The 57671-nt window shown below is 57.9% G+C and carries 55 protein-coding genes and 1 pseudogene (2 of these 56 only partly in view); 32 read left to right on the top strand and 24 right to left on the bottom strand.

Going from position 1 to position 57671, the window contains the following annotated elements; genetic code table 11:
- On the top strand, positions 1–926 hold the 3' portion of the coding sequence (locus tag BLR72_RS20550; protein WP_091951563.1) for a GntP family permease. Its footprint begins 529 nt before the window's first position; only the last 926 of its 1455 coding nucleotides appear in the window; the start codon falls outside the window, past its left edge; its stop codon occupies positions 924–926.
- A 5-nt stretch (positions 927–931) separates the two neighbouring features.
- Here the strand turns inward: BLR72_RS20550 and BLR72_RS20555 are convergent, their stop codons facing one another.
- Positions 932–1366: an SRPBCC family protein gene (locus BLR72_RS20555; protein ID WP_091951565.1), complete on the bottom strand. Its 435-nt coding sequence runs from the start codon at positions 1364–1366 to the stop codon at positions 932–934.
- A gap of 126 nt (positions 1367–1492) precedes the next feature.
- On the opposite strand from BLR72_RS20555, the gene BLR72_RS20560 reads away from it, so the two are divergent.
- The 14 genes from BLR72_RS20560 to BLR72_RS20630 all read left to right on the top strand — a co-directional run bounded on the left by BLR72_RS20560 (position 1493) and on the right by BLR72_RS20630 (position 16187).
- Positions 1493–2557: an adenylate/guanylate cyclase domain-containing protein gene (locus tag BLR72_RS20560; protein ID WP_348271832.1), complete on the top strand. Its 1065-nt coding sequence runs from the start codon at positions 1493–1495 to the stop codon at positions 2555–2557.
- Positions 2558–3143: 586 nt separating this feature from the next.
- Positions 3144–5270 carry a TonB-dependent siderophore receptor gene (locus tag BLR72_RS20570; RefSeq protein ID WP_175492424.1) on the top strand — a complete coding sequence of 709 codons (2127 nt, stop codon included), beginning with the start codon at positions 3144–3146 and terminating at the stop codon, positions 5268–5270.
- A 164-nt stretch (positions 5271–5434) separates the two neighbouring features.
- The gene (locus BLR72_RS20575) at positions 5435–6169 is read left to right on the top strand and encodes an energy transducer TonB (RefSeq protein ID WP_139202561.1); all 735 of its coding nucleotides are present in this window, start codon (positions 5435–5437) and stop codon (positions 6167–6169) included.
- 18 nt (positions 6170–6187) lie between these two features.
- Entirely contained in the window at positions 6188–6925 is a 738-nt protein-coding gene (locus BLR72_RS22840; RefSeq protein WP_091951575.1) for a MotA/TolQ/ExbB proton channel family protein, read from the top strand.
- Between the two features lie 9 nt (positions 6926–6934).
- Positions 6935–7354 (top strand): ExbD/TolR family protein, encoded by a 420-nt coding sequence (locus BLR72_RS20585; RefSeq protein ID WP_091951577.1) that lies wholly within the window; start codon positions 6935–6937, stop codon positions 7352–7354.
- Positions 7351–9183: an ABC transporter ATP-binding protein/permease gene (locus BLR72_RS20590; protein WP_091951579.1), complete on the top strand. Its 1833-nt coding sequence runs from the start codon at positions 7351–7353 to the stop codon at positions 9181–9183. The genes BLR72_RS20585 and BLR72_RS20590 overlap by 4 nt, the downstream gene beginning before the upstream one ends.
- Positions 9176–9511 (top strand): thioredoxin, encoded by a 336-nt coding sequence (gene trxA / locus BLR72_RS20595; protein ID WP_091951581.1) that lies wholly within the window; start codon positions 9176–9178, stop codon positions 9509–9511. The genes BLR72_RS20590 and trxA overlap by 8 nt, the downstream gene beginning before the upstream one ends.
- Positions 9508–10437: a hypothetical protein gene (locus BLR72_RS20600; protein WP_091951583.1), complete on the top strand. Its 930-nt coding sequence runs from the start codon at positions 9508–9510 to the stop codon at positions 10435–10437. Before trxA ends, BLR72_RS20600 begins: the two co-directional genes overlap by 4 nt.
- Positions 10438–10705: 268 nt before the next feature.
- A complete protein-coding gene (locus BLR72_RS20605) occupies positions 10706–11035 on the top strand; it encodes a hypothetical protein (protein ID WP_091951585.1) in 330 nt (109 codons plus the stop codon).
- Positions 11036–11193: 158 nt separating this feature from the next.
- Positions 11194–11976: a DeoR/GlpR family DNA-binding transcription regulator gene (locus BLR72_RS20610; protein ID WP_091951588.1), complete on the top strand. Its 783-nt coding sequence runs from the start codon at positions 11194–11196 to the stop codon at positions 11974–11976.
- A complete protein-coding gene (locus BLR72_RS20615) occupies positions 11973–13055 on the top strand; it encodes an ABC transporter ATP-binding protein (RefSeq protein ID WP_091951590.1) in 1083 nt (360 codons plus the stop codon). The genes BLR72_RS20610 and BLR72_RS20615 overlap by 4 nt, the downstream gene beginning before the upstream one ends.
- Positions 13056–13116: 61 nt before the next feature.
- Positions 13117–14385 (top strand): ABC transporter substrate-binding protein, encoded by a 1269-nt coding sequence (locus tag BLR72_RS20620; protein WP_091951592.1) that lies wholly within the window; start codon positions 13117–13119, stop codon positions 14383–14385.
- A 72-nt stretch (positions 14386–14457) separates the two neighbouring features.
- Positions 14458–15351, top strand: coding sequence for a carbohydrate ABC transporter permease (locus BLR72_RS20625; protein ID WP_091951594.1), 894 nt, complete (start codon positions 14458–14460; stop codon positions 15349–15351).
- Entirely contained in the window at positions 15348–16187 is an 840-nt protein-coding gene (locus BLR72_RS20630; protein ID WP_091951596.1) for a carbohydrate ABC transporter permease, read from the top strand. Before BLR72_RS20625 ends, BLR72_RS20630 begins: the two co-directional genes overlap by 4 nt.
- A gap of 53 nt (positions 16188–16240) precedes the next feature.
- Here the strand turns inward: BLR72_RS20630 and BLR72_RS20635 are convergent, their stop codons facing one another.
- Positions 16241–16861 (bottom strand): Cap15 family cyclic dinucleotide receptor domain-containing protein, encoded by a 621-nt coding sequence (locus BLR72_RS20635; RefSeq protein ID WP_091951598.1) that lies wholly within the window; start codon positions 16859–16861, stop codon positions 16241–16243.
- A gap of 395 nt (positions 16862–17256) precedes the next feature.
- On the opposite strand from BLR72_RS20635, the gene BLR72_RS20640 reads away from it, so the two are divergent.
- Entirely contained in the window at positions 17257–17634 is a 378-nt protein-coding gene (locus BLR72_RS20640; protein ID WP_091951599.1) for a hypothetical protein, read from the top strand.
- A 292-nt stretch (positions 17635–17926) separates the two neighbouring features.
- On the opposite strand, the pseudogene BLR72_RS22765 reads toward BLR72_RS20640, so the two are convergent.
- The 4 genes and pseudogenes from BLR72_RS22765 to BLR72_RS20660 form a co-directional block, all read right to left on the bottom strand.
- Positions 17927–18127 (bottom strand): annotated as a pseudogene (locus BLR72_RS22765) (hypothetical protein); the annotation flags it as partial.
- Positions 18128–18224: 97 nt separating this feature from the next.
- Positions 18225–19319 (bottom strand): porin, encoded by a 1095-nt coding sequence (locus BLR72_RS20650; RefSeq protein ID WP_091951690.1) that lies wholly within the window; start codon positions 19317–19319, stop codon positions 18225–18227.
- A gap of 150 nt (positions 19320–19469) precedes the next feature.
- The gene (gene aspT, locus BLR72_RS20655) at positions 19470–21164 is read right to left on the bottom strand and encodes an aspartate-alanine antiporter (protein WP_091951602.1); all 1695 of its coding nucleotides are present in this window, start codon (positions 21162–21164) and stop codon (positions 19470–19472) included.
- A 95-nt stretch (positions 21165–21259) separates the two neighbouring features.
- Positions 21260–23989, bottom strand: coding sequence for a decarboxylase (locus BLR72_RS20660; protein ID WP_091951604.1), 2730 nt, complete (start codon positions 23987–23989; stop codon positions 21260–21262).
- Positions 23990–24763: 774 nt separating this feature from the next.
- Between BLR72_RS20660 and BLR72_RS20665 the strand changes: the two genes are divergently transcribed.
- Positions 24764–26332: an EAL domain-containing protein gene (locus BLR72_RS20665; RefSeq protein ID WP_091951606.1), complete on the top strand. Its 1569-nt coding sequence runs from the start codon at positions 24764–24766 to the stop codon at positions 26330–26332.
- A gap of 109 nt (positions 26333–26441) precedes the next feature.
- Here the strand turns inward: BLR72_RS20665 and zwf are convergent, their stop codons facing one another.
- Complete coding sequence (gene zwf, locus BLR72_RS20670) at positions 26442–27899, bottom strand: glucose-6-phosphate dehydrogenase (protein WP_091951608.1); 1458 nt, start codon at positions 27897–27899, stop codon at positions 26442–26444.
- A 312-nt stretch (positions 27900–28211) separates the two neighbouring features.
- Between zwf and BLR72_RS20675 the strand changes: the two genes are divergently transcribed.
- A complete protein-coding gene (locus BLR72_RS20675) occupies positions 28212–28682 on the top strand; it encodes a VOC family protein (protein WP_091951610.1) in 471 nt (156 codons plus the stop codon).
- 92 nt (positions 28683–28774) lie between these two features.
- Here the strand turns inward: BLR72_RS20675 and BLR72_RS20680 are convergent, their stop codons facing one another.
- From BLR72_RS20680 to BLR72_RS20690, 3 genes are all read right to left on the bottom strand, one after another.
- Positions 28775–30103, bottom strand: a complete 1329-nt coding sequence (locus tag BLR72_RS20680) for an epoxide hydrolase family protein (protein ID WP_091951612.1) — start codon at positions 30101–30103, stop codon at positions 28775–28777.
- Between the two features lie 266 nt (positions 30104–30369).
- Positions 30370–31416 carry a DUF3095 family protein gene (locus BLR72_RS20685; RefSeq protein WP_091951614.1) on the bottom strand — a complete coding sequence of 349 codons (1047 nt, stop codon included), beginning with the start codon at positions 31414–31416 and terminating at the stop codon, positions 30370–30372.
- Between the two features lie 77 nt (positions 31417–31493).
- Positions 31494–31889 (bottom strand): Ohr family peroxiredoxin, encoded by a 396-nt coding sequence (locus BLR72_RS20690; RefSeq protein ID WP_091951615.1) that lies wholly within the window; start codon positions 31887–31889, stop codon positions 31494–31496.
- A gap of 145 nt (positions 31890–32034) precedes the next feature.
- Here BLR72_RS20690 and BLR72_RS20695 point away from each other — a divergent pair, with 145 nt between their 5' ends.
- From BLR72_RS20695 to BLR72_RS20725, 7 genes are all read left to right on the top strand, one after another.
- Positions 32035–32568 (top strand): MarR family winged helix-turn-helix transcriptional regulator, encoded by a 534-nt coding sequence (locus tag BLR72_RS20695; RefSeq protein WP_091951617.1) that lies wholly within the window; start codon positions 32035–32037, stop codon positions 32566–32568.
- A gap of 135 nt (positions 32569–32703) precedes the next feature.
- Positions 32704–32937 carry an AbrB/MazE/SpoVT family DNA-binding domain-containing protein gene (locus tag BLR72_RS20700; RefSeq protein ID WP_027232795.1) on the top strand — a complete coding sequence of 78 codons (234 nt, stop codon included), beginning with the start codon at positions 32704–32706 and terminating at the stop codon, positions 32935–32937.
- Positions 32934–33338, top strand: a complete 405-nt coding sequence (locus BLR72_RS20705; protein WP_091951619.1) for a type II toxin-antitoxin system VapC family toxin — start codon at positions 32934–32936, stop codon at positions 33336–33338. Before BLR72_RS20700 ends, BLR72_RS20705 begins: the two co-directional genes overlap by 4 nt.
- 125 nt (positions 33339–33463) lie before the next feature.
- Positions 33464–34219 (top strand): SDR family oxidoreductase, encoded by a 756-nt coding sequence (locus tag BLR72_RS20710; RefSeq protein ID WP_091951621.1) that lies wholly within the window; start codon positions 33464–33466, stop codon positions 34217–34219.
- A 70-nt stretch (positions 34220–34289) separates the two neighbouring features.
- Positions 34290–34670, top strand: a complete 381-nt coding sequence (locus BLR72_RS20715) for a cupin domain-containing protein (protein WP_091951692.1) — start codon at positions 34290–34292, stop codon at positions 34668–34670.
- A gap of 46 nt (positions 34671–34716) precedes the next feature.
- Positions 34717–35985 (top strand): cytochrome b, encoded by a 1269-nt coding sequence (locus BLR72_RS20720; RefSeq protein WP_091951623.1) that lies wholly within the window; start codon positions 34717–34719, stop codon positions 35983–35985.
- Positions 35986–36207: 222 nt separating this feature from the next.
- Positions 36208–36495: a glycine zipper 2TM domain-containing protein gene (locus BLR72_RS20725; protein WP_027232790.1), complete on the top strand. Its 288-nt coding sequence runs from the start codon at positions 36208–36210 to the stop codon at positions 36493–36495.
- Between the two features lie 13 nt (positions 36496–36508).
- Here the strand turns inward: BLR72_RS20725 and BLR72_RS20730 are convergent, their stop codons facing one another.
- From BLR72_RS20730 to BLR72_RS20760, 7 genes are read right to left on the bottom strand one after another with little or no spacing between them, the layout of a single operon-like run.
- Positions 36509–39595 (bottom strand): complex I subunit 5 family protein, encoded by a 3087-nt coding sequence (locus BLR72_RS20730; protein WP_091951625.1) that lies wholly within the window; start codon positions 39593–39595, stop codon positions 36509–36511.
- Positions 39589–39957 (bottom strand): sodium:proton antiporter, encoded by a 369-nt coding sequence (locus BLR72_RS20735; RefSeq protein WP_091951626.1) that lies wholly within the window; start codon positions 39955–39957, stop codon positions 39589–39591. Before BLR72_RS20735 ends, BLR72_RS20730 begins: the two co-directional genes overlap by 7 nt.
- Before the next feature lie 21 nt (positions 39958–39978).
- Complete coding sequence (mbhE, locus tag BLR72_RS20740; protein ID WP_091951628.1) at positions 39979–40662, bottom strand: hydrogen gas-evolving membrane-bound hydrogenase subunit E; 684 nt, start codon at positions 40660–40662, stop codon at positions 39979–39981.
- On the bottom strand, positions 40659–41003 hold the full coding sequence (mnhG, locus tag BLR72_RS20745) for a monovalent cation/H(+) antiporter subunit G (protein ID WP_091951630.1): 345 nt from the start codon (positions 41001–41003) through the stop codon (positions 40659–40661). Before mnhG ends, mbhE begins: the two co-directional genes overlap by 4 nt.
- Positions 41000–41245: a Na(+)/H(+) antiporter subunit B gene (locus tag BLR72_RS20750; protein ID WP_027232785.1), complete on the bottom strand. Its 246-nt coding sequence runs from the start codon at positions 41243–41245 to the stop codon at positions 41000–41002. The genes mnhG and BLR72_RS20750 overlap by 4 nt, the downstream gene beginning before the upstream one ends.
- Before the next feature lie 4 nt (positions 41246–41249).
- Positions 41250–41510 (bottom strand): MrpF/PhaF family protein, encoded by a 261-nt coding sequence (locus BLR72_RS20755; RefSeq protein WP_091951632.1) that lies wholly within the window; start codon positions 41508–41510, stop codon positions 41250–41252.
- The gene (locus BLR72_RS20760; protein ID WP_091951634.1) at positions 41503–42036 is read right to left on the bottom strand and encodes a Na+/H+ antiporter subunit E; all 534 of its coding nucleotides are present in this window, start codon (positions 42034–42036) and stop codon (positions 41503–41505) included. The genes BLR72_RS20755 and BLR72_RS20760 overlap by 8 nt, the downstream gene beginning before the upstream one ends.
- A gap of 291 nt (positions 42037–42327) precedes the next feature.
- Between BLR72_RS20760 and BLR72_RS20765 the strand changes: the two genes are divergently transcribed.
- On the top strand, positions 42328–43758 hold the full coding sequence (locus BLR72_RS20765; RefSeq protein ID WP_027232782.1) for a basic amino acid/polyamine antiporter: 1431 nt from the start codon (positions 42328–42330) through the stop codon (positions 43756–43758).
- Between the two features lie 61 nt (positions 43759–43819).
- Here the strand turns inward: BLR72_RS20765 and arcA are convergent, their stop codons facing one another.
- Complete coding sequence (arcA, locus tag BLR72_RS20770; protein ID WP_091951636.1) at positions 43820–45082, bottom strand: arginine deiminase; 1263 nt, start codon at positions 45080–45082, stop codon at positions 43820–43822.
- A gap of 21 nt (positions 45083–45103) precedes the next feature.
- Positions 45104–46537 (bottom strand): basic amino acid/polyamine antiporter, encoded by a 1434-nt coding sequence (locus BLR72_RS20775; protein ID WP_091951638.1) that lies wholly within the window; start codon positions 46535–46537, stop codon positions 45104–45106.
- 523 nt (positions 46538–47060) lie between these two features.
- On the opposite strand from BLR72_RS20775, the gene BLR72_RS20780 reads away from it, so the two are divergent.
- The 6 genes from BLR72_RS20780 (at position 47061) to BLR72_RS20800 (ending at position 54653) form a co-directional block, all read left to right on the top strand.
- Positions 47061–48173 (top strand): efflux RND transporter periplasmic adaptor subunit, encoded by a 1113-nt coding sequence (locus tag BLR72_RS20780; protein ID WP_244506781.1) that lies wholly within the window; start codon positions 47061–47063, stop codon positions 48171–48173.
- Positions 48170–51247, top strand: coding sequence for an efflux RND transporter permease subunit (locus tag BLR72_RS20785; protein WP_091951642.1), 3078 nt, complete (start codon positions 48170–48172; stop codon positions 51245–51247). The genes BLR72_RS20780 and BLR72_RS20785 overlap by 4 nt, the downstream gene beginning before the upstream one ends.
- Before the next feature lie 295 nt (positions 51248–51542).
- A complete protein-coding gene (locus tag BLR72_RS20790; protein WP_244506782.1) occupies positions 51543–52736 on the top strand; it encodes a helix-turn-helix domain-containing protein in 1194 nt (397 codons plus the stop codon).
- A gap of 26 nt (positions 52737–52762) precedes the next feature.
- Entirely contained in the window at positions 52763–52888 is a 126-nt protein-coding gene (locus tag BLR72_RS22845; RefSeq protein WP_280139098.1) for a hypothetical protein, read from the top strand.
- 31 nt (positions 52889–52919) lie between these two features.
- Positions 52920–53426 carry a hypothetical protein gene (locus BLR72_RS20795; RefSeq protein WP_091924107.1) on the top strand — a complete coding sequence of 169 codons (507 nt, stop codon included), beginning with the start codon at positions 52920–52922 and terminating at the stop codon, positions 53424–53426.
- Positions 53427–53498: 72 nt separating this feature from the next.
- Positions 53499–54653 (top strand): alpha/beta hydrolase, encoded by a 1155-nt coding sequence (locus BLR72_RS20800; protein ID WP_244506783.1) that lies wholly within the window; start codon positions 53499–53501, stop codon positions 54651–54653.
- A gap of 36 nt (positions 54654–54689) precedes the next feature.
- Here the strand turns inward: BLR72_RS20800 and BLR72_RS20805 are convergent, their stop codons facing one another.
- The 5 genes from BLR72_RS20805 to BLR72_RS20825 form a co-directional block, all read right to left on the bottom strand.
- On the bottom strand, positions 54690–55118 hold the full coding sequence (locus tag BLR72_RS20805; protein WP_091951646.1) for a DoxX family membrane protein: 429 nt from the start codon (positions 55116–55118) through the stop codon (positions 54690–54692).
- 145 nt (positions 55119–55263) lie between these two features.
- The gene (locus tag BLR72_RS20810) at positions 55264–56037 is read right to left on the bottom strand and encodes an amino acid ABC transporter ATP-binding protein (RefSeq protein ID WP_091951648.1); all 774 of its coding nucleotides are present in this window, start codon (positions 56035–56037) and stop codon (positions 55264–55266) included.
- A gap of 1 nt (position 56038) precedes the next feature.
- Positions 56039–56701, bottom strand: coding sequence for an amino acid ABC transporter permease (locus BLR72_RS20815; RefSeq protein ID WP_027232773.1), 663 nt, complete (start codon positions 56699–56701; stop codon positions 56039–56041).
- The gene (locus BLR72_RS20820; RefSeq protein ID WP_091951650.1) at positions 56701–57348 is read right to left on the bottom strand and encodes an amino acid ABC transporter permease; all 648 of its coding nucleotides are present in this window, start codon (positions 57346–57348) and stop codon (positions 56701–56703) included. The genes BLR72_RS20815 and BLR72_RS20820 overlap by 1 nt, the downstream gene beginning before the upstream one ends.
- Positions 57349–57402: 54 nt before the next feature.
- On the bottom strand, positions 57403–57671 hold the end of the coding sequence (locus BLR72_RS20825) for a transporter substrate-binding domain-containing protein (RefSeq protein ID WP_091951652.1). 550 nt of this gene lie beyond the right edge of the window; only the last 269 of its 819 coding nucleotides appear in the window; its start codon lies off the right edge, out of view — the gene reads right to left on this strand; it ends in the stop codon at positions 57403–57405.

The following is a 57671-nucleotide window of genomic DNA, read 5'->3' on the forward strand; positions in this document are numbered from 1 at the left end:
CCGCACCGGGACTGGGGCTGATTGCTTCGGCCATAATGCTGGCATTCGGCATGTGGTGGCTCAGCCGGGCCGAAGCCAAAGCCAGGCTGAAAGGGGAGGGCTACAATTACGCCGGCTCCATCAACCCCAACGATGCTGCCGAGGATGAACTTGTTCGCGAGCGCGCAACCACGGCCCGGGAGTTCGATCCCGGCGAGATCAAGCGTGGCGGCCATGCGAGAAACCCGCCATCGTTCCGGCTGGCTGCCCTGCCGCTGGTGGTCGTGGTCCTGACCAATTTGATCATGTCCTTCGTGGTCCTCCCGAGGATGGACGTGTCATTCCTGCAGGACGCCCGATGGGGAAACACATCGCTTGCCGCAGTTGGCGGCGTATGGTCCGTGATCGTGGCGCTGGCAACGGCCATCCTTGTCCTGATCGCGACCAGCCACAGGCGCTTGCCGAGCTTGCGCGCGACGATGGATGCTGGCGCCAATGCTTCGGTGCTGCCGATCCTCAGCGTTGCCAGCCTCGTGGGGTTCGGCGCCGTCGTAGCCGGGCTGCCGGCATTCGAAGTCGTCAAGAGCTGGGTGCTCGGCATCGAAGGCGGTCCGCTGGTGTCACTGGCGCTCGCGACCAATATCCTCGCCGCTCTGACCGGGTCCGCGTCGGGCGGATTGACGATAGCGCTCGATGCGCTCGGACCCGCCTATATGACGATCGCCAAGGAGATCGGCCTGGATCCGGGTCTGATGCATCGCGTCGCGGTCATTGGCGCGGGCACGCTCGACAGTCTGCCGCATAATGGTGCCGTCGTGACGTTGCTCGCCGTATGCGGTTCGTCGCACAAGGAGAGCTATATCGATATCGTCATGGCGGCAATTGTCGGCGCGCTCATCGCCCTGGTTGTCGTTATCGGACTTGGAACGGTTTTTGGGTCGTTCTAGGCCGGTTATTCGACAGGCATGTCCGGCCCCGGGTCGCCCCCGGCCGCTGCGATGGCAAGCCGGTCCAGATAATGGTTCCAGCCCTTTTGGTGGCTCGCTCTTTCCTTTTCGTCCGGCAGGCCGCCATGGGTGAAACGCACCAAAGTGCCGCCTTCCTTTTCGATAAGGTCGATCTCGATGAGACCGGACTCAGGCGGCACCGTCTCGCTTCCCTCCCAGCCAAAGCTGTAGGCAAGGCGATGCACGGGGATAACTTCCGTAAAATGGCCACGGGCCGTATGCGCATCATCCATACTGACGAGATAGATGCCGCCTGGCTGCGGGTCCACCGTCGCCTTGGTGCCCATCCAGCGGAGGATCTTGTCCGGATCGGTAAAGAAGGCGAAAACTGTTGCCTGCGGCGCTGCTATCTCGATTTCCCGTTGAAGTGTCTCGGTCATCGTCGGCTTCCCTCAATGGTACTTTTCATTCAACCTTGAGTGGTAATTTAAGCCATCCGCGGCCCGAGACAAGGATCAAATCCCATGACAGGGGCGCAATGCCGTTCCATAGTGACAGGCATGGGAATGCCATCTTCACTTTCCTTCCTGATCGACAACGCAATTCAGTTCCAGGATGGCGCTGCCTTGCTGAAGGAACTCGCCGCACAGATTGCCGCCGACAACATATCGCTGGCCGGCGGTACGCTTACCCTATCGGCGCCGCATCCGATCATCAAACAACGCACCTTCCTGTGGCGCGCCGACACGGGAGAGGTCATCGAGGCGCTCGGCCTGGCTGGCCCAGCCGACCCTGATCCCGCCGAACTCGCGCGCAACTGGCTGACGGGTATCGGCACGCATGTGCAGGTGGATTTAACTGGCGGCTCCACTGACGGTGCGATACTGGGCTGGGCCGCCAAGCAGCCGTTCAGCCCGACCGAGTCGGCGTTGCTCCGGGAAGTGGCGCGCTTTGCCGCTACGCCTCTGGCACTACTGGCAACGCGTTCGACCCTTGCCGTGTTGCTGACAGCCTATCTTGGCAAGCGCAGCGCTGCACGGGTCCTGGCCGGCCGCTCGCGACGGGAACGCGGCGAAACGATCCGGGCGGTGCTGCTTTATGCCGATCTGCGCGGCTTCACCGAGCTGTCAGAGGCTTTCGAACCCAAGGATGTGATTGCCGCCCTCGATGCCTGGTTCGATCGCATTGCCGGAGCCGTCCACGCGTTTGACGGCGAGGTTCTGAAGTTTATCGGCGACGGTGTCCTTGCTGTCTTTCCCATCGGAACGCGAAACGCCGCTGCTTCCTGCGACGCGGCGCTGAATGCCGTCGTCGCCGCACGTGCGGGCATGGACCACCTGAACCGATCCCGTGGCGCCAAAGGATTGCAGCCCTTGTCCTTCGGCACCGCGCTGCATCTGGGCGAGATGCTTTGGGGCAATATCGGGACCGCCGACCGGCTCGACTTCACCGCGATCGGCTCCGCCGTAAATCTTGTGAGCCGCCTGGAGGGCTTGTGCCGTCCGCTCGGCCATAAGGTGTTGCTGTCAGGGGCGTTCGCAGCGGAAACGACAAGGCCGCTTGTGCTGCTTGGGGAGCACAAATTGCGCGGCATTGCCATGCCGTGCCCGGTGTTTGCCCTGCCGGACTAAATTGGCTTGCGCCATTCTGCCGGAAGCTTGATTGATCGCAAGTCTGATCGGTTGAAATACAACCTTTGCGCGCATTTAAAGCGCAGGTCTTTGCTGCCTTGGACAACTGGCTTGAATTTCAGGGCCGGGAAGCGCGGCATGAATCGGATAGTAGCTTGCGCAACGGCCGGCCGGGGAATTTTGGTTGGTTTTATGCCATGCCGACAGGCTTTTTCGGAATATTGTTTCTTGATTCGAAAGCGGAAATAACCTGTATTGAGGGTAGCGGGAGGTTGCGGTACTAATGCATCAGCTCGCTTAGCCGTCTTTTTCTGTGGAGTATTTTTTATTCGTCATCCGCCGCAAGAGCACCGTATTATTCTAAAGTATGCGTCTATTGTGGGAGATTCATGCTTGACAGAATAGAACCGCATATATTTTATTCGCATCTCTGACGGACTATTTTTTAATCAGATTTCATCGCGCTGTTTGGCGCATCCAGTTTTAGATATGGGCCTCGGCCGCGTTTTTTTATTCATTGCTGTTTTAACCGTTCAGCTTTTTTTAAGGAATGCGATCCGTTCGGCCAAGATCACCAGAGGGGATTATGGCTGGGCTGAGCTTCAATTTTGGTCGCGCTGCGCGGAGCAGCAATCGGCAATTTCTAGCACTTTCAGTGTCAGTACTGGTTCTCGCCGGTTGTGGTCTGACGATCACCGCGTGGGCCGAAGAACATTCGGCCAAACAGGTGGAAAAGGACAAGAAATCGCCGCACGACGCTGAGGGCGGCGCGGAAGTTCTGCCGACGATTACAGTGACAGATACGTCGGGCGCGGCCTCGGGCGAAACGGACACGGGATTCGTCGCGGCGGAATCCGGCTCCGCCACTGGTACAGATACGCCGCTGAGCAATATTCCGCAATCGGTGCAGGTCGTCACCAAGGACGTGATGAAAAGCCAGCAGTCGCAGAGCGTTATGGATGTATTGCATAATGTCAGCGGCACGTCCCGGTTGGGTCTGAACTCGGTAGTGGTGCGTGGCTTTGAGGCGCCTGTCATGATTGACGGACAAGTGCGCTCGGGGAGTGCACAAAGCCTGCCCCCAGCGGCGGGCTATGCACGCGCCGAGGTACTTAAGGGAGCAGACTCGATATTGGCCGGCCGAATGGCGCCTGGCGGGTCGATCAACCTCGTTCGCAAGCGCCCGCAAAGTGAAGCAGTCCGGGAAGTTACCGTAGAGACCGGATCGTTCGGTCACCTTCAAAATAGCTGGGATCTGACCGGACCGCTCACTCCCGAAAAAGAACTGACGTATCGCCTGATCGCCATAGGCCAATACGACGCCAACAACGCCTTTGGGTACGACGGCGCCAAAGACGGCTACCTGGCGCCTTCCATGCGCTGGACGCATGCCGGAACCGATATAGTCATCGGCGGCGAGTTTCAGTCTCAACGTGTGCCAGGGACGCCGGCCACTTTCATCGGCGTCAACGGGCCAATTCCTCTTTCTTCTCTGATGGGAAATCCGGCCGACGGCACCGAGGAAGACACCAAGACTGCTTACTTCGACGTCGAGCATGAATTCGACAACGAAATGACTTTCCACGCAAAGGGACAGTACCAAAGACTAATTCTCTCCGGCAGACTCAATACGCTGCGTCCCATGGCGGTGATGGGCGTACTGACACATCCGGCAGCCCCTCTCGCACTCGACGCAACGCAAGATACTTGGAACCTCGAAGCAACACTTGCGGGCAAGGCGGATACCGGAATGCTTCAGCATGAGATTCTGGCGGGATGGCGATACATGAACAACTCCGCTGTAACGTCGGTAGGCATGGGCGAGCTGATCTTTCTCCAGGCACCCGATGAGAGGCTGCCGCCTGTTGAACGTCTCGACATGTTGCAGATACCTGACGAAGGGGGCCGCGATAGCGGCCTGTTCATCCAGGACCAGATAGATTGGAACAGGCTGCACCTGCTTGCCAACCTCACCTACAATACCGCCAAGAGCGACAGTGCCGACGCCATCAGTGTCTGGACGCCCAATGTCGGCGTCGCCTATCAGGTCACGGACAGTATTTCGGTCTATGCCAACTGGCAGAACAGTTTTCAAAGCAATGTCGGAAGTATCCTTGCCAGTGGAGAAGCCGCTCCTCCCACAAAAGGCACTTCAATTGAAAGCGGCGTTAAGCTGAATCTCCTTGACGATCGAATGATGGTGAGTGCCGCTGTTTTCCGCGCGAGCAACAACAATTCGATTCAATCCAATCCCCTTATCCCGGGCACTGTTGTGCTCGGCGGCGGGAATGTGAGCCGCGGCATCGAGTTCGACGCAAGCGGCGAACTGGCTCCCGGCTGGAGCGTGATCGGAAACTATACTCTTTCGGACAACGAACAGGACGATGACAATTACGCCGGCTTGCCACGCCATCAGGGCAGCCTGTGGACGACATACGATCTGCAGGACGATCGGTGGCACGGTTTTGGCGGCGGGATCGGCGTGACCGCACGCAGCGGGTACGATTACCACTTCGAGCAGGTACAGTATCCGGTACCAGCGCAGGCGCAGCTTGACGCCAGTATTTACTGGAAAAAGGACAACGCTTCCGTCGTGCTGGGGGTCAAGAATGTTCTCGATGACCGCCTCTATTCGAGAGTCAACAACTTGGGTCCGATCGTTTTCGTCGAGCCGGGACGCACTGTGCTCCTGACTGGCACATTCAGGTTCTGATCGGAATGAACGTGCGAGCCCGCCAAATGCCTGGTAGCATTGCTTCGAGCAAAGCAATGCTACCAGGGCATGCATCACGATCCGCGCCGACCCGGTGGTATCCATGGCCCTTGGCCGCGGTGACCTTGGCGCTGTTGGCTCACTTGGGGGCAGGCGTTGTCATTGTGTCATCGCCGGCGGATCCGGGCATACAATTGGTCTCGGGCGGACAACCTGCCAGCGGAGATACGATCGAAGCAGCGCTTGTAGCGCCGCCCGAACCCGAACCTGTTCCCCAACCTCCAGCGCCGGCGTCTGAACCCGAACCCATCGTACATCCAAGCGAGCCCGAGCCACCGGCGCAGGAACCGGAACCCGTCGTCGAACCGCTAGCACCCGAGCCGCCAGTGCCAACACCCGAGCCGGAACCTGTTCCACAGCCACCGGAGCCGGTACCCGCCCCGGTTGAGGAGCCTGTTCGAGACGTGTTGACGAGCACCGCACCGGAAAGTGAGCCAGCAGTCGTTGCGCCCGCGCCGATCCCCCAGCCAAAGAAGGTGGGCAAGGTTGAAAAACCGAAAGTAACCAAGCAGAAACCACCGAAGGTTCAGCCGCAACCGACCGCGGCCGCTCCAAGCTTGACCCAATCCGGCGCCGACGCTTCGAGATCAGCGGGCCGTATCAAATGTTCGATCCCGCAACCGCCTTTCCCGCCCAAGGCCCGCCGGCTTGGCCATGAAGGTACCGTGGTACTGCGGATTACCATGAGCGGTTCCGGGCACATCGAACAGGCCGTCGTCATCAAAAGCAGCGGATTCGACGAACTTGATGCAGCGGCCATCGCCGGCGTCAAGCGCGGCAGCTGCGAGGGCGGGCATGCCGGCAGCCGGATACAACCCATCGATTTCAACAAACCGTGAATTGGATTGGAAAATACCATGCAGGAATATGGCTTCGCGCATGTCTGGAACGAGGGTGATGACATCACACGCGCTATTGCGATCGTTCTATTGATCATGTCGGTTCTGTCGTGGGCCGTCATTTTATACAAGTTCGGCCAGCTCTTCGTATTGCGCAAGCGCGGCAAGGCCGCCGAGCGCTTTTGGCAGGCCGGCACCTTCGACGAAGCTCAACGCTGGCTCGGCAAATCTGCAAGCAATCCCTACGCGGCCCTTGTTGCTGCGGCGCGTGAAACGCAGGAAAGCGAGGCGCGCTCGCATCTGGCGGGTGCATTCGGCGCCGACGAGTGGCTCCGGCGCACCTTGATGGCGGTGCTCGACGAACAGATGGCACGACTGCAGAACGGTGTTGCAATTCTTGCTTCCGTCGGCAGCACCTCACCTTTCGTCGGTCTGTTTGGCACGGTCTGGGGCATCTACCATGCTTTGCTCGTCATTGGCTCAACCGGTCAATCGAGTATCGACAAAATTGCCGGCCCGGTGGGCGAGGCGCTGGTGATGACGGCGTTCGGACTGTTCGTCGCGATCCCGGCCGTGCTCAGCTTCAACATGATCGCCCGTGGCAACAAGGCAGTGGCACAGAAGCTCATGCGTTTCGCGCATGACCTTGAAGTTTATTTCATGACCGGTACCCGCCACAAGCCGCAGGCAGCCCAGCGCAAGCCACAGCAGGCGAGCGGGCCGGTGGTACCCATGCAGCGTCCGTCAGCAAAGTGAGGCAAGGCAATGGCTCTTTTGAACAATAGCGATGGCGAAATGATGAACGAGATTAACATGACGCCGCTTATCGACGTCATGCTCGTTTTGTTGATCGTCTTCATGGTGACGCTGCCCGTCATCCAGCATTCGGTGGATATCCAGCTTCCGCGCGAAACCACAAACCCGGTAGAACAACAGGCGGCGCCGATCTCCGTGGACATCACCGCCGATGGCACCATCGTGTGGGATGGGTTCCCGGTCGATCAGGCGGTTCTGCAGGAAAAGCTCGCCCAAACAGCCGCGAGAACGGATAGGCCGGCGCTGCAACTCTATGCCGACAAGGCATCGCGCTATGAAAGCGTTGCCGCGGTGCTTGCGGCCGCGCGTCGCGCCGGCCTTGCCAAAATCAACTTTGTTACCGAAGCGAAGCCGCAGGATCCGACATGAGCGATATGCCGGCAGGTGGTGCATACAAGGCCCAGCATGACAGCCAGGACTACAAGATGGGCCGCCTATTCTTCGCGCGGGCATGGCGGCTGTGCCGCCCATATTGGACCGGCAAGCATTCTTCTCAATCCTGGCTGACGGTCGGGTTTATGGTGGCGACCGTTTTTGGCTACGTCGCGACGGGGGGATGGCTGACTTTTGTAACCAGAGACATGACGAATGCCCTGGTTGCCAAGGATGTGCCGACATATGTCCCGCTGCTCGTGCTGACGTTGGCAATCAATGCCGGGCACTACGTATCGCAGGCGGGCACGATATACTGCATGGGTCGCGTAACACTGGGGTGGCGGCTATGGTTGGCCACTTACCTGACAGACCGCTATCTGGAGCGGCGCACCTACTACTCGATTACCCAGGACGGTTCGATCGATAATCCCGATCAGCGAATCCAACAGGAATCCAAGGTTTTTTGCGACATGATGGTGAAGGTACCGGTCATCTTCATATCGGCGGGACTCGATATCATCATGCAAGCGGCGATCATCGCCTCGATCTCGAACCTGCTCCTGGTTGCCGTGGCTTGCTTTGCAATTGTTCAATCGGTGATCATATTCAAATTGTTCCAGCCAACCATTCGCCAAAGTTTCGACGTCACCGTGGCCGAGGCAGATCTTCGCTATGGCCTGTTGCACGTGCGCGATCACGCTGAGACCGTGGCCTTCTATCGCGGGGAACCAAGCGAACGACACCAAATCCTCGAGCGCCTGAGAACCGCCATTTTGAAAGGTCTCGCCAAACTTGCCTACGAATTCTGGATGACGCTTGGCATTTCTGCGACAAAGGTGATCTGGTTGCTCATCCCCGTTATCTGCCTTCTGCCGTCCTATTTTGCCGGAAAGGTCGATTTCGGGACCATGACGCAAGCGTCGCTTGCGGCCGCCACCTTGCTGGGTGCACTCACCCTCATCGTCAACATTCTCCCCTCGTTTTCTGATTCCGTACCAAGCATGGTTCGCCTCGCCCAGATCGATGAAAAGTTCGAGTTGCTTGCCGAAAACCACAAGAAAGCGAGCGGGATGATCACCCATCTTCAGGGTCCAACGATCGCGATCGACCGGATGAGCTTGCGGGCCCCGGGGAGCGAGCGGCTTCTCATCCAAGACCTGTCACTCGGTATTGGCGAAGGGCGTCACCTGGCAATTGTCGGCATGACCGGCCTCGGCAAAAGCTCGCTGCTGCGGGCGATGGCCGGGCTTTGGAACGAAGGAGCCGGCTCCATAACGATGCCGCCGCTGGAACAGTTACTGTTTCTTCCGCAGCGCCCCTACATGTCGCTTGCAGATCTGCGTTCCCAGTTGATCTACCCTGCGACGGAATCTGATATTTCGGAAAGCGAACTGCAGGCTATACTTGAAGCGGTGCAACTTCCCGATCTTGCACAGCGTCATGGCGGTTTCAAAGCACAGCAGGATTGGGGCCGGATTCTCTCACTTGGTGAGCAGCAACGTATTGCGATCGCACGTGTTCTGGTCTCGCGTCCCCGCTATGTCTTTCTCGATGAAGCGACGAGTGCCGTCGATGTCTCAACCGAGCGCACGCTCTACACCGTTTTGAAGAATTCAGGGGCAACTCTCATCAGCGTTGGACATCGGCCTAGCCTGCTGCAATTCCACGTCGATGTTCTTCGCCTTCTGCCAGCCGGCGCATGGGAAATAATGCCTGTCGAGGCCTTGGCGCGTGATGAAGACGAAGCAAGAGAGATCGTGGCAGCGGGACCGGCAATGGACCGGCAAACGGCCAATTTTATGGAGATTTTGAACTGTGAGTGAATTGATCATCAACGCCAGCGACGCGACTTTTGAGACCGATGTCATGGAATCCGACATTCCGGTTCTTGTCGATTTCTGGGCGCCCTGGTGTGGGCCCTGTCGCGCGATCGCACCGCTTCTGGACGATCTTGCGACCGAGTATGCCGGACGCATCAAGATCGTGAAGATTAACATAGACGATCAACCAGCCACGACCGATCGCTTTGGTGTGCGATCCATACCGACGCTGCTGCTCGTAAAGAACGGCGAGATTGCACACCGAGATAATGCCATGACCCGAACGCGCCTGCGCGTCCTGTTCGACGACATCCTGGAGGATTCGTTGTGAACACGAATGCAATGAACTGCAGAACTTTGTCGTTTCATGGCGACGAGACGGTGAAGGAAGAATCCATCGCCCGTCTCGCCGAGGCGATCGTATCGTCGAAGGTGGGTGAAGCCTTAACTCCTTCGGCCTGGATGGCTGGTTCGAGCAACGATCCCACAGAGGTCTGTGGTTTTTCGGCTTCCTTCACGTCGGTGTTCGACGGTGCCGTTGCTAATTATGAAATGGCCGAATGGCACGTTAAGGACCGATCAGGAACGGCGAAACATTTTGCGCTCGAACTTGCAAAGGCAATCCCCGTCGGCATCGATCTTCACCCGGTGGTGGTGGACTGGTTTCAGTTGCTCCTGAACGACCCGGTACACGGTTTGGCCCGCTACATAAGTGCCGGCAACGCGCAGGATCTTTACACGCGCCTCGACGCGCTGCATCGCGCCGAGCGAAACGGTACCACCGTTGACACCGCCAGATGGAGGCAGCTTGGCCGCGACGTCGTCGCTGCCGTGGATGCGAGCAAGGCAGACGGAAGCACAACCTTGCACGTCGCTGCACTGGAAGCCATGGAATCGGGTGTGATGCCGCTATCAGAGATCTACAGTGATCTGTTGTTGTCCTTGTCGCACCGATTGAAAAATCTTGCTTTGGAGACCTCAGTTCCACCGCGGCAGTTTCCGGAGGCGGAACAGGCCCTTCTGGAGATTGGAGAGCGGCTTGCGGAAGAATGTGGCCCTGCACCGGCGCACGACGCACCTGACAGGCCCGAGTGGATGGCACGGGCGATGTCCTGGTATGAAGCCGAGAAGGCGAAGATCGGAACCCGGTATCCGGAATTTGGGTACTACGACAAAGTCAGGTCGGAGACGACCTCAGCGCTTGCCGTGTCGTATGCGGATCGCTTTCTCGCCCTGCTGCGCAGCAGCCAAGCATAATGGCTGGGGGGATTCTATCGCGGTAGAGCCCCAGTTGGCCTTTGCCGGCAATGTTTCCGCATAATATCAGCTGAAATAGCTGCCGAGGATATCGCAATGCCGCGACCAGTCGAATCGTGTTTCGTGTCCGCTCGAATAATTCGCGATCCGACCCGGCAGTCCGCTACCGCCGGCTTTTTCGCCCTGGAACAAATTGAATCGCGCAGCGTTTCATTCACGTATTTGAACCAGGCAATTTTCGACTGCCATTTTTGAGGAATTGAAATTGATGAAGAAGCTCTATTTCGCAACCGCTCTTCTCTCGCTTCTTGCTCCTGCTGCATATGCCCAAACCGTCGATCCTGTCATCGACGCCTGCAAATCCACGGGTTTGATCGCTCTCCAGCAGAAGTCGCCTGACATCACAGATCTTACGATCGATCTCGAAAGTGTCGCGGTATCGGCCACAACGGCGAAAATTGAAGACGTGCCGCTCAAGACGGTGGTCCTTGGCGAATCCTACGTCGTAAGGGGCGCGAAATCCGGAAAGCCGGATCGGTTTGTTTGCCTCGTGGGCGACAAAGGCAAAGTCCTTTTGACTTTCTTTACGTCCAAGTAAGGACGGGCGACTTTCGTCGCCAAGACAGGTCCTCGGCAGCTCGCGGAAAATCGAGCTGCCGAGGACTTTCACATGGATGACACAAAACTGCAATCTAACCGTCATTTAAGCGATATAACGAGTATCTGTGTTTCATATGAACATTTCGGATACGCATAATGAATATATCTGCGAGGCAGCAGGACATCGTCGAGCTTATACGACAACGCGGTTTCTTATCAGTCCAGGCCCTTGCCGATCATTTCATGGTCACGCCGCAGACGATAAGGCGCAACATCAACGAGCTGTGTGACGCCAATCTCTTGCGCAGAAGGCACGGCGGCGCGGAGTACATCGACGCTCCGTCGATCAATCTTTCCTATGATTCGCGCCGGATTCGCTATCCGGAAGAAAAAAGAGCGATCAGTCTCGTCGTGGCGAGCATGATCCCGAGCCGCTCCTCCGTATCGTTCGGTATCGGAACGACGCCGGAATTCGTGGCGCGGGCGATGCTCAACCACGAAGATCTGACCGTCATCACCAACAACGTCAATGTGGCGGTGACGCTGAGTGCAAATCCCTCGAACCGCATCATCATGCCGGGCGGCGTCATGCGCCTGCCTGACCTCGATTTTCTGGGACCGCATGTCGAGGAGATGTATCGCAACTACCGCGTGGACTTCGCGGTCTTCGGCGTCGGCGGCATCGATCCCGATGGCACTTTTGTCGATTTCGACCGTCCCGAGGTTTTGGTCCGTGCTGCGATGCTCCAGAACTGCCGGACGTCCATTCTGGTTGCGGATACAAGCAAGTTTGGTCGTCTGGCGCCGGCGCGCGGAGGGTCTCTCGCCGACCCCGACATGATCGTACTCAACGCATTGCCGGACGTCGCCGTTACTCCGCTCCTTGCTGACAGCACCATTGCGGCCAAACTCCGCCTAGCGAACGAAGGTTCGAAATGACCAGAGCGTCCTTCGTTCGCCTCAAGAACATCACCCGTAAGTTCGACACTGGCGGCGGCGTGGACAGCCTTTCGATCGATATCCTCGAAGGCGGGTTCACGGTCCTGCTCGGGCCATCGGGATGCGGAAAGTCGACGACGCTTCGACTGATTGCCGGGCTTGAGACGCCGGACAGCGGCCGTATCGAAATCGGCGGGCGCGATGTTACGGCGCTGGGTCCCTCTGAGCGCGGACTGACGATGGTATTTCAGTCTTATGCTCTATTTCCGCATCTCAATGTTGCCGAGAACATCATATTCGGCTTGCGCGTTCGGGGCATGGCCAGGAAGGAACGGGAAGCGCGCCTCGCCGAAGCCCTCGATCTGACAGGCCTGAACGGTTACGCCGACCGAAAGGCCGCCCAGTTGTCGGGCGGGCAGCGGCAACGCGTTGCTCTGGCGCGGGCCATCGTCGCCCGCCAGCCGCTTTGTCTGATGGACGAGCCGCTTTCCAATCTCGATGCCAAGCTCCGGCACTCCGTGCGCCAGGAAATACGCTCGCTACAGCGCCGGCTCGGCATGACGCTGATTTATGTTACGCATGACCAGACGGAAGCCATGGGCATGGCCGACCAGATCGTGCTTCTTAATCAGGGACGTGTCGAACATATGGGACCGCCAGCCGAGCTTTATGAGCGGCCGGCAAGCGCCTTTACCGCGAGTTTCATCGGCAGTCCGGCAATGACGCTGCTCCCCGCCGATATTCTGCCTTTCAACCTGCAGGCAGCGGGATGCTTGCCCGCCGGCCTCGACGCAAAATCTCTTCAGCTCGGCGTCAGGGCCGAAGATTTCATTCTCCTACCCGAGGGCAGCGGCCGACTTCCTGCCACGGTTGTCTTCAGCGAGTTTCTTGGCGCCGAAACCTACGTCTATCTCGCTGTCGACGGCGCCGAGCAAGTGATAGCGCGTCTGCCAGGCCGAAACGAGAAGGCACCGGGAACCCGCCTTTCGCTCAACTGGTCGCCCGCCTCCGCCAACTGGTTCGACCGCGAAAGTGGCCGATGCCTGCCAAATACACTCCAATTGGTCAGTCAGCCGTAAAACCGCTGCCTCCCAATCTGCGCGACTGCTTTCAATTAATCATTCAAAGAGGAAACTTTTCATGAGACATTTCACGACTGCTGCCCTTCTTTCGGCGACATTGTTGACGGCCACCGCCATGCCGGCCTTTTCGCAGACTGAACTGACCATGTATTACCCGATCGCCGTCGGTGGCCCGCTCACCAAGGTGGTTGACGGAATGATCGAAGGTTTCCAGAAGGAAAATCCGGAGATCAAGGTCAACGCCGTATATTCCGGCAATTATGACGATACGCGCGTTCGCGCCCTCTCCGCCATTCAGAGCGGCCAGCCGGCGCAGCTCTCGGTGCTTTTCTCGATCGATGCCTACGATCTGGTCGAGCAGGACCTGATCGTTCCGTTCGAAGATATCGTCAAGACGGACGACGAAAAGAAATGGCTGAACAGTTTCTATCCGGCATTGATGGCCAATGGCCGCGTCGAAGGCAAGACATGGGGCATCCCGTTCCAGCGTTCGACGATCGTCATGTTCTACAACAAGGACATGTTCCGCCAGGCTGGCCTCGACCCCGAGAAGGCGCCGAAGACCTGGGACGAAATGGTGACGGCGGCCAAGGCCCTGACCAAGGACGGGCATTACGGCCTCATGGTCCCGAGCACCGGCTATCCTTACTGGATGCTGCAGTGCTTCGCCATCGAGAACGGCAAGGAACTGATGAGCAAGGATGGCACGAAGGTCAGTTTCGATGATCCTGCCGTCGTCGAAGCGCTCGAATTCTGGCGTTCATTCTCGACCGAGAAGAAAATCTCGCCGGAAGGTCTCATCGAATGGGGCACACTGCGTCAGGCGTTCGTCCAGGGGCAGACCGCTATGATGTGGCATACGACGGGCAACCTTGCCGCGGTCAAGAAAGAGGCGAAATTCGATTTCGGCGTTGCCGAGCTCCCGGCCAACAAGCAGCCCGGCTCGCCGACCGGTGGCGGCAACTTCTACCTGTTCAAGAAGGCTTCCACGGAAGAACGCGCCGCCTCGCTCAAGTTGATCCGCTATCTGACCGCGCCGGAACGCGCCGCCCAGTGGTCGATCGAGACTGGCTATGTCGGCGTCAGCCCGGCTGCCTACGAGACGGAAAAGCTCAAGACCTATGGCAAGGAGTTTCCGCAGGCCTTGGTCGCCCGTGACCAGCTTAAGGTTGCAATTCCGGAGTTCTCCACCTGGAAGACGGCGCGCGTTCGCGAAGCCCTGAACAATGCCGTCCAGGCTGCCCTGACGGGCACGCAAAGCTCGGCCGACGCGTTGAAGGCAGCGCAGGCGACCGCCAACGACCTGCTCAAGCCTTACCAGAAGTAACCCATGCCAGGCTGGAACGGAGGGGTCCTTCCGTTCCAGCAACTTCAGACACTAGTACTCAAGAGCGGTCGCATGGATCAAATAGCCGTCTACCAAAAACGCAGGCAATCACTCTATGGATGGATGCTGGCGGCTCCCGCCCTGATCCTGCTCACGATCTTCGCATTCATTCCCACGATCACCACAGTGTGGTCGAGTTTCTTCTCGTCAGGAACGGCGAGGCTTCCGGCGGCATTCAATGGCCTCGACAATTATGCCGACTTAATCAATGACCCCACCTTCTGGACCGTCGTTCGCAACAATGCGGTCTATGCCGGGGTCACGATTCCCTTTTCGATCGCGATCGCCCTTGCCATGGCTCTCTGGGCCAATGCCAGTATTCCGCTGCGCGGTATCGTGCGGGGCGCCTATTTCACCCCGACCATGCTGCCGATGATCGCCGCCGCGAATATCTGGCTCTTCTTCTATACGCCGGGGCTAGGCGTGATTGACAGCATCGCGGGCTTGTTCGGCATCGCACCGACGAACTGGCTGGGCCAGCCGGGAACGGCGCTGTGGGCGGTAATCGTCGTCACGATCTGGAAGGAAGCCGGCTTCTTCATGATCTTCTATCTCGCCGCCCTGCAGACGATACCCCCCGATCTCAAGGAAGCCGCAGCCATCGAGGGCGCGGGCCGGATCACATACGCGCGGCGCGTGCTGTTTCCCCTTTTGATGCCGACGACCGCTTTCATCTTCATCAACGCGCTGATCAACTCGGTCAAACTGATCGACCATCTCTTCATTCTCACCAAGGGCGGACCGAACAACGCCACCAAGCTGGTGCTCTACTGGATTTGGGAAATGGCATTTGCCTATTTCGACCGTTCGCACGCAGCCGCCATGACGACCCTGGTTCTGCTCGCGCTTGGAGCAGTGGCGGTGTTTCAGTTCCGCGTCCTCGACCGCCGGATACATTACCGATGACCATCGCCGTTCCCACCGCCTGCCGTGGCCTGCGGCTCGACAGTCTGCTTGATGCGGCTGGGGCCTGGCTCCTGGCCCTGATATGGATCGCGCCGCTGCTTTTTGCTGTTTGGGCGTCGTTGATGCCCTCCGGCCATGCGCTCGATTTCAGCGGCAGCGTCGCGCCGACGCTGGACAATTATCAAAACGCCTGGAACGCCGCGCCCTGGGGGCTTTACTTCCGCAACACGCTGCTCCTGGTCAGCTTCACACTGGTCGGACAGCTTATCCTCTGCACCCTTGCCGGCTATGCATTCGCACGCTTCGAATTCGTCGGGCGGGAACTGGTTTTCATGCTCGTCCTCCTGCAGCTTTTCATCCTGCCGGAAGTACTTATCGTCGAAAACTATGCGATGATTTCGCGCCTGTCTCTCTTCGACACGATTGCAGGCATGGGCTTGCCGTACGTCGCCAGCGCCTTTGGCATCTTCCTTCTGCGCCAGGCGTTCAAATCGGTTCCGGTAGAACTCGAGGAAGCAGCGCGCATTGAAGGCTGCAGCTGGCTTGGCGTGCTCTGGCGAGTTTATGTTCCTGCCGCGAAGCCGGTTTACCTCGCCTATGCGCTGGTCTCGGTGGCGACGCACTGGAACAACTTCCTGTGGCCATTGATCGTCACCAATTCCGCCGAAACGCGGCCCGTTACTGTCGGTCTTTCGCTGTTTGGCGCACCAGAGAGCGGCGTTAACATCTCGACGATCAGCGCGGCTACGGTCATGGTCGTCGCTCCGCTGATGATCGCCTTCCTGATCTTTCAGAGACAATTCATCCAGGCATTTCTGCGCGCTGGCATTCGGTAGGCGAGGGCGGGCGCTGCGGCGCTGGCCGACGTCCTGCCGCGCCTCTGTTTCGATTAGCGCTGCCGGTTGAAGGACCGTGCGACGACGATCTCGCCGGTCGTCTTGCGCTCGGTATGATAGGTCCCCCGCAATTTGTTTCTATCTTCATCGAAGTAGAGATCGAGGTAGCATACGCCCTCATGCGGCATGCTGCGGCTGCGAAACTGCGCCTGGGGATCAGTATCGTAGATATACCAGATACGAAACTTGCCGATCTGGTAGAACGGCTTCAGGAAGCATTGCGTCGTTTGCGACTTTGTCTCTCCGGACTTGAACGTAACCGACGTGGAGAAGAATCCCTGCCGTATGGCAATCGCGACTGGAATAGGCGGCACCTGAATTCCAGTCGCCGGATCCGAATAGGTCGAGACCACTTGGCCGGTCCAAGTGCCATTGAGATCAGGGAAGGTGTGGCGCTGCAGCGAGGGAAGCCAATGCCAGGCAAGGCTCCAAATCAACTGCACGAGACCAGCAAGGATCGCCGCTGACGCCAGAAATACGAGCGACCAATTTTCAGGGGTCGCGGGCATGTCACCGAACACATATCCATATGCATACTGGGCAAGGTAGAAGCTCAGCACCACGCCAGCGAGAACCAGACCGAACTGATACTTCGTCGGAACAAGCCGCCACATCTACGCATCTCCCAAAGAAAAGGATTGGCCATGATGCCTCATGGCGCTGTGTCTGATGTCGCCGCTGGACGCTCTTCTTCATAGTCAAGTTTCATCAACAGCCCGGTCATCGATTCCCCCAAATCAGCCCCTCACAAACTCTATGGAGGACCGATAAATGACAAGGCCGTTTGTTGCGATCGGGCTTGATATAGAAAACGTCGTTACCAGTCGGTGTATTCGTTAAATTGGCACCGGTGTCGATAACGCGCCGGCGGAATTCGATATGTGAGAGCGGTTGATTTGGGGTACCCGGTAGAAACAGATAAATTTAACGGGTTTCAAGCGACGTCAACAACGACAATATTGACGGACCGCCTCGGCAATCTTGTTACGGTTACACCGGTGAGAATTAAATGAAGCTGATTCGGAGTGGACTTGAGAAAAAATATCGTGATGAACTTCAGAGCAGTCACCATGCGCTTTTCTACGACAGCGCTAATCGTCGTCTACTGAACTCAATTAGACGCGCGTTTCCGAAAATGTATTCGGCGTATGTCTTGGATTGGATACCAGAGCAAGGGGAGGACATCTTTACCGTTCTGGTCGATGACAACACTGTTGCTACGTTCGAACTGTCGAGATTGAATTGTGAATTGGCAGAAGCACAAAATGTTCGGATGACCAGAGACTATCAACGTGCTCTCAAGAAGCACAAAATGATCAAACTTCTGATCGCTCTGGAGTTGGCCGCAGAGAACGCTGAGAAGCATGATTGCAAAGCAAGAATTTAAGAAACTCTGCGGTCGCAGCGAGCGACAAGTGCGAAATGAAGTCCTGGCTCTCGTAAATAGGCTTGAGTGTACGATCGGCGTAATATTGAACATGTGAGTTCTCGCCGAAGTGCGGCGTTGGAGCAACGGCAGGCTAACGTCTTCATCTTGGCCTTGCCATGACCTTTTGGCGGAAGACTTCGGCAGGGGTCCGTCGCCCAGACATTTGCGCGGCGTCGCATTGAGATCGCAGCTGGTTCATGGGCGATTTCCTTAGTGCGATAAGCCATTGTCGTCGCTGCAAAGTCGCACTTCAAATTAGAACCCACTCGGCAACACACCTTTGCGGCATAAGGCGTATTATGGAACTAGCACCCCAGTCGGCCGCAAGGTCGCGTACGCCACTGCTATGCCTCACGATGCAGCGGAAACCGATATGAGTCGTCGCCGATTCTTCCTGCTGCGCGTGGCGCGCTGCTGGCCGATAGCGGCGGCAGTAGTTTGGAGCGCAAAGGAGTTGGTGCGCTAGCAGGCGCACCAACTGGTGCGAAACACAAAAGGCCCGCCAACCGGATAAACGGCGGCGGGCAAACAAACTATTTGATCTTTGCCTAGAAGTTACGCTGGAAGCGAATGATGCCGCCAAGTGCGTCATCCTCGCCGAAATCGCTCTCTGCCACTTCCTTTCGGTCGCCGCCGAACTTGGTGTAGTCGATTTCCGGCCTTATGAAGAAGCCCGGCACCAGTTCGTAGTTGACGTTGAGTGCGAGAGCCCAGGTGCCCTGCTCTTCATAGGCCGCCTGGCCGTTGATCGTCGCCTTGTCGGTAACCTTGATGGCAAAGCCACCCCAGCCGGCCCAGTCGCCTTCCCACAAGCCGTACCAGTTTTTGTTCTGATTGGTGATGAAAGAATCAGAATCATAGTCGGATTGATAGCCCGCCATGATCCAGGCCGATATTGCATCCGTCAGGCTCACGTCGAGCCGCGCCTTGACGCCGACGGCATCCTGCACGGAATCATAACCGACGACAGCACCAATCTGGCCCCAACCCTGTTGATATTTCACGCCGGCAAGGACATGCGGCATGTAATCATCGATGACGTAGTCATAACCGTTGAATACCATACCCTGTTCCGCGGCGACGACAGCGGAAAATCCGTTTCCACCCTTGAAGGTGTAACTGATCTGATTGCTGGAAATGCTGTCGGACCCATACTGGATCACGTCGTCCTGAATAATCGTTCCAGCATAGCCGAGCCAGGAGCCGAAGAGTACATCGTTGACGCCCATCTGGAACCCGCCCAGCTCGATAAACCCCTGATGTAGCGTACCTCCGGCGTCGTCGCTGTTTGTATTCTGGAAACGGGTATCAATAAATGACCGCAGCGTGCCAAGTTCTGTTTCGGAACGCGCGTCAAAACGAATTTCGGCGCGGGTGCGGACACGCCAGGTATCATTTCCGCCTGCACCAACGGGGCCACCGGTAAACACGTTGTCCCCGCCGGAAAACTCGAAGCGCAGGTAGCCGTTGACCTTTAGGCATGTTTCGGTTCCCGGGATATAGAAGAAGCCCGCCCCGTAGGCATCGCATACCCGGACATATTCAACAGGCTCGGGCTCGGCAACGACGACCGCATCCGCCGCATAGGCCGACGTCGTTATGAGGACTGCACCCGATATCAGAAAAAGCCTACGAATAGCCATGCGATCCCCCATTCTCTGCCAACTAGTCAGCAAGATCCGTTCGAGCTACTTCGCGCAGATTCCACAATCATATCATCAGTCGGCCATCCAAAGTGTCTCCGCTCAGCCACACCCGGTGGTCCATCGTACCAAAGTCGAGGTGGACATTCGTCATTCGCCAATCGTCATCAATGCGACGAGCACGGGCCCCCACGCAGTGAGAAGAATATTACCAATGGCATAGGGCACCGTATAACCGAGCGCAGGAATACTACTCCGAGATTCATCTTGTATCGCCCGGAGGGCGGCCGTGATAGTTCCGGCACCGGCACAGGCACCAAGAACAATAAGGGGGTTCATCTTGAGCATATAGCGGCCAAAAAGTATCGCTATCGTATGCGGCAGCAACGCCGATACAAGCCCCACCACCACAAGACTCAAACCGGTTTGTTGGAGCCCAGAGAAGAAGCTGGGCCCGGCGTTGATGCCAACTACACCGATAAAAATACACAGACCAACAGTGTCGAAAATCCAGATGGCGGGCTCCGGGATTCGGCCAAAAAATGGGTGTACAGACCGAAGCCAGCCAAAAACCAGCCCCATGATCAGCGCACCTCCGCTTGCAGTCAGAGTTAGCGGGATGCCGCCAACGGTTACCGATAAGAGGCCAAAAAGCCCCCCAAGCACGATGCCTGTCCCAACAAAAACCATGTCCGTCGCCATAGTTGGGCGGTCCGGATAGCCTAATTCCATTGCGGCCCTCTCAACCTCCGGCTTAGTGCCGATCAGACTGAGCACGTCTCCACCATCGATGGTCGTCTTTGCAGTAACGGGCATCTCCTGTCCGGCCCGTGTAAGCTTCCGCAGAAACACGCTCCGAGTGAATTCGAGCTGCGCCAGTTCTCCAAGTGTTCTCCCAACCGCGATCCCTCGCGTAACCACGACATCCAGCACTTCGACCGGTAGGTCGAGCAGAGGCTTGTCGTCTACTTCCGGGCCGACAATCTTCCCGCTGTTCACGTGTATTTCCTGCCGAGCGAGTACGGCGACGATGTCACCCTCGCGGATGACCGAATTGGGAAGCGCCTCCATGATGCCTCCGTGGTGTCGGATTCTTGCGATAAACACGCGCGAGCCTTGCGGCAAGGCTTCAAGTTCTGCCACCGTCTTATTCACGAGTTTTGGATTGGTGACACGGTAAGCACGCAGATCGAACAGTCTTGCTCCCGAGGTCACGCCAAGTTCCAGTTGCGCGGAGCCTGCCAATGCGGTGCCTTGCATACGCATCCCTTCGTCGCGCAGGTTAACTCCCATCAGTTTGGGTCCGATTGTAGGGAGAAACCATACAAGGCTGGCGGTTCCTACGAGGTATGTGACTGCGTAAGCCACTGGAATATTGTTCAGCAGGCTAATTCTTTCCGCTTCGGGAATAGCCAGGCGCTGAATAGCCTCCCCGGCCGTGCCAATGACCGTCGATTCTGAAAATGCTCCTGCAAGCAGTCCGGCGGCCGTTCCGACGTCGTACCCAAGCAGCTTCGCAAAACCGAATGCAGTGAGCAAGCATGCAACGCATAAGACCAAGGTAAGCGCCACCTGTGGAATTGCGTCCTGTTTGAGCCCGCGGAAAAACTGCGGTCCGACCTTGTAGCCGGTTGTAAACAGAAAAAGATCAAAGAAGATGATCTTCACAATCGGTGGAATCTTGATATCGAGCTGTCCAATCAACACCCCAGCCAAGAGCGTCCCCACCACGATTCCGAGGCTGAAACTTCCGAGCTTTACTCGTCCAATCAAAAAGCCAATGGCCAGAGCAAGGAAGATTGCCAGTTCAGGATTGTCGCGCAATGCTTGTACAAAAAAAGTCATCCCCCACTCCTGCCCATTGTCAAGCTCAAGGAGTCAACGACCAACCTCGGATCGAACCCGCCGTGGGCAAGCAGACGCACCCACAGGCGCTTATCTTAGTGCCTCAGTTTGGTAGAGATGACCTCCGGCTTTAGCAGTTTGAGACCGCGCGCTTTCTCGTAGCCGTGAATCTCCTTCACATCGAGTTTGCGCATGAACTCAATTGTCTCCTCTGTGATCACTTGACCCGGCACCATGATCGGGAAGCCGGGTGGATAAGGAATTACGAAGTTGGCGGACACCATTTCCGGCCCCTCGCGAAGGCGACGATTACATTCATCTCCATGCAAAGGAATGTATTCACAGCCCGTGGCATCGTAAGCACCGTAGAAAGCTGTGCGCATATCCCCCTCCGGTGTGGCACGCCCCGCGTCTTGTCGAAACGCTTCATGGAAATGACTGAAATTCGGTAGGTCAGGCACGTCCGTCATTAGCGACTTGACGCGAGCGGCCAGCGCGTTTCTTTCGCCATCGCCGCCCCGCGCAAGGCGGGTCTCGATCCCGTTAGAAATCTCCAGGAGCACGCGAACGAGTTGCGCCACATCGCTCCGTGTATTGTTGATATTGGATTGCAGCAGAACCGAATTGCGCGACGTTTTATTGAGCTGAATGTCGTAGACATTGGCCAGCAACGCCTTGAACTCGGTTCCATCGAAACCTGCCGTTCCACAGACAAGCGTCATACGCGTAGGATCGAGGCAGAACTCGTCGTCGTGCATGCTGCGCACCTGGCTGGCCCAGGTTGTGTCCGGCGCCAGAAAATCCACAAACCCACTCTCCCGGTACTGCGCGGGGATCATGCCGTCAGCACCAAGCATATGGAAGTATTTCGAGATTATCGGATGTGAATTGACCGCACGCCGGATAGCAAGCGAGATTTCGATGGCGTTGAGCACGAGGCCGTAGCCTTCCAATTCCATTTGCCGCCGCGCTACGTCGAGACTGCCGATCAGTTGCTGGTTGGGGCTTGTCGAAGCATGTGTAAAGATTGCCTCGTGAAACTGCGACTCAACTGTGTAGAAGTCGACGTCTTTCACGAGAACCATCGAGCCTTGGCGCAGCGCTGACATGGATTTGTGCGTCGAGTTGGTCTGGTAAACGCGAATACGAACCTTCCGCGGGTCCGGGAGCAACCGCGTCGTTAGCAGTTCGTCGACGGTGGGGTCGGACCCAAGTTCCTGCTGTTGTTTTTCGTAGGCCTCAACCGCGGCCGAACCGTGAATCCATGTTTCAATTGCGGCAGCTGCGCCCATTGCGGTGCGAGGACGCAATACCGGTGAGAACCGCGCGAAGCCGAACCACGCCTCATCCCAGAGGAATACGAGGTCCGGTTTTATGGCGAGGCACTCCTCCATAACCCGACGCGTGTTGTAGATGTGGCCGTCAAAGGTGCAATTCGTGAGGTCCACCATTTTGACACGGTCAAGCCTGCCTTCGGCCTTCAGATCCAGGAGTGCCTTTTTTATGCTCCTGAGGGGTACCGCACCATACATCGAGTATTCTGTCATCGGGAATGCATCAACGTAGAGTGGTTGCCCGCCGGCAAGTACAAGCCCATAGTGGTGGGACTTGTGGCAGTTTCGGTCGAGAATGACGATGTCGCCGGGCGCGACTATCGCCTGGTGGACCATCTTGTTCGACGTGCTTGTGCCGTTGGTTACGAAAAAGGCATGGTCCGCGCCAAAAGCCCGGGCGGCCATTTCCTGAGCGCGCTTGATATTGCCTGTCGGCTCCAAAAGGCTATCAAGTCCACCCGTTGTGGCACTGCTTTCCGCAAGGAAAAGGTTGATACCATAGAACTCCCCCATATCGCGGATCCAGTCAGACTTGAAAACTGACTTTCCTCGAGCGAGCGGAAGCGCATGGAATGTACTTATCGGGCGCCGCGCATATTTCTTGAGGTTGTCGAAGAACGGCGTCTCGAAACGGTCTTGAATCCCCTCAAGCACCGACAGGTGGAGTTCCAACGGTTCTTCGATCGCATAGAGAACGCGACGGATGGATGCCGACCGTGCATCGCCCGCCAAATTTTCTACCTGGCGGTCAGACAGAAGATAAATGTCGAGGTCTGGTCGCAGACGTTTCAACGAGTTTGCCAAGAGCAACGCCAGATCAGCGTCCTCCGCTCGCGCCCCATCCAGTCCGAGGCCGGACAGCACGCTGCGCAACACCGGCGCCGAATGTCGCGAAGCGTAGTTAAAGCCCTCGAAGATCGTAACCGCGGCAATATCCGGATTGATAATCGCAGCGCAGATCGCATCTTCGAAGCTGTCTACCGGGACAATTTCGTAAATAAACGCGTCCTCAGGACGTCGCAGGTTGCGCAACTGCGCGATTTGATCGGCAGCTTGCGTTGTGGCACCCGGCGCAACAATCAGCATTTCGAAGTAGGGGCGCTTTGCGTCACCGTGTCTGAGCGTGGGCGGTAGGACATCAGCCGGCGTATCGACGACTTCCTCGGTGGTTCGCCACTCGGCAGGATCGTACTTGAAGTCACGCGTGACAATCGCGGCCGAAACGCGTCGCACCAAATCAGTAAAGCCAACAGCATCGCCTCCCCGCAGCCTGTCGCTTAGCCTCGCCATGAGCGCAGAGCCTGGGAATGCGTGAAACCCTTCAATGGGGCCTAACTCTGCAAAGGCCGCTTCGGCCGCGTTCTGATCGGCTCGCCCGACCGACCATGCTCGCGCGGCGGCAACAACATCGCGCCACCGGTCTGCGCGTTCCGCGGGCATCGAGAAGAAGTGGTCTATCCGCTGCTCAAGCATCTTCGCCGGTTTCGGCATCGCGGTATCTCCCCTGCCAATGGTTTCTACTAGTTCATTCGTCTGGACGAGCGAGTGGGCTGACGTCAGGCAGAGGAGCGGTTCTCTTCAGCCACTTCACTATGCCTCCGTCGAGCGGGCGCTTTGCCCGTTTCATGCAGTGAGAGTGTAGACCGATGCGAACACGAATACGTGTAGCATCGTGTAATATACGGCGCCCACTTACAGAGCAGGCCGGCAAAACAGTCAGTTTCCGGGATCGTCAGGCCCGCTTTTCGGAGAGAGTTGAGACGGCGGACCGCGGCGAGATAAGGCAGTGAGTGAAGTGTCCAGACAGTTATGCAGCCCCGATAGCGCTCGAACCCCGCTTCAACCAGCTCGGGACCGAAGGGTGGGTTTTGTAAGATCATATGGCCTGGCCACAATAAGCCTAGGTGCAAGTACAGGCCTGGACACCCACCGGAGGTTATTATGGGAGGCGGTTGGAAGCGTTGGCTCCTCATTCGCCGGCAAACGGTGCGTGATAACGCTCATCCCTTGTTCCCCCAAACAAGTAACCGCATTCACGGCTGTATGGTACAGGATCTTACTCCTCTAACCAAAGTAATTCCAATAGTATGGAGCGGCGAACGAAAGCAGTCAGCGAGGTAACGACAACGTCGCAATCCTTGGATACCGACAGGGAAGATGGATTGGCCGTGTGCTGTTCGCACTCTATCGTATTTTGGGCCTTTGCTTTTGCGCCCGCCTTTGTTGCTCGGGTTAACAGCGTCCTGACAGTTGCGAGGAGAACGATTGAAACGCATAGTCAAATCCCAATATCTGACCATGGTGGCTTGCATGATGGCCGGAGTATTGGGAGGCGTGTTAGCGTCTGCCGGTGCCAAAATGATTGCATTGAACGCCGCCCGCGGCCAAGTCGCTCAGTATGCGGATAACCTGGCTCAACGGGCTGAGGCAATTACCCGGGAAACTGATACGACTCTGGAACAAGCCAATCAGATCGTCGGAGTTCCTTGCTCACAACCTGACCTTGCCAATCTCCGCAGGATTGCCTTCAGCGCTCGTTACGTGAAGGACATGGGACGTGTGATCGATGGACGGTTGATGTGTACGACATCGATTGGCGCAATCGACCCTCCGTTACTCGTGGGTAGACCAGACTTCATAGGCGACCGGGGCCGTAGGATCTGGGTGAAGGTGCCGCTGGCACTCGCCCCCGGCATTATCGGAACGATCATTGAAAGCGGAAATGCTAACGCCGTGCTTTCGCCAGGTGCTTTCCTCGATCTGGAGTTTCGCCCATTTCGCTATTCCATTGCGATTGTGAATTTGCGCGATCGAACGGTTATGCGCTCGTGGGGCAACCGGATTGTCAATGATAGCGTCCTGATCGAGGGAGGGAACCGCGTCGTGGACAGTGCCAACGACCTGGTCCGCATCCATTGCTCCGAAGCTTATCCCATCTGCGCCGTCGCAGCATTGACCCGCGTCGAGGCCGTTGCACGCCAGTCTGGCTTTGCCGTTGCGTTCGCCGTTATCGGCAGTGCTGCGGGACTCCTCCTGGCTCTGAGCATTTCACTGCTTTCGCGCAAACCACGCACACTCATAATGCGTCTCGCAGAGGCTTTGCGGACGAATGAGATCACCGTTGTCTATCAGCCCATCGTGGATTTAACGTCAGGACGGATGGTTTCGGCTGAGGCTCTCGTACGGTGGACGGATAAAAGCGGGGAAAATATTCCGCCGGATGTTTTCGTTCCAGTAGCAGAGGACAAAGGTCTGGCTGGCGAAATCACGGTCTATGTTCTAAGGGAAATCGGGCGGAGTGCCCGTTCGCTCCTGCTGGCCCATCCCGAATTGGTGTTGACCATTAACATCGTTGCCGCCGATTTGGATGACGTCAAATTCTACGAGGTCCTGGATGAGATCGTCCAATCGGGCCTCCCGGCGAGCCAAATCGGTGTAGAACTCACGGAGCGTTCCACGGTTGTTCGCCAAATTGCAATTCCGGCGATAGCAAGGCTCCGCAGACAGGGGCATCCCGTTTATCTCGATGATTTCGGCACGGGATATTCTAGCTTGGCCTACCTCCAGGACCTAGGAGTTGACGCTGTCAAAATCGATAAGGCATTTACCGATACGGTGGGTACCGATTCCGTAAAAGTATCGATAACGCCCCTGATACTCGAAATGGCTCGGTCCCTTCACCTTGGTGTCGTTGTCGAGGGGATCGAGACAAATGAACAGCGTAATTACTTTGCGAAAGCCCTACCTCATTGTCGCGGGCAGGGCTGGTTGTTTTCCCGCCCACTGACGATCACGCAACTTGTCTCGTTTTATGGAGCAAGCATGGTTGGCTGACTGTTGCGTGATGGAATGACATGCATCCCCTGCCGCTTTAGGCCCAGCCGTGTGCGCGAAGCCGTCGTTGAATGCAATCGCCTGGAACGGTTGACAAGTCCGCCGCCGGTTACTCCTTCGCCGGATCTCGCCAGGCGCGCTCGAACGGCAGGCGCCAGGCATGAGGCGCGATGAGTTGGTGGATCGATTTCGGGCCCCAGCCGCCCTGATCATAGAGGCGCACAGGCGGCGGGTTTTCCAAGAGCGGTTGCGAGATTTCCCAGAGCCGCTCTATACCCTCGGCGGTGGTAAACAGCGTGTGATCGCCACGCATGGCGTCGAGGATCAGGCGCTCGTAGGCCTCGAGCACTTCGCCGATCAGACCGGTTTCGCTCATTGCGAACTGCAACGACAGCTTGTCTAGCCTGAACCCTGGGCCGGGTCGCTTCCCATAGAAGGACAACGAGACCTTTGAGGCATCCGCAAGGTCGAAAGTGAGGTGGTCCGGGCCTTGCGCCCCAACGCCGGAGCCGGCCGGAAACATCGACTTGGGAGGCTCTCGGAAGGCGATCGAGATGATGCGCTGGCCCTCCGCAAGACGTTTTCCCGTGCGCAGGAAGAAGGGCACGCCTGCCCAGCGCCAATTGTCGATGGCACATTTGAGGGCGATGAAGGTATCGGTGTCACTCTCCGGATCAACTCCCGGCTCCTTGCGGTAGCCGATATATTGGCCGCGCACGACATCGCGTGGCTCGATCGGCAGCATGGAGCGGAACACTTTGTTCTTTTCTTCCGAGATCGGCGCCGGCTCCAAGGCCGTGGGCGGCTCCATCGCCATAAAGGCCAGGATTTGAAAGAGGTGGGTCACCACCATGTCGCGATAGGCGCCCGTTGTCTCGTAGAAAGCCGCGCGGGTGGAAAGCCCGAGCGTCTCCGGAACGTCGATCTGCACATGGTTTATGAAGTTACGGTTCCAGATTGGCTCGAAAAGTCCGTTGGCGAAGCGGAAAGCGAGGATATTCTGCGCTGGTTCCTTGCCGAGGAAGTGGTCGATACGGAAAATCTGCTTTTCGTCGAAAACCTCGTGCAGTCTCTTGTTCAGTTCCATCGCACTGACCAGGTCCGTGCCGAACGGCTTTTCCATAATGATGCGGCAACCCTCAACGAGTTTGGCCTCAGCAAGGAGTTGTACGGCCGAGAGCGCCGCCCTCGGCGGCACGGAGAGATAATGCACGCGCCGCGTTTCCGGTCCAAGCGCCTCCTCTGCCCTGTTCACCGCTTCCTTCAATAAGCCCGCGCCGGCAGAAAGCGGGACATAGTCAAGCGATGAAGAGAAATCTTCCCATTCGGTCTCGGTGAATTTGCGGGTCAGGAAAGTGCTGAGCGACTCGCGTGCGATGGCGCGAAAACCGTCGGCATCGATCTCATCGAGCGAAACACCGACGATGCGGCACCCGGGTATAAAGCCAGCCCTGATGAGATGGAACAGGCCCGGCAGCAGCTTGCGCCGGGAGAGATCGCCCGTTGCCCCGAAGAGGACGACGACCTGCGGATAGCCGGGTCCGACCCGAGTCAAATTCTTTTGCACAGTGCCCGCTCCACTTTCTGCTGTTGCCCAGTCCTGCACCTATTTGGCTGGCTGCCCTGATACTTGACGCCCGCAGCATGCCTCGCCCGATCGAAGGCTGAATAGAGACATGAATAGCCCAGTCGATCAAGGATTTACGGGTTTCATCATCCCTCAGGCGTTCGCATCAACCGGACGGTTGACGCGGACAAGATATCCTGTCTACGTCGGGCCATACCAAACTTTCTTTCGGTTTTTTTGCGTGGGCCCTGTCGGTATGGAAGCTCCAGCTTCGTCCTGCGGACAGAGTTCCATTCAACAGGAGGATGCACGATGAAGGTTACGCAACATCTTTGGTTCGAAAAAGACATGGAGGCGGCAATCCGCTTCTACACCTCGCTGATTGGCGGCTCTTCCGTCGAATGGGTCTCGACCATTCCGGCAGATACACCAAGCGGACCGGCGGGGAGTGTTAAACTCGCAGGCTTTACCCTCGGCGATCAGCGCTACATGGCTATCGAAGCCGGACCGCTCGATCCGTTCAATCACAGTTTTTCGATCATCGTCGAGTGCGAGACCCAAGGCGAGATTGACCGCCTGTGGGAAGCATTGCAGGAGGGAGGCTCGACGGAGCAATGCGGATGGTTGCGCGATCGCTGGGGTCTGTCCTGGCAAATCACGCCAAAGCGTCTCGGTGAATTGATGAGCGACCCGGACCCGGCGAAGGCCAAGCGTGTCACCGAGGCCATGCTCAAGATGAAGAAATTCGACATTGCAGGACTGGAAGCTGCAGCAAAGGGCTGACCCTCCAGAAGCCGAGGCATATAAGGAATTCCTCCAAGACTTCGCGGCACAATGGGGCGGCTGCGCACTGCCGCCGCTCCATTGATTGCTTTTTAGCGCAGCGACTGGAGCCCGGTTCTAAGTTCCGCAGTGAACAGCGCCGGCTGTTCCCAGGCGGCGAAGTGGCCGCCCTTGTCGAGCTTGTTGTAGTGGATCAGCTTGGGATAGGCCTTCTCCACCCAACTACGCGGCGCCGTATAGATCTCGTCGGGGAAAGCACTTACGGCGACCGGGATGGTGACGTTCTTCGGCGCGAAGAATGGAAGCTTGTTTTCCCAATAGAGACGAGCCGAAGACACACCCGTATTCGTCAGCCAGTAGAGCGTAATGTTGTCGAGAATGTCGTCTCGCGTAAGGCCCTCGGTTTTACCGTCGAAGACGCGCGTAATGAGTTCATAACTGCGGATGTCGTGATCGAGTATCCAGGCGGCGAGGCCGACGGGCGAATCCTCGATCGCATAGAGGGTCTGAGGTCGGTTCCCCATCTCCTGCGCATAAGCCAGCCCATGCTTGTAGAAGAAGGCAAGCTGGTCATAAGCGTTCTTCTCTTCGGGAGAGAGTCCCTCGGGAGGCGACGCCCCTGCGAAAGCCGCCTTGTCAATTTCAGGCGGAACCGCGCCGGCCATATTGGTATGAATGCCGATTAGTTCCGGCGGTGCCTGCACGCCCATCTGATCGACAATTAGCGCGCCCCAATCCCCGCCCTGAGCGACAAATTTCGTGTAGCCGAGGCGCTTCATCAACGCGGTCCAAGTGGCTGCGATGCGTACGGCGTCCCAGCCTGTAGTGGTCGGCTTACCGGAAAAGCCGTAGCCGGGCATCGACGGTATGACGACATGAAAGGCGTCCTTTTCGGTGCCGCCGTATGCTGTCGGATTTGTGAGCGGGTCAATGATCTTCAATTGCTCGATGATCGAGCCGGGCCACCCATGTGTGACGATGAGCGGCAATGCGTACTCATGTTTCGAACGGGCGTGGATAAAGTGAATCTCCAGCCCGTCAATCTCGGTCGTAAACTGCGGCAAGGCGTTGAGCCGGGCCTCGATTTTGCGCCAGTCGTAATCCGTTCCCCAATAGCCGGCGAGTGCCTTGATCGTGGCGAGCTGCACACCTTGTGTTGCATCTGTCACCACTTCTTGCGGAGGCAGTTTGGTAGCGGCGATGCGCCGACGCAGATCTTCGAGTTGGGCGTCCGGAATGTTCACCGTGAACGGGCGGATTTCATCCGTCGCGGCCACAGCTTCCGGTCCGGCAAAAAGGCTCGCCGTGGTTGCAGCCGCAATCCCCAGGGCGGCAGTGCTCAAGAACTCGCGCCGGCTTTGTCGGATAGGTCTGACCGCCGGCACTGATGAATGCTCGTTGGGATATTCTATGTCTGCCATTGTAGCGCTCCCGTTGGTCGGGTCCAAAACAGAGAGACATGTCCTTCAGGTGATACGCTTAAGGTTACGCCGGTAGCATCTCATGCACTCTGTAGATGTGGCCCGTGCGAAAATCACCACGCCGCGATGCCAACAACAGGAGTGAACGGCGTGCGTGCGGGACCGATGATCCTTTCCAAACATACCCGCGGACAAGTACGTTACGGTAACATCGTTTGCCTTGACGCTTGATCGACGCACCGCTGGCGGTCGTCCCAACCCGGTGACTAACCCCTGCCCGACGTTGGCGTTTCACGGCGCTCAGCTGCCTCAAGCATCTGCGCCGCCTTGGTATAGCCCCCGCCCAATCCGTCGAGGAAATGCAAATGCGAATTGGGCTGTTCCGATGGTACCAGACAGGTCATCAGGGCATGCGACTGTCGATGCAGTCCGAAGTTGATTTCGCCGCGCGCCCTTGCCTCGATGAGCAGGGCTTCCACTGTCTCGATTTGTTCGGCGGTGCAATCCAGCGTCAGGCGCAACCCATCGTCAAACTTGCGGAAATCGGAATTGGAAGCGATCTCCGCCCACATTTTCGCATCGATGTATTTCTTGCTGTCCCTTGAGATGCCGATCTCCTCGGGAAGCGGATGAGCGCGGCGCGAACCGGTATCGAAGACTGCAAGGACCGCTCGCGCCACCTTGGCGAAGGCTTCGGGGTGCGTGTTTTCCGACGGTTCTGCCAAAAGTGACAGAATCTCCCCTCGCCGGCTGGGAAAGGGTGTCCAGTCACAGGTAAGTCCAGACAGGTCAGGCTTGGTCTTGTCTGTACCCTGCTCGACGAGAAAACGCCCGCTCTTGATTTGCTGCTCGGCCCATTTCACCCCGCCTCCGGCAAACATCGCATAGGTGGCCTGTTCCGACGCCGCGTAGCGGGCGATTGTGACATCGCGTCCAGCAGCGCGGATGTCTCCTATAGGCACTAGACCGGTTCGCAACTTGAGATTGAGATCGCTTTGCGCAAATCTTGAGACCTGCCGCATCACCGATGTTGCGATCCTATGGCCGTGTGGCGGCAACGCGAACGCGGCGCCGTCGCCGCGAAACACAAACGGAAAATCGAACGACCCCCAAGCATTGCCGAGCGCGGCTATGATCGTCGCCCCGGCGTAGTTTACGTCTTCATATCGCCCTGCCTCGATCGCAGAGGTTGAATCGATGACGTCCGTTATTCCGATGATCCAATCGTCCGGCAAAGCCTCATAGATGGCGGGGTCGAGCACGCGCGAAAACTCGCTGTAGGCCGGGCTTGACCTTCCATTGTCATCGATCATCGAACGCACTCCTGATGGGATGTCACTTTTACCAAAGTGGTCGGCCTGCCATTTTCGATCAAGCGACCGATCTGGACTCATACGAGTTTGGTCGCAACTTCAATATTGCCGTGCACCGCCTTGGAATACGGGCAAATCGTATGAGCCGCTTCGAGCAATTGTTCGGCCAGAGCGCGGTCGATTCCCGGCACGCTTACATTGAGTCGCGCCCGGAGAAAATAGGAGCCATCATCGACATTCAGGTCGATTTCGGCGTCAACTTCCGTTGCTGCTGGAAGCTTGATATTCCTTTGGGCGGCGGCGACCTCAATCGCTCCCATGTAGCAAGCGGACCAAGCGGCGCCGAACAGATTTTCGGCGGCAGGATGCGGCTGCGGAACCTTGAGATCCAGCTTGCCGTCGCTGCTGCGCGTACTGCCGTCGCGCCCGCTCGTGTTATGGGTCTTTCCAGTAAAAAGGAGCTTCTCGGTCATCGTCAAATCCTCGTGTTATTATATCGTATCCGATCCTTTCGGATGCGACGTAAATAGTCAGATGCAACCCTGATGTCAATATCATTGCGATTTAATCGTATGCGATCTATATAGAATCAATCAAAGTTGCATCCCAGGAGGCGTCATGTCTGTTTCGAAAGCCAAATCTACGGACTTAACCGCGCCCTCTTCCACGGTGCCCGCCAATGAGCGGCGACAGCTGTCGAATTTCCTGTGTTTCGCGGTTTACTCGGCGAATTTGGCGTTTGGCCGTGCGTACAAACCCATCCTCGACAAGCTTTGCCTGACCTATACCCAGTACATCACTCTGGTCGCGCTTTCCGAAGGGGACGATCTGACCGTTGGCGCGCTTGGTGAGAAATTATTTCTCGAATCCAATACGCTGACGCCCATTCTCAAGAAACTCGAGACAACAGGCTATCTTCAACGTCGCCGCGATCCATCGGACGAACGGCAGGTGCGCGTGAGTCTACTGCCTGCTGGACGGAAACTTCTCGATAAGATTCCTGCCGTGTCGGTTGTTGACGCCACCGGACTTGGTGAGGATTTTCCAGAAGTGCAGAAATCGGTGACGAAACTGCGCGACAACCTTTTGCGGGCGACGCAAGGCCGCGGCGGCAGGGCGTCAGCGGACGATGACCGTAAATCCGGCACATAGAGCGTTATGTCGATGATCCGCCCGTGGCATGTGGCTTGACCCTGGCTTCTGGATGGCTATCGCCTCCACTGGCCGCTTGAATCCCCTGCCCAAAAGTAATACCTTCTGCGACATGAGCATTACCAGAGGCACAGAATGACCACCACCGTGACGACGAAAGGGCAAGTGACGATCCCCAAGCCCGTGCGCGACTTTCTGGGAATTGGGCCGGGCAGCAAGGTCGATTTTCACCGGGCGGTCGATGGCAGCGTCGTGATTACCCGCGCCGACAACAAGCAGCCAAAGAGCCGTTTTGGGGGTCTGCGCGGCCACGCTGGCGCCGGTCTCGATACGGATGCGATCCTCGCCCTCACCCGCGGTGAGAAGTGATCCTCGTTGATACCAATGTGTTGCTCGATCTTGTCACCAACGACCCGAAATGGGCCGACTGGTCGATCGCGCAGTTGGAGGCCGCGTCATTGCGGGGCCCCCTGCTGATGAACGACGTTGTCTACGCCGAACTTGCGGTTCGATACAATCGCATCGAACACCTCGACGCATTCATTGATGAGGCCGGACTGGAAATAGTACCGATCCCGAGAGAAGCACTCTTCCTTGCCGGTAAAGTCTTCATGCAATATCGCAAGGCAGGTGGGGCCCGCACAGGCGTGCTGCCTGACTTTTTCATAGGAGCCCAGGCGGCCGTGGCCGGGTTGACTTTGCTTACGCGTGACGTCGGACGATACCGTACCTACTTTCCAACACTGACGCTGGTGACACCCGGCAGCTAGATCACCCCTATAATTAGGCATGATGCTGCTAACCAATGCGGTTAGGTCGCTACGCCCCGCGTATTATAGAATGATTTTGTCTCTCCATTCATTGTCGAAAACGCCGACAACGAAGGAGATAAGTTATGAAGATTGTCATTATTGGTGGGACCGGGCTCATAGGGTCGAAGACCGCGCTACGCCTGCGCAACAGGGGACACGAGGTGCTCGCTGTGTCGCCAAACACCGGCGTAAACACCATCACAGGTGAAGGCCTGGGGGAAGCGCTCGTCGGCGCCGAGGTCGTCGTCGACCTGGCAAACGCGCCTTCATGGGAAGATAAGGCTGTGCTTGAGTTCTTCGAAACGTCTGGCCGCAACCTGCTCGCCGCCGCAGCCAAGGCCGGCGTAAAGCACCACATCGCCCTGTCGATCGTCGGAACGGAACGGCTGCCCGAAAATGGCTATTTCAGGGCCAAACTTGCCCAGGAAAAACTCATCAAGGGATCGCCAATTCCATACACGATCGTCCATTCCACCCAGTTTTTTGAATTCCTGAAGGGCATCGCCGATGAGGCGACAGTCGGCACCGTCGCTCGTCTTTCTCCAGCAGCTTTCCAGCCCATCGCCTCGGACGACGTTGCCGACGTGATGGCCGATGTCGCCACCGGCAGGCCGCTCAACGGAACGATGGAAATTGCCGGCCCCGAGCGCGCCCCCATGAACGCGATCATTGCCCGGTATCTGCAAGCCGCCAACGACCCTCGAACGGTCGAGGCAGACGTGCATGCGCGCTATTTTGGGTCTGAGCTCAACGATCAGTCGATCGTGCCTGGCGAGGGTGCACGGATCGGCAAGATCACCTTCCAGGACTGGTTTCGCCAGGCCCAACAGCCGAAGTAAGCCACCCGTCTATTTGCGTTCAACAACCTAAGGGATCACGACAATGAAATCAGCTTTGTTGAGGCTATTTGTGTCCGCCGCCATTTGTCTCGTTGGCACCTTGCCGTCGGTCGCCGCTGGCGACACTGCAAAAGTCACGCCGCTCATGAAAAAGGACCTCCCGAACTATCCCGGCAAGGAGGGCTTGATGATCTCGGTCGAATATGGCCCGGGAGGCTCGTCACCTATTCACAAACACGAAGCAAATGCGTTCGTCTATGTGCTCGAGGGTTCCATCGTGATGCAGGTCAAGGGAGAAAAGGAAGTCACGGTGTCGCCGGGCGAGACCTTCTACGAGAGTCCTGACGACATTCACCTGATCAGCCGCAATGCCAGCAAGACTAAACCGGCGAAATTCATCGTCGTGCTGCTCAAGAAAAAGGATGCCCCGGTTGTGATGCCGGTGAAATGAGCCGCGCGAGACACAACGCTGAAGTTAAGGTAACGGGAGAAATGCGATGCGGGGTGTGGGTTCGCCGTATACGCCAAAGACAGGCATCGAGCGCTGGCTGGATGCCCGGATGCCGCTGCCCCGGCTGGTGTACGATTCGTTCATCGTCTACCCGGTCCCGCGCAATCTGAACTACGCCTATTCCTTCGGCGGCATTCTCACGGTCATGCTGGTTTCGCAGATCCTGACCGGCGTCGTCCTGGCGATGCATTATGCTCCCAATACTGTGCTCGCCTTCGATTCAGTCGAAAAGATCATGCGTGACGTGAATTCCGGCTGGCTGTTGCGCTATCTGCATTCGAATGGTGCGTCGTTCTTCTTCATCGCAGTCTATATCCACATCGGCAGGGGTCTTTACTATGGCTCCTTCAAGGCGCCGCGCGAGCTTCTGTGGGTCCTCGGCTGCACCAACTTCCTGTTGATGATGGCGACGGCCTTCATGGGGTACGTGCTGCCTTGGGGACAGATGTCGTTTTGGGGCGCCACCGTCATCACCAACTTCTTCACCGCCATACCGGTGGCAGGCCAGTGGATACAGCAACTGTTGCTGGGAGGTTTCGCCGTCGACAATCCCACACTCAACCGCTTCTTTGCGCTGCACTATTTGCTGCCATTCATGCTTGTCGGCGTGGTGACCTTGCATATCTGGGCGCTGCACGTGGTTGGCCAGAACAATCCGATCGGCATTGACGTAAAGTCGAGCGCCGACGTCGTTGATTTTACGCCCCACGCAACGGTTAAGGACGCGCTTGGAATTGTCGTTTTCTCGCTCGTATTGGCCTATTTCGTCTTCTATATGCCGAACTTTCTCGGCCATCCGGACAATTACACGGTTGCCGAACCACTGAAGACGCCGGCACATATCGTACCTGAATGGTACTTCCTCCCGTTCTACGCCATCCTGCGCGCCATCACGTTCAGCATTGGACCGATCGATTCCAAGCTCGGCGGCGTATTGGCCATGTTTGCCGCCATTGCAGTGCTGTTTTTCGTACCGTGGCTCGATACGTCAAAGGTGCGCTCGGGGGTATACCGTCCTTGGTACAGGCTGTTCTTTGCACTCTTCGTCGCCAACGGCCTCTTCCTCGGCTGGCTGGGCTCTCGGCCGCCGGAAGGCGCTTACGTCATCCTGTCCCAGTTCGCGACGCTTTACTATTTCGCATTCTTCATCGTCATCATGCCGCTGCTGGGGCTCATCGAGACGCCGCGTCGACTGCCGAATTCGATAACCGAAGCTGTCCTCGAGCAAACAAGGCAGGCAGCAGATCCGGACTGAAGATATAAATCTCAATAGACCTTGGCGATGCGCCAACCCGGGCGCATGTCGTGGGCGGCTGGCCTGTCAAGTTTACGGTGACTTTGCCGAGAATCCGCAGACTAGGCCTGGCGTCCATTTCTTCGGTATACGTGGCTCGGGGAAAGCGATCCTTGTTGACGTTGGCGCTTCCTGAACATTGAACTCACTAGCGAGCGAAACGAATTTGTCGAGGAGGTCGTCATGAAATCGTTTAATGTGGCCATTCTTGTTGTAAGCGCAACTGCACTGCTTTCGGCCTGTGCCACGAACGAACAGGATCGGCGTGCAGGAACTGGCGCGGTGGTCGGTGCGGGCGTCGGCGCCGTTGCCGGCCAAGCCATCGGCAACAATACGCGCAGCACCGTGGGTGGCGCTGCTGGGGGTGCCCTCCTTGGCGCTGTCGTTGGTACAGCATCGACGCCGAGCCAGGACCGGAGCAAGTGCCGTTATCGGCGCAGCGACGGCACGATCTTCATCGCGCCCTGCTGAGCGCAGATCGGCGCTAGTGGCCGATCGTCCCGATCGCAATAATAACGATGACATACCAAAGGACGCATAGGCAGTAGGTCTGGCCGTTTCCGGTATAGACCTTTCTGACCCCGTCCGCAGCGCCTAGCGTCAACGCCGACACACCGCGCCAGAATGTGATCGCGACCGGCTTCAACACGCGCGCAAGCGTCGGCTGATAGAATGCGTAAAAGACCGCGACGCCCGTCGTCGGGGTCCTGCGGTAGCCGTATACATAGCGAAGCCAGACCACGAAGAAGAGGACCGCGGCAAGCGCCACCGTTATCGCCATGACGGGTAGCGGATTCCAGTAACCGTAAATGGTTTCGAGCGACATGCCTTCCCACACCAGCGTCGATGCAAAGGTCGGGTCGATCGCCGCGGATACTGGCTCCATGAAGATCTTCGGGAAAAAGGTCAAAGCCAGTATGGCTGCGACCAGCACATACTGCGGCATCAGCAACGCGAGGGGCGCTTCCTGAACAGCGTCAAGTCCGGCCCTTCGCTCCCCGAGAAAAATCGAATAGGCCAGGCGGAACATGTAGAGGAAGCCGACGAACGTCGCGACGACGGCCATCGCTGCCAGTCCGTACCAGCTCTTCTCCACCAGAGCGCTGAGCAGCAGCCACTTTCCACCGAAACCGGCAAGCGGCGGCAGGCCTGACATGGAGATGAGAGCCGTGGCGACGGCCGCAAAAGTGAAAGGCATATTGCGCACCAATCCGCCGCTTCCATCGATCAGACGCGTTCCGGTTCGCAGGATGATGCCGGCTGCGGCGAGGAATAAAATGCCTTTCACCATCAGGTGGTTGGCGACGAGATAAAGCGCTGTGACCCAGCCGAGGTGGCTCATCAGTGCGATGGCAGTGACAATATAGCCGAGCTGACTCATGCTCGAATAGGCCAGCATGCGCTTCATGTCATTCTGCTGCAATGCCATCAGAGCCCCGAATACGGTTGTCAGCAGGCCGACCCAACCCACGACATGCGCCATGTCGAGCCCGATCTGCGAGCGAATGGCGAGATATGTGACTGAAAACAGCCCAAAAATGGCGACCTTGCTGACGACAGCCGACAACATAGCCGAAACGTCATCGTCGGCTTCCGCATAGGCGCCCGGCAGCCAGACATGGACACCAGCAGCACCCGCCTTAATGAGGAAGCCGATTGCGAGCAGGACGAAAGCTGGCCAGGCATCCTTTCCGGCTGCGCCAAACGCAGCAAGATCCATCGTTCCATTGGCGGCAGCGGCAATGGCAAAGCCAGTGAGCAGGCAGAAGGCCGAGGCAATGGAAAACAACAGGAATGGCAGCGCGTAAGCATGTGCGCCGCGCGCCTGGGCGATCAGAAAATAGGACGCGAGCGTGATCATCTCCCAGCTGAAGAAGAATTCGAGGCTGGTTTTCGTCCGCAGAAGCGCTGCGATGGAAAGCAGCAGGAGCGCCATGAGTGGGTAGTAACCCGGGCGAGGATCGGCGCGATAAAGACTTGCCGCAGCGACGACCAGACCGCCTGCGAGAAGCAGCACCGCAAACAGCCGGCTTATGCCCTCTGCGGGAGAAATGATCCAGGCGCCAACGACAAGAACGAGGACGAGCATCAACACGGATTTCAATCGGCCCGGAAGCCGGTAGAGCAGACAAAGAAAGCCCGCCCCGCAAAGCGGCGAAAACAGCCAGAGCGAGGCGGCACCCGAAAGGCTTGCCGCGATATAGCCGGAAACGCAGAGAAGCAGGGCACACATTCCCGCCGGTACGAGATGACCGGGCGAGACGTCCACCATCTCCACTTCCGGCGCGGCGCGGGTCGCCTGCTTGAACCAGCGGAACATATACGCGATCTCGAAAAGCGAGCCGACTAGAATAACGGCGATCCATCCATACTGCCCGGCACTGGCCACTCTCATGACCAGTTCCCATTTGGACCAGAACCCTGGAAAAGGCGGAAGGCCGCCAATGGCAAGGAGCAGCATGGCGAAGACCAGCAAAAGTAGCGGACGTCCGGCGATGGCAGCCCAGCCATTGACCTTATCCCGGTCGACAGCGCCCGCCAAAAAGAAGAGACCGGCCTTTGCCAAGAGGTGATTGACGAAGAGACCGCCAACCACAAGCGGCATCGACGCATCGGAGCCAAGCTGCCGCATCAGCGCAAGCGCGAGCGTCAGCAATCCCATTTGTGCGATCGACGAATAGCCGAGGATGCGCTGAACATTTGTCTGACGCAGCCCTGCGAGGTTGGAGAACAGAAAAGTGGCGCCGCCCGAAACCGCAATAAGTGTGAGAAAATTGTCAAAAAGCGGGAGCAATTTGAACAGGGCAAAGAACACGCCTGCCGAGACCACACCGGACACGAGCGCCGCAATGCCGCTCGACGCTGACTCGTAAACATCGAGGCCCCAGCCATTGGCTGGAAACGGCTTCAATTCGATAACAAGGCAGGCGAGCACGAGCAGGAGCGCCGTCGTTCCGATCGGGCCCGCTATCTGGTCACGGTGAACGATAAGGTCATCGATGTTGAGCGTGCCGGCCACATGATAAAGCAGCACGGTGCCAAGCAGGAAAAAGGTCGATGCAAGCACAGTCGCCAGAATGTATTTGAAGCCGGCGGCGAGCGCCGCGGGGGTCCCGTCGAAGCCCAAGAGGCCGTAGGTCGCGATCGATACAATTTCGAGGAACACGAACAAGTTGAACAGATCACGCGTCATCACCATGCCGTTTACGCCCATGATCAGGAGCAGAAAGAGCAACAGGGCTGCGTAACTTTGGCGGAGCTGGCCCCACAGGTGCCAGGCAGCCAGAAGCCCGACAATGTTGATGCTGAAGGCACAGATGGCTTCCCAAGGGCCAATGCGTAGATTGATCGAATAGGGTGGCACATTGCCGGCCGTAAAACTCTCCAGCGCAGGCTGACCATGATAAACCGCCCACAGGCAGGCAGCGCTGATGGCTGTCATCCCAACAAGTGCAAGGCCGAACGCGGCAGCGGGCAAAGGCTTGGCGATCCGGTAAAGCAGCGGGATAAGAAAGCTGCCGCCAAGGCCGAACAGGAAAATGTTAAGCGGTTGCAACAACGCCTCTACCATTTCGACTCCGTGAAGGCGTCGATATCAAGCGTCTTCTTTGCGTCGTACAAGCGTATCGCGAAGGACAGCATGATCGCAGTGACGGAAAAACCGATGACGATGGCGGTGACAACCAGCGCCGACGGAACAGGATCCACAGCTTTCGCCGCAGCGTGGGCCTTTTCCAATGCGGCATCAATGATTGGCGCAGTGCCACCGGTCACATATCCGGTTGCCACCATGACGATGTGAATGCCGGTGTCGATCAGCGAAAACCCGATGATGATGCGCAGGATATTGCGGTGGGCACATATTCCCCAAAATCCGATCAGGATCAAAAGAAACCCCGTAACGAGCAAGATTTGCGAAACCGGCAGTCCCATCAACGTACCTCGGCTGCCATGTCAGCTTCTGAACCGATCGATGACGACACTCAGCTCCGCGCCGACCTTGATACCAAGCAGTGCCGATATCAGCGGGATCGCCCCAGCGCTGAGGAACGTGCCGAATTTGCCGAGCGGGAGAATGTGACTATCGAGAAATCCGCCAGCAAAAACAATGCCGAGGACGCCGATCGAGACATACATAACGCCTGCGAGCGACTCCGTCACGCTGAGGAAGCCGTGATGGAGTTGGCTGGCCGGGCTCGCCAGCATCAGCAACATGACGCCGGATGCCACCACGGCGCCGCCTTGAAAACCACCGCCCGCTGAAAGATGGCCGTTCATGATCACATAGGCGCCAAAGAGGAAAATGAGCGGCAAGATCACTTCAGCGCCGGTGCGAACGAGTTCGCTGGGTTCGCGCCCTCCGGCACTTGGCGCATCTTGCCCAGTCTTGCTTTTGAGGAGCACGCCAACACTCGCAGCCACCATGAAAAGTACGGCCACTTCCCCGAGCGTGTCGAAGCCACGATAGGTGATCAGGATCCCGGTCACCACATTCGGCGCACCAAGTTCGCGCGGGACCTGCGTGAGATAATATGCAGCAAGCGGCGATATCGTCTGGCGTTCTGTATATCCTGTAATCAGGCCGAAAAAGATCAACCCGAACATGATGACAGCGAGAATGGCGAAGCTTCGTTTCATTGGGCGCCCTTCCCTTTCTGTTCGTTCTCCGCGTCACGCAATGCGTCGGTGAAGGTCGACGCTGCCATTGGAATGCCGATCCTGTGCGCGGCACGCGAAAGTGCGTGGGATGACAGGGGATTCGTCATCAGCACGAAATAGGCAACGATCAGCAGCTTGAGGCTCCAATCAGGGTGGTAAAAGCCCAGCCCGACAAGAACGAGAATGTTGCCGAGTGTCGACGCCTTGGTGCCGGCTTGTATGCGGGTGAAAGCATCGGGCATGCGCAAAAGACCGAGCCCGGCGGAAAAGAGAAAGAATGCACCGGCAAGGATTATGATACTGCCGATCAGTTCCATCATGGCTCTTTCCCGCCATTGGTCTTGCGCATCGTATAGAGGAAGATCAGGGTCGCCAGCCCAGAACCGATCGCTGCCTCTGCCATCGCCACATCGGGAGCCGCAAGCAATACATAGGAGACGGCGGCAAATAGGCTGGCGAGGCCCGCGCTGATCATCGCGGCGAGCAGGTTGCTGAGCCAAACCGCAAGGACGCCGCTCACAAGGATGCCGGCACAAACGAGGATGACCAGAAGTTCCAGCATGGCGCTACGACCTCCGCTCGAGGTAACGTGCGATCGCGAGCACTGCAAGAAAGCTGAGAAGGCCATAGACGAGCGCCACGTCGATATAGACGAAACGGCCCGATAAGTGGGCGTAAAGGGCGATAAGCGAGATTGAGACAACCGTCAGCATGTCGATGGCAACGATCCTGTCGACGATCGTGCGCCCGATCACGAGCCGGATTATACCGCATGTGATGCTCAGGAAGATCAGGGCACCTGCAATCTTCAGGATGATATCAGCCAAAGACCGCTCCCAGATGTTTCTCAAACGGCGCTGCGATCATTTCAGTGGCAAGCCTTGGATCGACGGTCTTGACGTCCAGCCAGTGAATGAAAATCACATCGCCTTGGATATCCATGACTAGGGAGCCGGGAGTGAGCGCAATTGAGTTGGCAAGAGCCAGACGTCCTATCGGCGATTTGAGCCCCGTATTGATCTTGACGATGCCGGGGTGAATGTCGATGCGCGGCGAATAAACATAGCGCAGCATATTCAAATTGGCCTTCACCAACTCCACAAAGAAAACACCGGTATAGGCAATGAAATGGACCACGCTTTTCGGGGTCAGTATCACCTGCCACCAGGTGCCGCTGCGACGCATGAAGATCCAGTCGATGACGAGTGCGATCACGGCGCCAGTGAGGACGACCGGAAGCTCGATACTGGCATTCATGATCAGCCAAAGCGCTAACAGCAGCAGCCAGAGGCTGATCGAGCCCAAGGGCGAAGGTGCGACGCCATTGTGAGCAGTCCCACGGTCTGAAGCCATCGAAGCGACCCTCGTAGAAAATCGGGATGATGCAACAAGCTGGCAGTAGGTATGCCACGCATTAACCGGTTCTATTATAAGCGAATTTCTAGAGAGAATGCTTTCGAATTGTTGCTGGCTTTTTGGTTTTTATTTGCCGGAGGGACTGCTTTTGTTCTGGCGAATAGTATCCGGTGCAAAGGTTTGGGACTGGATGCCAATCACACCATCGCGGCCGAAAGTTAAAGTGATTGCGGGGTCGCCTGGCGGCCGGCACGATTCGGCGAAATCAGCATCTGCTTGTGGGGCGAAATGACATCGACATCCGAGACAAAATTCTCCGTATGGGCACTGATGGCCATGGTGGTCGGATCGATGGTCGGCGCCGGCATCTTCTCCCTGCCCCAGGGCTTCGGCCGCGTTACAGGGCCTTTCGGCGCACTGATCGCCTGGTCGATCGCCGGCGTCGGAATGCTCATGCTGGCCTTCGTGTTCCAGGTCCTTTCCCGCCGTAAACCGGACCTTGATGCCGGCATCTACGCATATGCCAAGGCCGGCTTCGGAAATTATCTCGGCTTCCTGTCGGCCCTCGGCTACTGGTCGGCAGCGTGCCTCGGCAATGTATCGTATTTCGTGCTGATCAAATCGACGCTCGGCCTGTTCTTTCCGGTCTTCGGCGATGGCAATACGGTCATCGCCGTCGTCGCCTCATCCGTCATCCTGTGGAGTTTTCACACGCTGATCCTGAAGGGTGTGAAGGGGGCGGCGTCGATCAATACGATCGTAACCTTCGCCAAGATCATACCGATCCTTCTATTCATCGTCTTCGTCATCTACGGCTTCAAGGCAGACGTGTTTGCCCTCAATTTCTGGGGCGGCGAAGACGTCAGTTTCAGCAACATCGCCAGTCAGGTGCGCGGCACTATGTTGGTCACGGTCTTCGTGTTCGTCGGCATCGAAGGCGCAAGCGTTTACTCCCGCTACGCGCGCAACCGCAACGATGTCGGCGTGGCCACGGTTGTTGGCTTCCTCGGCGTGCTTTGCCTTCTCGTCCTCGTTACCATCCTGTCCTATGGCGTGATGTTGCGCACCGATCTTGCCCAGTTGCGCAACCCGTCGATGGCGGGCGTGCTCGAGGCGGTGGTCGGACCCTGGGGCGCGATTTTCGTGAGCTTCGGCCTGCTGATTTCGGTTCTTGGCGCGTATCTGTCGTGGGTGCTTCTTGCCGCAGAAATTCTCTTCTCGGCCTCCAAATACGAGACGATGCCGCGGTTTCTCTCCCATGAAAACAAGAATGGAGTGCCGTCGCATGCACTCTGGCTGACCAATATCATTGTGCAGTCGTTTCTGATCATCACGCTTTTCACTGAATATGCGTTTCGCCTCGCGATCGAATTGACGAGTTCGATGATCCTCATCCCCTATCTGCTCGTGGCAGCCTATGGGTTCAAGCTTGCCTGGACAGGCGAAACCTATGACCGCGATCCCGCTGGCCACCGGACTGACCTGATCAGGGGCTTGGTTGCGCTCATCTATACTTCAGGTCTCATCTATGCCGCCGGCGCCAAGCATCTTCTGCTCTCGCTTGTACTCTACGGCCCGGGCACGATCCTTTTCATCATGGCCCGGCGCGAGCAGGGCAGGAAGGTCTTTACACCAACAGAAATGATCATGTTCGCCATTGCGGCTCTCGGGGCGGCTATCGCGATTTTCGGCATCGCCACGGGACGCATCACCATCTGAACCAGCAAAAAAATGGGCCGCTCCAAGCGGCCCCAGGGATAGTTCAGATAAGTCCGGCTAATCAGTAGTCGACCGGATCGCGGGCGATCGGGCAGGTCATACAATGGCCGCCACCCCGGCCACGGCCAAGTTCGGCGCCACTGATGGTGATCACTTCGATGCCTTCCTTGCGCAGCAAGGTATTGGTGTAGGTGTTGCGGTCATAGGCATAAACGACACCCGGCGAAGCGCAAACGAGATTGGCGCCGCTGTCCCACTGCGTGCGTTCACGCATATAGTCGTTGCCGCCCGTCTCGACGACGCGCATCTTCTTGAGGCCGAGCGCATCGCGTACGGTCTCAACGAACGTGCCCTTGTCTTTGTGAAGTTCGACAGTTCCTTCCTTGTCACCGGGGCGATAGGAGAAAGCGTCGATACCGTTGACAATATCCGGATAGAGCAGCACGCAATCGCGGTCGGCAAAGGTGAACACCGTATCGAGGTGCATTGCTGCCCGCAGCTTCGGCATGGCCGCAACGATCACGCGTTCGGCGGCACCTTTTTCGAAAAGCTTGGCCGCGAGTTGGCTGATAGCCTGGCGTGAGGTGCGCTCGCTCATGCCGATAAGAACGTTGCCCTTGCCGATGGGCATGACATCGCCGCCTTCGAGCGTCGCGAGACCCCAATCCTCTGTCGGATCGCCCCACCAGACATTGACCTTGCCGGCAAAGCTCGGATGGAACTTGTAGATCGAGGTCGTAAGAATTGTCTCCTCATGGCGCGCAGGCCAGTAGAGCGGGTTCAAGGTAACGCCGCCATAGATCCAGCAGGTCGTATCACGGGTATAGAGCGTATTGGGCAGCGGCGGCAGCAGGTATTCGTTGACGCCTGCCGCGTCCCTGACAAGCTTGAGCATCTCGCCACCATGGGTCTCTGGAAACTCATAGGTGGAAAGGCCGCCGATGAGGGTCTCGGCCAGTTCGCGGTTGGAAAGTCCCTCGAGATAGCTGCGAATCTCGTCCACCAGGCCCAAGCCGACCTGATTGACGACAACCTGATTGTCGAGAATCCACTTCTTGCCTTCGGGAACCGCCACGGTTTCGGTAAGGAGATTATGCATTTCCAGCACTTCGATACCGCGATCGCGCATCTTGGTGATGAAATCGAAGTGATCGCGCTTGGCGGTATCGACCCAGAGCACGTCGTCGAAGAGCAAGCTGTCGCAATTGCTGGGTGTGAGCCTTTGATGCGCCCGCCCCGGTGCGCATACCATGACCTTACGCAGCTGCCCGACCTCGGAATGGACCCCGAAGTCGCTGGATTGAGTATTTGGAGAAGCTGACATGGATGTACCTCCCGAGGTAGCTTAAATTGTGATGTAGCCGGATATGAGCCCGATCAGCGCCGCGACGCAGCCGATTGCTGCGGCAGCGAAAATCAGCCAATCGACAGTTGTGTTGAATATGGGCTTGCCGCGCTCACGGCGGGCCCAGAAATAGAGAATGGTTCCCGGCGCGTAGAGCAGCGCCGAAAGGAGTACGAATTTCAGTCCGCCCGCCGCAATCATGAACAGGGTGTAGACAGCGGCAACGCCGGCAATGATCAGATCGCGCTGGCGCTCCTCAGGCTTCTTTTCGTAGGTCTCCCCTCGCCGCGCCAGCATGACGCCATAGGCGGCCACGAAGAGATAGGGTATCAGCGACATGGCGCTGGTCAGGCTCAGCATCAGCGCAAAGGCGTCCCGAGACCAGTAGGTGCTGATGACGAAAAGCTGAACCACGATGTTCGTCAGCCACAACGCAGCCGCAGGAACCTTGTTTGAATTCTCGGTCCCGAACACCCTTGGCATGTCTTCCTTCTGCGCGGCGATATAGAGAACTTCCGCGCAGACCAGCGACCAGGCGAGGTAGGCGCCGAGCACCGAAATGATCACGCCGACGCTGATGAAGATCGCCCCCCAGTGGCCGACGACGGCTTCGAGAACGCCGGCCATCGAGGGCTGTCCCAGGGCCGCGATATCAGCGCGGGCCATGACCGAATAGGGGAGCAGCGACACCAGCACCATAAGCGTGGTGACGCCGATGAAGCCGAGGATGGTGGCTGTACCGACATCCGACCGTTTTGAGGCGTAACGCGAATAGTTGCTCGCGCCTTCGATACCGAGGAACACGAAGACGGTGACCAGCATCGTCGCCCGCACCTGATCGAAGATGCGCGAGTCCGGCATGCCGACGCCGCCCCAGAAGTTGGCGCTGAACATGTCGCCCTTGAACATGACGATAAGGATCAGAATGAAGGTGAGGATGGGCACGATCTTCGCGACGGTGACGACCGTGTTGATGAACGCTGCCTGCTGGACGCCTCTCAGGATCGTAAAATGAAACAGCCAGATGCCGATCGATGCGACGACGATGGCGACCACCGTATTGCCATCTCCGAAGACCGGGAAGAACAGTCCGAGCGTGGACTTGATCAGTACCCAGTAGGAGACGTTGCCGATGCAGCTGCCGATCCAGTAGCCGAACGCTGAAAGGAAGCCCGGATAATCGCCGAAGCCGGCCTTGGCGTAGGCGAAGACACCAGCATCGAGTTCAGGCTTGCGCTCGGCAAGCGACTGGAAAACGCGGGCAAGCATATACATGCCAGTCCCGGCAATGCACCAGGCGATGATCGCCCCGAAGGGACCCGTTGCGTTACCAAACGTGCGCGGTAGCGAGAAAATGCCGGCGCCCACCATCGACCCCACGACCATGGCAGTCAGCGCGAACAATGAGAACTTTTGAGTAGAACCTGAGGCCATGAGTTACCCCCCAAGAATTGGTCAGGTTAGGGGAGCGCAAGGTGTGGCTCCGGCAAAGATTATAGGAGGTTTCAATTCTCTATGTGATCAGCACAGAATCCCACAAATAGGCTGCGCGTCTCTAATTTTGCTGCCGTGGGCGGCTACGTCGGAGTATTGCGGACAAACGCCAGCAAATGCGATCGCGACAACATAAGGATCCCAGCTTCAATGTGCCGGTTTCTGTCGCGCCGGGAATTAGCCGAAGCATCGCAGCGCCTTTAAATCCCTGATCTTCATGCAAACTTCCGGTGGGCGAAAATCCCGCATGGTCCTGGGCCACGCTGAGCACTTAACGAGCGTGCGCCAACCCAGCATCGCGTACCATACCTGAAGGCCGCTTCTCGCACTGCGGAAATTGGGATTCCGGGCGGGCATTTGGGATTTCTGACCAATCACAAACGATTGGCAGACGTTATAGTCGAATGGCCCCGCAGACGTATGCTTTGTCCCATTTCACGAGAGTTTCCTGGAGTCCATGAGAATGCTGGTTTCAGTGAATAAATCGATGCGAAGGGTGCGCGCGCTGGGCGCGTTCATGGGCCTTCTGATGGCAGGTCCAATGCTTGCAGGATGCCGGGATGAAGCCAAGGATGAGCCTCCGGTCATTCGCCCCGTGCGAACGGTCACGGTTGAGCAGCGCAAGCTTGGCGACAGCGTCAGCCTTACCGGACATGTCGAGGCCGAGAACCAGGTTTCCTTCGCGTTTCGCCTTGGCGGCCGCATGATCGAACGCCTTGCCAACGTCGGTGACCCGGTCGAACCCGGGAAGATTTTGGCCCGCATGGACCCGCAAAATGAAATCAGCGCGCTGCGTACCGCACAGGCAACCCTCGTCGCCGCCGAAGGGCAACTCGTCAAGACGAGCAATGCATTCGCACGGCAGGAAACGCTGCTGAGACAGGGCTTCACCACGCGCGCACAATACGATGCGGCACAGCAGGCGATGCGCGCGGCGCAATCGCAGGTCGACAGTTCGCAGGCGCAGCTGGAAAATGCCGAGGATCGCGTGGGCTTCACCGAGCTCTACGCAGATGCGGCGGGCACCGTGACCGCTGTCGGCGCCGAACCCGGCGAGGTCGTCCAGGCAGGGCAAATGGTGCTGCAGGTGGCGCGCCAAGATGGGCGCGATGCGATATTCGACGTGCCGGCGCAGCTGCTGCGACAGGCGCCCGAAACAGCTATTGTCGAGGTTGCGCTGACCGACGATCCGACGGTAAAGGCCACCGGGCGGGTGCGCGAAGTGGCGCCGCAGGCCGATCCGACGACGCGGACGTTCAGGGTGCGCGTCGGCCTCAGCGACACGCCCGCTGCCATGCGCCTTGGATCGACCGTGACGGGCCGTGTGACGGTTGATTCATCGCCTGAGATCGCGATACCGGCGACGGCCCTGACCAAGTTCAACAGCCAGCCTGCGGTCTGGATTGTCGATCAGGACAAGAAGACCGTGTCGACGCGCAATGTCGAAGTAGTTCGCTTCGATCCCGCCACTGTCATCATTTCGCAGGGCCTCACCCCCGGTGAAGTCGTCGTGACGGCCGGCGTCCAGGCATTGCATGACGGCCAGGAAGTGCGTCTGCTCGGATCCCCCCAATGAACGGCTTCAATCTCTCCGCCTGGGCGCTGAGGAGCCGCTCGCTCGTGATCTACGCGATGATTGCCTTCGTCGTTGCCGGCGTGTTCGCCTTCATCAATCTTGGCCGCAACGAGGATCCAGCCTTTACCATCAAGACCATGGTCGTCAGGGCCGGCTGGCCCGGGGCAACCCTTGACGATACGCTGAAACAGGTGACCGAACGGCTCGAGCGCAAGCTGCAGGAAATACCCGAAGTCGATTTCCTGCGCAGCTTTACCAATGCGGGCGTGACGACCATCTTCGTCAACCTCAAGGACGCAACGACAGCGGCCGAAGTCCCCGATGTCTGGTATCAGGTACGAAAGAGCATCGGCGACATTCGCCCGACCTTGCCGGCGGGTATCGTCGGCCCCGGATTCGACGATGATTTCGGCGATACATTCGGCATCATCTACGGTTTCACGGCAGACGGCTTTACCCAGCGCGAACTCGCTGACTATGTCGATGAGGCGCGCTCGCGCCTGCTGCATGTACCGGACGTATCCAAGATCGACGTGCTCGGGGCACAGCCTGAACGCATCTTCATCGAGTTTTCCACCGAACAAATGGCCGGCCTCGGCATCGACAGGACCGCCGTGATCGCCGCCTTGCAGGCGCAAAATGTGGTCAGCCCTTCGGGTACCCTGCGAACCGCCGACGAGCGCTTGAGCCTGCGCGTCAGCGGCGCCTTTGATTCCGAAGAGGACCTTCGCAACCTGAATTTCGTCGCAAATGGCAGGCTGGTTCGGCTGCGCGACATTGCCGAAATTCACCGCGCCTATGCGGACCCGCCGCAGCCGATGTTCCGGGTGAACGGCAAGCCAGCCATGGGCCTTGCCATATCGATGCGCGAAGGCGGCGATATTCTCGCGCTCGGCCACAACATTACCGCGGCGATGAACGAGATCACCGCGAACATGCCGATCGGCATCGAAACGACGCTCGTCGCCAATCAACCGCAGGTGGTCGACGACGCAATCGGCGAGTTCACGGAATCGCTCTGGCAGGCGATCGTCATCATAATGGCCGTCAGTTTCATCAGCTTGGGCATACGCGCCGGAACTGTCGTCGCCCTCGCGATACCGCTGTCGCTGGCGATGGTCTTTGCGGTGATGCAGATCCTCGGAATCGACCTGCAGCGCGTCTCCCTTGGCGCTCTGATCATCGCGCTCAGCCTCCTCGTCGACGATGCCATGACGACGGTCGATTCCATGACGACGCGGCTCGCACTCGGCGATGAAAAGGAAGAGGCCGCGAGCTTCACGTTCCGGACGCTCGCTGCCGCCATGCTGGCCGGCACCCTGGTCACCGCAACCGGCTTCGTGCCGATCGGCTTTGCGCGGAGTTCCGCAGGCGAATATACATTCTCGATCTTTGCGGTCGTGAGTATCGCGCTGGTCGTATCCTGGCTTGGCGCCGTAATCTTCTCTCCCCTCCTCGGCGTTGCGCTGCTGAAGAAGCCCGACAAGATCGAGACGGGAAAGCCCTCCATCATTCTTCGCTTCTTCCGCAGCCTGCTTGTCGGCGCGCTGCGTATGCGCTGGCTGACGATCGGCATCACGCTTGCATGTTTCGTGCTCGCCCTTTTGGCGCTTCCGCTGGTGCCGCGGCAGTTCTTTCCTTCGTCCGACCGTCCCGAACTGCTTGTCGATATAAGGCTGCCGCAGAACGCGTCCATCGAAGCGAGCCAGAAGGCATCGGACCAACTTGACGCGCTCCTCAGGGACGATCCGGACGTGGCACATTGGAGCACCAATGTCGGGCGCGGCGCCATCCGCTTCTACCTGCCGCTCAACGTCGAATTGCCCAATGAATTTTTCTCGCAAGCGGTCGTCGTTGCGAAGGACGTTCCGGGCCGTGAGCGGCTCCGCGCGCGACTTGAACAGGAATTGGCTGAAAAGGTGCCAAGCGCCATTTCGCGTGTCTCGCTGCTCGAACTCGGTCCGCCAGTTGGTTGGCCGGTGCAATATCGCGTGAGCGGCCCTGATGCCAACGAGGTCCGCGAGATTGCTCAGCGCCTGGCACAGGTCATGGGCGCCAATTCGCAGCTCAACCGCATCAATTTCGACTGGATTGAACCCGCCCGCTCCATCCGCGTCCATATCGATCAGGATCAGGCGCGCCTCTTGGGCCTGAGTTCGCAGGCGCTGGCGACGGCGCTCAATACCGTCGTGTCCGGAATGGCGGTCACGCAGGTGCGCGACGATATCTATCTGGTCGACGTCGTCGTGCGCTCGACCGACGAGCAGCGCGTATCGCTCGACAATCTGCGCACGCTGCAGTTCCCGCTTCCCAATGGCCGTACGGTACCGCTCAGCCAGTTCGCGACCTTTGAAGTCGACCAGGAGTTCCCGGTGATCTGGCGGCGCGACCGCGTGCCGACACTCACCGTGCAGGCGGATGTGACGGCGGGCGGTTCGCCAGAGGCGATCGTCCAGGCAATGGAACCGGAAATCGACAAACTCAACGCCACCTTGCCGGTCCCATATCGCATTGTCGCAGGCGGCACCGTGGAGGAAAGCGCCAAGTCGCAGGCGTCCGTGATTGCCGTTGTACCGATCATGCTGTTCCTGATGATCACCATACTCATGGTGCAACTGAAGAGCTTCAGCCGCCTGTTCCTGGTGATGAGCGTTGTTCCGATGGGATTGATCGGTGTCGTCGGTTCGCTCTTCATCTTCAACCGGCCCTTAGGCTTTGTCGCCATTCTTGGTATCCTGTCGCTGCTCGGGCTTATCGCCAAGAATGCCGTCATACTCATCGAACAGATCGAGACGGAGCGGGCCAAGGGAACGGACGTGTGGAATGCCGTCATCGACGCCACGGTGTCGCGCTTCCGCCCTATCATGCTCACCGCGATATCCACCGTGCTTGGCATGATTCCGATAGCCTGGACCATCTTCTGGGGACCGATGGCAATTGCGATTATGGGCGGCTTGCTGGTGGCGACCGTTCTTACCTTGATCTTCCTGCCGGCCCTCTACGTGGCCTCGTTCCGCGTCAAGGAACCGACAACCGATCAATCTTCTCGCCAACCTGCCCCAAGCCCAGCATAGATCGCATGAAAGGATGCGGTCATGGATGGCCATATTGTGGTCGGCAAAGTTCTTCGACAACTCCGGCAAAGCTTTGGCCCAACAACCGACACTTGTCAGGAGGAGATCGTCAGTCGTGCAACCTGTTTGGTAACAGTTACGTACTGAACAGACGATAAGGGTTGTGTCATACTATTCAAGACGAGCATTCGTAACTGCGTGATTTGTCACTTCGGGGAATTTTTGGGGTAGCAATGCCAGCATTTTCTTCAGCAAGAACGGATCGAACCAGTTTGCCCGGTACGGACAGTGATGCATGGGCAAAGGTTTTCACCCTACAGTTGCGGCGCATGGTGACGGCATGAACGCCCATGATCATACCACACCGTCTGAAGCGTCGCTTGATCACAACTTTGCGCAAGCGGCCGCCATATCTCCCATCGACTGCCCCCCATTGCCTTCGAAGCGGTCTTCCTATCCTTCGACGATACCCGCGTTCAAGTTCGACACCCGGGGCGTGCCGCTTGACGATCAATATGACTCCTGGCGCAAGAGCTTCTCCTCCATGCTGGAGTTCGGGGACCGCAGGGACACGTCGAACGGCTTTGACGGCAGGCAAACCGTCTGGGATCTCGGCAATCTCGCCTTTTCCAGGATCAGGACCAACGCACTCGAATTTGCGAGCGTTCCCGGTCATACGCGGCGGGAAGCGCTCGATCACTGGACAATGACACTTCCGCTCGACGGAGCGATAAGCACCCTCGGTCCGGCGGGAAGTTTTGCAGGCGGCGCGGGCATCGTGCAGATCCATTCGCTCGGACGTTGGTTCGAAGGCAATGTAACGGACAGCGATATGCTGATGCTTTTCGTCCCGCGTGACTTCGACCCGGACGTCGCCCACGCGCTCAGCGCGGCTGAGTTTTCCTCCGTCGATACAGCGATGGGCCGGCTGCTCGCCGACTACTTCATGGGGCTGGCCAAGCGGCTGCCGGGGGTCGAGGCGGAGAATATTCCAGAATTGGTGGGCGCGACGCGCGCGATGATCAGGGCTTGCGTCATGCCTTCGCCCGGTACAATCGAGGAGGCGCAGGCGCCGATCACGCGCGTTCTTCTCGAAAAGGCGCGTAGTATCGTAAACGCCAGGTTGTTTGATCCGTCATTCAATGCCGAAGCACTGCGGCGCGATCTCGCAATCTCCCGGACCGGGCTTTACCGGATGTTCGAACCTTTCGGCGGCGTGATGCACTACGTCCAGCACCAACGGCTCCTCGATGCACATGCGGCGCTCGCCGATCCGAATGACAAACGCCGCATCGTCGAAATTGCCGAGCAGCGTTGCTTCAGCGACGGCGCGGAATTCAGCCGGGCATTCAAGCGGGAATTCGGTTACACACCAACGGAGGTGCGCGCCGGACGCAAGAGCGGGATACCGCGCAGGTCGGCAAGCGAAATCACCAGTGCTGCTCCCGAAGAACGCCTCGGTCTTCTCCTGCGCAAACTCCACGGTTGATCTGCAACAATTGATGAGGTTTTTCGATGCGTCATGAAGATGTGGATGAACGATTGAGAAAACTCGGCGTGAATGTCGGCCCTTTCACCTTCACCGTATTGTTTCTGATCGGCGTCATCGTTGCGGCGGGTCTTGGCTGGCTCCTGTACTAGGCTCGCCTGCTGGCTGGAGGTATTGACCACGATGTTCGATAGCGACGACTGGAAACTGGCGATTGAGGATACGCGGTTTCGGCAAAATGCCATCGTCGCCCTCATTCATTCGAGCAACAATCAGGCCTTGGGACTTCTGCGGCTGTTTTCCGTCATCGCCCTTGCCACCGCGACCGGGGCGGTTACGTCACTTGCCGCAGGCGAATTCTCGCCGGCGGTCGGCTGGGAGCTTGCATCCCTGACATTGGTTCTTGTCTGGTCGTCATGGCAGTGTTTCCGGGCCCTCGAAGTCGGGGATATCGACCTGCCCGGTCGCGATGCGGAATTCTGGTTGCGTGCCGCCGATGCCGGGGACGACCGGCCAGCCTTTTCCCGCCACTACCTTGAAGGGTTCAGAGAACGCTACCGGACCAACCGCAGGGTAAGCGAGCGTCAGGCACGCGCGCTGAGGAGGGCAAAACTTGGAGGAATAATTGCGCCCCTCATCGGCATCGCCGTGGGCTTGATCCTCGCCTTCTTCCAAATAAATTATGCTTGAACTCTCGTGCGCTCACTGTGTCATGGTTTTGATGGCGAATTGGATACCCACCCAGTGCTCAGTCGAAGCGTATTGATCCTCCGTGCAATCCTGCTGATGTTCGTCGCCGGCGGTATTACGGCATGCGCCTCGCCGGCGCGCGGTGTTCTCGCGCCCGTGGCCGCGCCATCGCCCGACACTGCAAAGGTCGATATCCTTGTGGCCACGACCCGCGCGCCAACGACGCAGAAAGGGGTCTTCTTCAGCGGCGAGCGCGGCAGCGATTTGAGCCTTGCCAATGTCGTGGTTTCAATTCCGCCGAACCGGCAACCCGGCACAATCCAGTGGCCGCGCCGGCTTCCTGGCGATCCTGAGCGGAGTTTTGTAACCACTGCTGTGAACCCGGTCGAGATCGGAGATATTCGTACCTGGTACCGATCGCATGCGGTAAGCGACAGGCGCGTATTGATCTTCGTTCACGGCTTCAACACCCGGTTCGAGGACTCGGTGTTTCGCTTCGCGCAGATTGTTCACGACTCGCGCGCGGAGGTCACCCCGGTCCTGTTTTCCTGGCCCTCGCGCGGGGCTCTGCTCGATTACAATTACGATCGGGAAAGCACCAATTTTTCCCGGTCCGAACTTGTCTATGTCATTCAGCAGGCGGTAAAAAGCCCCGACGTCTCGGAAATCACGATTGTCGGGCATTCGATGGGCAGTTGGCCAGTGATGGAAGCACTGCGCGATATATCGATGCAGAACAAGCGTATATCGCCCAAGATCACCGACGTCATCCTTGCCTCCCCGGATCTCGACATCGACGTTTTCCGCAAGCAGCTCACGGATATCGGCCAGGAACGGCCGCATATCTCAATATTCGTTTCGGCGAACGACAGGGCGCTGCGCCTCTCCAGGTTAATATCCGGCCAGGTCACGCGCGTAGGGGGCGTGGATCTTACCGAACCGGCCTACAAGGCCCAGCTTGAAAAGGCGACCGGGATTACGGTCTATGACCTTACTCAACTGCGCGGCGGCGACAGCCTCAACCATACCCAGTTTGCAACGAGCCCCGAGGTCGTCCGCCTCTTCGGCGAACGACTGTTGCGAGGACAATCGCTTTCCGATGCCGATCCGAATGCGTCTGGAAATTTCGGCGCCACTGCAATTGAGGCCGGCCAGACCATCGGCACCGTGACAGGCGCTGCGCTGAGCGCGCCCATCCGCATTTTCGAGAGCGCCGTGCGTCGCTGATACGCGGCTATCCGCTGTGGGTAGCTTAATTCGGCACTATCGCCGCAGCAGCCATTCCTTCTTGATCGCCAATACTCGTCCGGGTCCGTGCGCTGCCGCAAAGAGCAGACCGGCGGCAAAAGTAAAATGGTCGATGAAAAACCCGAACTCGGCCTGGTTTCCGGCCCAGTGCGACGGGCCGTGAAACGCAAATGCCAGAAACAGAACGTAGGCGGCAGCTACAAGTGCTGCTTCGGAGAAATAGGCGCCGGTCAGGAAGCATGCGACGAGAGCAAGCTCAAGCAGCGCAGCGAGCCACGCCAGCAGGGTGGGAAACGGAAATCCGGCCCCCGCGATATACGTCGCCGTTCCGCCGATATCCATCAACTTGAAGCTCACGGCCATGATGAAGACGAGCGCGAAGATAAGTCGCCCCACCAGAATCGCCGCCGTCGTCCATCCCGCATTGCCTGTTGCCGTTGTCATACTGGTCCTCCTGAAGCAAAGTCTCGAAGCTTTCGCTGCAAGGACGAGTGTTGCGGACCATTTCCGACACCGCGCGGGCAATTTTCTTTTTTGACGCCGATCCGTACCCGAAGGGGGATCCAGCAGCGCTCATGGTCGTTGACGATCAGAAACTGTTGCGCTCGTGATAGGTACGCAGGAAAGACTGGATACGAGCGTCCTGGGGATGATGCAGGATGCGGTCCGGGCTATCGACGCCCACGAGTTCGCCCTTTTCCATGAATCCGACCTGATCGGCAACGTGCGCGGCGAAACCCATTTCGTGGGTGACCACCACCATCGTCATCCCCTCCCCGGCCAGTGTCCTCATGACGCTCAGCACCTCGCCCACCAGCTCCGGGTCGAGTGCGGACGTCGGCTCGTCGAAGAGCATGAGCCTCGGTTCCATGGCGATGGCGCGGGCAATTGCAACGCGTTGTTGCTGTCCGCCGGAGAGCCGCGAAGGATGGTTTGCCATCTTGTCCGCCAGCCCCACCTTGGCCAACGCCTCCACGGCGCGCCGCTCGGCGTCGGCCTTGGACATACGGCGCACGCGGATCAGCCCCTCGGCGACGTTCTCCTTGGCGGTCATATGCGGCCAGAGATTGAACTGCTGGAACACCATGCCGATCGAGCGACGCATCTCGCGGAGCTTGCGGCCCGACATCTTCTTGTTGGGCGCCTCATAGCCAATCAACTGGCCGTCAATGCGGACTTCGCCGGAATCGTATTCTTCAAGGAAATTGATGCAGCGGAGCAGCGTCGACTTGCCGGAACCGGAAGGTCCGATGAGACAGGTGACCTTGCCGGGCATAATCGACAGGTTGACATCCTTCAGCGCCTGAAACTTGCCGTAGAATTTGTTGACCTTACGCATTTCGACGGATGACGCTGCAAGCATCTTACGTCCTTTCAATCAGATGTTTCGTGATACGCGCTTCCAGTCTGTGGCCGACGCGCGAAATCGTCTCTACCAAGCCCCAGAAGAACAGCGCCAGCACCAGGTTTGCCTCGACATAACGGAAGGTTTCGGCAGACATGCGCTGCACCTGGTAAAGCAATTCAGGAACGGTGATGATCGACAGAATCACGGTTTCCTTGGTCAGGATGATCGAAAAGTTCACCAGCGCCGGCAAGGCGGAGACCAAGCCGAGGGGCAGCAGGATACGCCGCACAATATGCCCTTCGGCCATGCCGATGGCACGGGCGGCTTCGATCTGCCCGTCGGGCACGGCCCGGAATCCCGAACGGAATATTTCGGCGAAATAGGGGCTGCCGTAGATTGTCAGCCCGAGCAGGCCGGCTGGCAGTGCATCGAGGCGCAGGCCGATGAGTGGGCCACCGTAATAAAGCACGAACAATTGCACGAGGAACGGTGTGCCGCGGATAACTTCGATATAGACCTGGATGATCCACGTTACCCAGCGCGGTGCATAGCGTTGAATGAGCGCAATGACGAGGCCGAGCGCCATGCCGAAGACGGTGCCAAGCGCCCAACAGACGATCGTATTGGCAAATCCCTTGAGCAGCGACGGGCCATATTGCTGCAACATGCTCCAATCCATCAGACGGCCGTCCTGTGTTCGAGGTAACGTCCGAGCGCCGCGAGGCACAGGTTGATCACGAGATAAATGCAGGCGGCGGCGATGTAGACCTCAAGCGGCCGGAAGGTGGTAGCAGCCTGCGCCTGGCTGGCGCGGGTAATTTCGAGAATACCGACAACTGAGACCAGCGAGGACGCCTTCACCAGAAGAATAAGTTCGTTGATCAATGCCGGCAGCGAAAGCGTCACGGCTTGCGGGAGAATGACCCGGATCCATACGTCGAATGGCGTCATGCCGATGGCGACGGCCGCCTCTGCCTGTCCCCTCGGCAGCGCCGCTATCGCACCGCGCCAGATTTCGGAGATATAAGCGCTGGCGCAGATACCAACGGTCACCACGGCAGCGACCATTGCGGGAACGTCGAGGCCAATGACCGGCAGCGCATAATAGAACACCAGCAATTGCACCAGGAGCGGCACGCCGCGCAGGAAACTGACCCAGATGGCTGCAAAGCGGCGCAGCATCGGGTAAGGCGACAGGCGAGCTGCGCAGACCAGCGTGCCGATCACAAGACCCAGTCCGATACCGAGTATAGAGATCAGCAGCGTGTATCGCGCTGCCCACAACAACGGCTCGAAGCTTTGAAGGAAAACCGCTAAGGAAAACATCCGCCCTCACTTGACCCAAGATGTGCGGGCGGAGCTGACTCCGCCCGCCGCAACTTACTTGGTCGGAACCTCACGCGGCAGTTCGGTGTAGGTGCCGAGCCACTTCTCCTGGATCGCCTTGACGCGGCCGTCATCGGTCATCTTGAGCACCGCATCGTTGATGGCCTTGTTGAAGCTTTCGCTGTCGGCATCCTTGCGCAGCACCCATGCGAAATACTTCGGCTCACCGAACTGGGCAGGGGTGAAGAGAGCAAAACTTTCAGGACGGCTCTTCACGAGATAGGTAAGGTTCGGAAGCGAGCCCGCAACCGCATCGAGACGAC

The sequence above is a fragment of the Phyllobacterium sp. YR620 genome, assembly GCF_900104165.1.
GTDB classification, from domain to species: Bacteria; Pseudomonadota; Alphaproteobacteria; order Rhizobiales; family Rhizobiaceae; genus Phyllobacterium; species Phyllobacterium pellucidum.

What these genes read in the sequence shown, in the direction of transcription:
- BLR72_RS20555 (WP_091951565.1), bottom strand. Translation starts at nt 1,366, where the DNA reads ATGACCGAGACACTTCAACGGGAAATCGAGATAGCAGCGCCGCAGGCA.
- BLR72_RS20560 (WP_348271832.1), top strand. Translation starts at nt 1,493, where the DNA reads ATGCCATCTTCACTTTCCTTCCTGATCGACAACGCAATTCAGTTCCAG.
- BLR72_RS20570 (WP_175492424.1), top strand. Translation starts at nt 3,144, where the DNA reads ATGGCTGGGCTGAGCTTCAATTTTGGTCGCGCTGCGCGGAGCAGCAAT.
- BLR72_RS22840 (WP_091951575.1), top strand. Translation starts at nt 6,188, where the DNA reads ATGCAGGAATATGGCTTCGCGCATGTCTGGAACGAGGGTGATGACATC.
- BLR72_RS20585 (WP_091951577.1), top strand. Translation starts at nt 6,935, where the DNA reads ATGGCTCTTTTGAACAATAGCGATGGCGAAATGATGAACGAGATTAAC.
- BLR72_RS20590 (WP_091951579.1), top strand. Translation starts at nt 7,351, where the DNA reads ATGAGCGATATGCCGGCAGGTGGTGCATACAAGGCCCAGCATGACAGC.
- BLR72_RS20605 (WP_091951585.1), top strand. Translation starts at nt 10,706, where the DNA reads ATGAAGAAGCTCTATTTCGCAACCGCTCTTCTCTCGCTTCTTGCTCCT.
- BLR72_RS20610 (WP_091951588.1), top strand. Translation starts at nt 11,194, where the DNA reads ATGAATATATCTGCGAGGCAGCAGGACATCGTCGAGCTTATACGACAA.
- BLR72_RS20615 (WP_091951590.1), top strand. Translation starts at nt 11,973, where the DNA reads ATGACCAGAGCGTCCTTCGTTCGCCTCAAGAACATCACCCGTAAGTTC.
- BLR72_RS20620 (WP_091951592.1), top strand. Translation starts at nt 13,117, where the DNA reads ATGAGACATTTCACGACTGCTGCCCTTCTTTCGGCGACATTGTTGACG.
- BLR72_RS20625 (WP_091951594.1), top strand. Translation starts at nt 14,458, where the DNA reads ATGGATCAAATAGCCGTCTACCAAAAACGCAGGCAATCACTCTATGGA.
- BLR72_RS20630 (WP_091951596.1), top strand. Translation starts at nt 15,348, where the DNA reads ATGACCATCGCCGTTCCCACCGCCTGCCGTGGCCTGCGGCTCGACAGT.
- BLR72_RS20635 (WP_091951598.1), bottom strand. Translation starts at nt 16,861, where the DNA reads ATGTGGCGGCTTGTTCCGACGAAGTATCAGTTCGGTCTGGTTCTCGCT.
- BLR72_RS20640 (WP_091951599.1), top strand. Translation starts at nt 17,257, where the DNA reads ATGAAGCTGATTCGGAGTGGACTTGAGAAAAAATATCGTGATGAACTT.
- BLR72_RS20650 (WP_091951690.1), bottom strand. Translation starts at nt 19,319, where the DNA reads ATGGCTATTCGTAGGCTTTTTCTGATATCGGGTGCAGTCCTCATAACG.
- aspT (WP_091951602.1), bottom strand. Translation starts at nt 21,164, where the DNA reads ATGACTTTTTTTGTACAAGCATTGCGCGACAATCCTGAACTGGCAATC.
- BLR72_RS20660 (WP_091951604.1), bottom strand. Translation starts at nt 23,989, where the DNA reads ATGCCGAAACCGGCGAAGATGCTTGAGCAGCGGATAGACCACTTCTTC.
- BLR72_RS20675 (WP_091951610.1), top strand. Translation starts at nt 28,212, where the DNA reads ATGAAGGTTACGCAACATCTTTGGTTCGAAAAAGACATGGAGGCGGCA.
- BLR72_RS20680 (WP_091951612.1), bottom strand. Translation starts at nt 30,103, where the DNA reads ATGGCAGACATAGAATATCCCAACGAGCATTCATCAGTGCCGGCGGTC.
- BLR72_RS20685 (WP_091951614.1), bottom strand. Translation starts at nt 31,416, where the DNA reads ATGATCGATGACAATGGAAGGTCAAGCCCGGCCTACAGCGAGTTTTCG.
- BLR72_RS20690 (WP_091951615.1), bottom strand. Translation starts at nt 31,889, where the DNA reads ATGACCGAGAAGCTCCTTTTTACTGGAAAGACCCATAACACGAGCGGG.
- BLR72_RS20695 (WP_091951617.1), top strand. Translation starts at nt 32,035, where the DNA reads ATGTCTGTTTCGAAAGCCAAATCTACGGACTTAACCGCGCCCTCTTCC.
- BLR72_RS20700 (WP_027232795.1), top strand. Translation starts at nt 32,704, where the DNA reads ATGACCACCACCGTGACGACGAAAGGGCAAGTGACGATCCCCAAGCCC.
- BLR72_RS20710 (WP_091951621.1), top strand. Translation starts at nt 33,464, where the DNA reads ATGAAGATTGTCATTATTGGTGGGACCGGGCTCATAGGGTCGAAGACC.
- BLR72_RS20720 (WP_091951623.1), top strand. Translation starts at nt 34,717, where the DNA reads ATGCGGGGTGTGGGTTCGCCGTATACGCCAAAGACAGGCATCGAGCGC.
- BLR72_RS20725 (WP_027232790.1), top strand. Translation starts at nt 36,208, where the DNA reads ATGAAATCGTTTAATGTGGCCATTCTTGTTGTAAGCGCAACTGCACTG.
- BLR72_RS20730 (WP_091951625.1), bottom strand. Translation starts at nt 39,595, where the DNA reads ATGGTAGAGGCGTTGTTGCAACCGCTTAACATTTTCCTGTTCGGCCTT.
- BLR72_RS20735 (WP_091951626.1), bottom strand. Translation starts at nt 39,957, where the DNA reads ATGGGACTGCCGGTTTCGCAAATCTTGCTCGTTACGGGGTTTCTTTTG.
- mbhE (WP_091951628.1), bottom strand. Translation starts at nt 40,662, where the DNA reads ATGAAACGAAGCTTCGCCATTCTCGCTGTCATCATGTTCGGGTTGATC.
- mnhG (WP_091951630.1), bottom strand. Translation starts at nt 41,003, where the DNA reads ATGATGGAACTGATCGGCAGTATCATAATCCTTGCCGGTGCATTCTTT.
- BLR72_RS20750 (WP_027232785.1), bottom strand. Translation starts at nt 41,245, where the DNA reads ATGCTGGAACTTCTGGTCATCCTCGTTTGTGCCGGCATCCTTGTGAGC.
- BLR72_RS20760 (WP_091951634.1), bottom strand. Translation starts at nt 42,036, where the DNA reads ATGGCTTCAGACCGTGGGACTGCTCACAATGGCGTCGCACCTTCGCCC.
- BLR72_RS20765 (WP_027232782.1), top strand. Translation starts at nt 42,328, where the DNA reads ATGACATCGACATCCGAGACAAAATTCTCCGTATGGGCACTGATGGCC.
- arcA (WP_091951636.1), bottom strand. Translation starts at nt 45,082, where the DNA reads ATGTCAGCTTCTCCAAATACTCAATCCAGCGACTTCGGGGTCCATTCC.
- BLR72_RS20775 (WP_091951638.1), bottom strand. Translation starts at nt 46,537, where the DNA reads ATGGCCTCAGGTTCTACTCAAAAGTTCTCATTGTTCGCGCTGACTGCC.
- BLR72_RS20780 (WP_244506781.1), top strand. Translation starts at nt 47,061, where the DNA reads ATGCTGGTTTCAGTGAATAAATCGATGCGAAGGGTGCGCGCGCTGGGC.
- BLR72_RS20785 (WP_091951642.1), top strand. Translation starts at nt 48,170, where the DNA reads ATGAACGGCTTCAATCTCTCCGCCTGGGCGCTGAGGAGCCGCTCGCTC.
- BLR72_RS20790 (WP_244506782.1), top strand. Translation starts at nt 51,543, where the DNA reads ATGGGCAAAGGTTTTCACCCTACAGTTGCGGCGCATGGTGACGGCATG.
- BLR72_RS22845 (WP_280139098.1), top strand. Translation starts at nt 52,763, where the DNA reads ATGCGTCATGAAGATGTGGATGAACGATTGAGAAAACTCGGCGTGAAT.
- BLR72_RS20795 (WP_091924107.1), top strand. Translation starts at nt 52,920, where the DNA reads ATGTTCGATAGCGACGACTGGAAACTGGCGATTGAGGATACGCGGTTT.
- BLR72_RS20805 (WP_091951646.1), bottom strand. Translation starts at nt 55,118, where the DNA reads ATGACAACGGCAACAGGCAATGCGGGATGGACGACGGCGGCGATTCTG.
- BLR72_RS20810 (WP_091951648.1), bottom strand. Translation starts at nt 56,037, where the DNA reads ATGCTTGCAGCGTCATCCGTCGAAATGCGTAAGGTCAACAAATTCTAC.
- BLR72_RS20815 (WP_027232773.1), bottom strand. Translation starts at nt 56,701, where the DNA reads ATGGATTGGAGCATGTTGCAGCAATATGGCCCGTCGCTGCTCAAGGGA.
- BLR72_RS20820 (WP_091951650.1), bottom strand. Translation starts at nt 57,348, where the DNA reads ATGTTTTCCTTAGCGGTTTTCCTTCAAAGCTTCGAGCCGTTGTTGTGG.